49 protein-coding genes and 2 pseudogenes (1 of these 51 running past the window's edge) are annotated in these 57,671 nt (G+C 45.8%); 31 read left to right on the top strand and 20 right to left on the bottom strand.

From position 1 onward, the window contains the following. Window positions 1-131 precede the first annotated feature (131 nt). Together R8N47_RS00785 and R8N47_RS00790 are read left to right on the top strand one after the other, a co-directional pair. Window positions 132-1,460, top strand: coding sequence for a 6-phospho-alpha-glucosidase (locus R8N47_RS00785; protein WP_047101299.1), 1,329 nt, complete (start codon window positions 132-134; stop codon window positions 1,458-1,460). Window positions 1,461-1,515: 55 nt separating this feature from the next. After that, on the top strand, window positions 1,516-3,066 hold the full coding sequence (locus tag R8N47_RS00790; RefSeq protein WP_047101519.1) for an alpha-glucoside-specific PTS transporter subunit IIBC: 1,551 nt from the start codon (window positions 1,516-1,518) through the stop codon (window positions 3,064-3,066). Window positions 3,067-3,244: 178 nt separating this feature from the next. Here R8N47_RS00790 and R8N47_RS00795 read toward each other — a convergent pair whose 3' ends face one another. The 3 genes from R8N47_RS00795 to R8N47_RS00805 form a co-directional block, all read right to left on the bottom strand. After that, window positions 3,245-5,275, bottom strand: a complete 2,031-nt coding sequence (locus R8N47_RS00795) for an acetoacetate--CoA ligase (RefSeq protein WP_141135670.1) — start codon at window positions 5,273-5,275, stop codon at window positions 3,245-3,247. A gap of 87 nt (window positions 5,276-5,362) precedes the next feature. Beyond that, entirely contained in the window at window positions 5,363-6,289 is a 927-nt protein-coding gene (locus R8N47_RS00800) for an electron transfer flavoprotein subunit alpha/FixB family protein (protein WP_017820355.1), read from the bottom strand. After that, window positions 6,286-7,038, bottom strand: a complete 753-nt coding sequence (locus tag R8N47_RS00805) for an electron transfer flavoprotein subunit beta/FixA family protein (protein ID WP_005386149.1) — start codon at window positions 7,036-7,038, stop codon at window positions 6,286-6,288. The genes R8N47_RS00800 and R8N47_RS00805 overlap by 4 nt, the downstream gene beginning before the upstream one ends. 155 nt (window positions 7,039-7,193) lie before the next feature. On the opposite strand from R8N47_RS00805, the gene R8N47_RS00810 reads away from it, so the two are divergent. The 9 genes from R8N47_RS00810 to R8N47_RS00850 all read left to right on the top strand — a co-directional run bounded on the left by R8N47_RS00810 (window position 7,194) and on the right by R8N47_RS00850 (window position 17,935). Beyond that, window positions 7,194-8,831, top strand: a complete 1,638-nt coding sequence (locus R8N47_RS00810; protein ID WP_064354685.1) for an electron transfer flavoprotein-ubiquinone oxidoreductase — start codon at window positions 7,194-7,196, stop codon at window positions 8,829-8,831. Between the two features lie 242 nt (window positions 8,832-9,073). Then, complete coding sequence (locus tag R8N47_RS00815) at window positions 9,074-9,874, top strand: ABC transporter ATP-binding protein (RefSeq protein ID WP_005373297.1); 801 nt, start codon at window positions 9,074-9,076, stop codon at window positions 9,872-9,874. Next, entirely contained in the window at window positions 9,874-11,826 is a 1,953-nt protein-coding gene (locus R8N47_RS00820) for a long-chain fatty acid--CoA ligase (RefSeq protein WP_064354686.1), read from the top strand. Before R8N47_RS00815 ends, R8N47_RS00820 begins: the two co-directional genes overlap by 1 nt. Beyond that, window positions 11,826-12,719 carry a branched-chain amino acid ABC transporter permease gene (locus R8N47_RS00825; RefSeq protein WP_005373295.1) on the top strand — a complete coding sequence of 298 codons (894 nt, stop codon included), beginning with the start codon at window positions 11,826-11,828 and terminating at the stop codon, window positions 12,717-12,719. The genes R8N47_RS00820 and R8N47_RS00825 overlap by 1 nt, the downstream gene beginning before the upstream one ends. Window positions 12,720-12,730: 11 nt before the next feature. Next, the gene (locus tag R8N47_RS00830; protein WP_005382737.1) at window positions 12,731-13,798 is read left to right on the top strand and encodes a branched-chain amino acid ABC transporter permease; all 1,068 of its coding nucleotides are present in this window, start codon (window positions 12,731-12,733) and stop codon (window positions 13,796-13,798) included. Window positions 13,799-13,843: 45 nt separating this feature from the next. Next, window positions 13,844-15,088, top strand: a complete 1,245-nt coding sequence (locus tag R8N47_RS00835) for an ABC transporter substrate-binding protein (RefSeq protein ID WP_005373285.1) — start codon at window positions 13,844-13,846, stop codon at window positions 15,086-15,088. Window positions 15,089-15,168: 80 nt separating this feature from the next. Continuing rightward, window positions 15,169-15,990: an ABC transporter ATP-binding protein gene (locus R8N47_RS00840; protein WP_064354687.1), complete on the top strand. Its 822-nt coding sequence runs from the start codon at window positions 15,169-15,171 to the stop codon at window positions 15,988-15,990. A gap of 9 nt (window positions 15,991-15,999) precedes the next feature. Beyond that, on the top strand, window positions 16,000-17,202 hold the full coding sequence (locus R8N47_RS00845; RefSeq protein ID WP_017820353.1) for a phenylacetate--CoA ligase family protein: 1,203 nt from the start codon (window positions 16,000-16,002) through the stop codon (window positions 17,200-17,202). Window positions 17,203-17,338: 136 nt separating this feature from the next. Next, window positions 17,339-17,935, top strand: coding sequence for a methyltransferase domain-containing protein (locus R8N47_RS00850; protein WP_064354688.1), 597 nt, complete (start codon window positions 17,339-17,341; stop codon window positions 17,933-17,935). 3 nt (window positions 17,936-17,938) lie between these two features. On the opposite strand, the gene R8N47_RS00855 is transcribed toward R8N47_RS00850, so the two are convergent. The 3 genes and pseudogenes from R8N47_RS00855 to R8N47_RS00865 form a co-directional block, all read right to left on the bottom strand. Next, the gene (locus R8N47_RS00855; protein ID WP_064354689.1) at window positions 17,939-18,430 is read right to left on the bottom strand and encodes a hypothetical protein; all 492 of its coding nucleotides are present in this window, start codon (window positions 18,428-18,430) and stop codon (window positions 17,939-17,941) included. A 102-nt stretch (window positions 18,431-18,532) separates the two neighbouring features. Then, a pseudogene (locus tag R8N47_RS00860) lies at window positions 18,533-19,151 on the bottom strand (c-type cytochrome). 76 nt (window positions 19,152-19,227) lie between these two features. After that, window positions 19,228-19,452: pseudogene (locus R8N47_RS00865) on the bottom strand (molybdopterin containing oxidoreductase); the annotation flags it as partial. Between R8N47_RS00865 and R8N47_RS00870 the strand changes: the two are divergent. Continuing rightward, window positions 19,437-19,745 carry a TPMT family class I SAM-dependent methyltransferase gene (locus R8N47_RS00870; protein WP_226083206.1) on the top strand — a complete coding sequence of 103 codons (309 nt, stop codon included), beginning with the start codon at window positions 19,437-19,439 and terminating at the stop codon, window positions 19,743-19,745. The pseudogene R8N47_RS00865 and the gene R8N47_RS00870 overlap by 16 nt on opposite strands. Before the next feature lie 131 nt (window positions 19,746-19,876). Then, a complete protein-coding gene (locus R8N47_RS00875) occupies window positions 19,877-21,790 on the top strand; it encodes a BCCT family transporter (protein ID WP_064354691.1) in 1,914 nt (637 codons plus the stop codon). Window positions 21,791-21,880: 90 nt separating this feature from the next. Here the strand turns inward: R8N47_RS00875 and R8N47_RS00880 are convergent, their stop codons facing one another. The 3 genes from R8N47_RS00880 to budA are packed head-to-tail and all read right to left on the bottom strand — an operon-like array spanning window position 21,881 to window position 25,154. Continuing rightward, a complete protein-coding gene (locus R8N47_RS00880; RefSeq protein ID WP_064354692.1) occupies window positions 21,881-22,639 on the bottom strand; it encodes an SDR family NAD(P)-dependent oxidoreductase in 759 nt (252 codons plus the stop codon). After that, window positions 22,636-24,339 (bottom strand): acetolactate synthase AlsS, encoded by a 1,704-nt coding sequence (gene alsS / locus R8N47_RS00885; RefSeq protein WP_213913553.1) that lies wholly within the window; start codon window positions 24,337-24,339, stop codon window positions 22,636-22,638. Before alsS ends, R8N47_RS00880 begins: the two co-directional genes overlap by 4 nt. Window positions 24,340-24,368: 29 nt before the next feature. Then, window positions 24,369-25,154: an acetolactate decarboxylase gene (budA, locus tag R8N47_RS00890; RefSeq protein WP_005382707.1), complete on the bottom strand. Its 786-nt coding sequence runs from the start codon at window positions 25,152-25,154 to the stop codon at window positions 24,369-24,371. A gap of 97 nt (window positions 25,155-25,251) precedes the next feature. On the opposite strand from budA, the gene R8N47_RS00895 reads away from it, so the two are divergent. The 3 genes from R8N47_RS00895 to R8N47_RS00905 all read left to right on the top strand — a co-directional run bounded on the left by R8N47_RS00895 (window position 25,252) and on the right by R8N47_RS00905 (window position 27,487). Beyond that, entirely contained in the window at window positions 25,252-26,133 is an 882-nt protein-coding gene (locus R8N47_RS00895; protein ID WP_064354694.1) for a LysR family transcriptional regulator, read from the top strand. A gap of 129 nt (window positions 26,134-26,262) precedes the next feature. After that, window positions 26,263-26,988, top strand: coding sequence for a hexitol phosphatase HxpB (gene hxpB / locus R8N47_RS00900; RefSeq protein WP_054574664.1), 726 nt, complete (start codon window positions 26,263-26,265; stop codon window positions 26,986-26,988). Beyond that, window positions 26,981-27,487, top strand: a complete 507-nt coding sequence (locus tag R8N47_RS00905) for a hypothetical protein (protein WP_064354695.1) — start codon at window positions 26,981-26,983, stop codon at window positions 27,485-27,487. The genes hxpB and R8N47_RS00905 overlap by 8 nt, the downstream gene beginning before the upstream one ends. A gap of 133 nt (window positions 27,488-27,620) precedes the next feature. Here R8N47_RS00905 and R8N47_RS00910 read toward each other — a convergent pair whose 3' ends face one another. The 3 genes from R8N47_RS00910 to R8N47_RS00920 are packed head-to-tail and all read right to left on the bottom strand — an operon-like array spanning window position 27,621 to window position 30,170. Beyond that, window positions 27,621-27,749 (bottom strand): DUF2474 domain-containing protein, encoded by a 129-nt coding sequence (locus tag R8N47_RS00910; protein WP_017447407.1) that lies wholly within the window; start codon window positions 27,747-27,749, stop codon window positions 27,621-27,623. Window positions 27,750-27,769: 20 nt separating this feature from the next. Then, window positions 27,770-28,777 carry a cytochrome d ubiquinol oxidase subunit II gene (gene cydB, locus R8N47_RS00915; RefSeq protein WP_064354696.1) on the bottom strand — a complete coding sequence of 336 codons (1,008 nt, stop codon included), beginning with the start codon at window positions 28,775-28,777 and terminating at the stop codon, window positions 27,770-27,772. Between the two features lie 28 nt (window positions 28,778-28,805). Then, window positions 28,806-30,170 carry a cytochrome ubiquinol oxidase subunit I gene (locus R8N47_RS00920; protein ID WP_064354697.1) on the bottom strand — a complete coding sequence of 455 codons (1,365 nt, stop codon included), beginning with the start codon at window positions 30,168-30,170 and terminating at the stop codon, window positions 28,806-28,808. Between the two features lie 136 nt (window positions 30,171-30,306). Here R8N47_RS00920 and R8N47_RS00925 point away from each other — a divergent pair, with 136 nt between their 5' ends. Then, window positions 30,307-31,740, top strand: a complete 1,434-nt coding sequence (locus tag R8N47_RS00925; RefSeq protein WP_081248209.1) for a PLP-dependent aminotransferase family protein — start codon at window positions 30,307-30,309, stop codon at window positions 31,738-31,740. A 9-nt stretch (window positions 31,741-31,749) separates the two neighbouring features. Here R8N47_RS00925 and R8N47_RS00930 read toward each other — a convergent pair whose 3' ends face one another. Beyond that, window positions 31,750-32,298 (bottom strand): sugar O-acetyltransferase, encoded by a 549-nt coding sequence (locus tag R8N47_RS00930; protein ID WP_031780775.1) that lies wholly within the window; start codon window positions 32,296-32,298, stop codon window positions 31,750-31,752. 338 nt (window positions 32,299-32,636) lie between these two features. Here R8N47_RS00930 and R8N47_RS00935 point away from each other — a divergent pair, with 338 nt between their 5' ends. Further along, window positions 32,637-33,503: a mechanosensitive ion channel family protein gene (locus R8N47_RS00935; protein WP_053349207.1), complete on the top strand. Its 867-nt coding sequence runs from the start codon at window positions 32,637-32,639 to the stop codon at window positions 33,501-33,503. Between the two features lie 98 nt (window positions 33,504-33,601). Here R8N47_RS00935 and R8N47_RS00940 read toward each other — a convergent pair whose 3' ends face one another. From R8N47_RS00940 to R8N47_RS00970, 7 genes are all read right to left on the bottom strand, one after another. Next, window positions 33,602-33,922 (bottom strand): DUF1840 domain-containing protein, encoded by a 321-nt coding sequence (locus R8N47_RS00940; RefSeq protein ID WP_053349206.1) that lies wholly within the window; start codon window positions 33,920-33,922, stop codon window positions 33,602-33,604. A gap of 175 nt (window positions 33,923-34,097) precedes the next feature. Then, window positions 34,098-35,000 (bottom strand): hydroxymethylglutaryl-CoA lyase, encoded by a 903-nt coding sequence (locus R8N47_RS00945; protein WP_064354698.1) that lies wholly within the window; start codon window positions 34,998-35,000, stop codon window positions 34,098-34,100. Continuing rightward, window positions 34,981-37,029, bottom strand: a complete 2,049-nt coding sequence (locus tag R8N47_RS00950; protein WP_064354699.1) for an acetyl/propionyl/methylcrotonyl-CoA carboxylase subunit alpha — start codon at window positions 37,027-37,029, stop codon at window positions 34,981-34,983. Before R8N47_RS00950 ends, R8N47_RS00945 begins: the two co-directional genes overlap by 20 nt. Beyond that, window positions 37,022-37,804, bottom strand: coding sequence for an enoyl-CoA hydratase-related protein (locus tag R8N47_RS00955; protein WP_005373249.1), 783 nt, complete (start codon window positions 37,802-37,804; stop codon window positions 37,022-37,024). Before R8N47_RS00955 ends, R8N47_RS00950 begins: the two co-directional genes overlap by 8 nt. A gap of 104 nt (window positions 37,805-37,908) precedes the next feature. Beyond that, window positions 37,909-39,516: a carboxyl transferase domain-containing protein gene (locus R8N47_RS00960; RefSeq protein WP_005373247.1), complete on the bottom strand. Its 1,608-nt coding sequence runs from the start codon at window positions 39,514-39,516 to the stop codon at window positions 37,909-37,911. 115 nt (window positions 39,517-39,631) lie between these two features. After that, complete coding sequence (locus tag R8N47_RS00965) at window positions 39,632-40,801, bottom strand: isovaleryl-CoA dehydrogenase (protein WP_020838009.1); 1,170 nt, start codon at window positions 40,799-40,801, stop codon at window positions 39,632-39,634. A 45-nt stretch (window positions 40,802-40,846) separates the two neighbouring features. Continuing rightward, a complete protein-coding gene (locus tag R8N47_RS00970) occupies window positions 40,847-41,233 on the bottom strand; it encodes a MerR family transcriptional regulator (protein WP_005373242.1) in 387 nt (128 codons plus the stop codon). 209 nt (window positions 41,234-41,442) lie between these two features. Here R8N47_RS00970 and R8N47_RS00975 point away from each other — a divergent pair, with 209 nt between their 5' ends. The 13 genes from R8N47_RS00975 to choW all read left to right on the top strand — a co-directional run. Next, window positions 41,443-42,621 carry a thiolase family protein gene (locus R8N47_RS00975; RefSeq protein ID WP_064354700.1) on the top strand — a complete coding sequence of 393 codons (1,179 nt, stop codon included), beginning with the start codon at window positions 41,443-41,445 and terminating at the stop codon, window positions 42,619-42,621. Between the two features lie 70 nt (window positions 42,622-42,691). Beyond that, window positions 42,692-44,185: a CoA-acylating methylmalonate-semialdehyde dehydrogenase gene (locus R8N47_RS00980; protein ID WP_029798081.1), complete on the top strand. Its 1,494-nt coding sequence runs from the start codon at window positions 42,692-42,694 to the stop codon at window positions 44,183-44,185. 93 nt (window positions 44,186-44,278) lie between these two features. Beyond that, window positions 44,279-45,433, top strand: coding sequence for an acyl-CoA dehydrogenase family protein (locus R8N47_RS00985; protein WP_005373226.1), 1,155 nt, complete (start codon window positions 44,279-44,281; stop codon window positions 45,431-45,433). A 49-nt stretch (window positions 45,434-45,482) separates the two neighbouring features. Further along, complete coding sequence (locus tag R8N47_RS00990; RefSeq protein ID WP_064354701.1) at window positions 45,483-46,259, top strand: enoyl-CoA hydratase; 777 nt, start codon at window positions 45,483-45,485, stop codon at window positions 46,257-46,259. Window positions 46,260-46,269: 10 nt separating this feature from the next. Next, window positions 46,270-47,400, top strand: coding sequence for an enoyl-CoA hydratase/isomerase family protein (locus R8N47_RS00995; RefSeq protein WP_213913555.1), 1,131 nt, complete (start codon window positions 46,270-46,272; stop codon window positions 47,398-47,400). A 19-nt stretch (window positions 47,401-47,419) separates the two neighbouring features. After that, on the top strand, window positions 47,420-48,316 hold the full coding sequence (gene mmsB / locus R8N47_RS01000; protein ID WP_064354703.1) for a 3-hydroxyisobutyrate dehydrogenase: 897 nt from the start codon (window positions 47,420-47,422) through the stop codon (window positions 48,314-48,316). 9 nt (window positions 48,317-48,325) lie between these two features. Beyond that, window positions 48,326-49,084 carry an SDR family oxidoreductase gene (locus R8N47_RS01005; protein WP_005373217.1) on the top strand — a complete coding sequence of 253 codons (759 nt, stop codon included), beginning with the start codon at window positions 48,326-48,328 and terminating at the stop codon, window positions 49,082-49,084. 462 nt (window positions 49,085-49,546) lie between these two features. Continuing rightward, window positions 49,547-51,568: a diguanylate cyclase gene (locus R8N47_RS01010; RefSeq protein WP_081248210.1), complete on the top strand. Its 2,022-nt coding sequence runs from the start codon at window positions 49,547-49,549 to the stop codon at window positions 51,566-51,568. Window positions 51,569-52,173: 605 nt separating this feature from the next. Then, entirely contained in the window at window positions 52,174-52,773 is a 600-nt protein-coding gene (gene betI / locus R8N47_RS01015) for a transcriptional regulator BetI (protein WP_017820329.1), read from the top strand. A gap of 18 nt (window positions 52,774-52,791) precedes the next feature. Continuing rightward, complete coding sequence (gene betB, locus R8N47_RS01020; protein ID WP_064354705.1) at window positions 52,792-54,252, top strand: betaine-aldehyde dehydrogenase; 1,461 nt, start codon at window positions 52,792-52,794, stop codon at window positions 54,250-54,252. Window positions 54,253-54,432: 180 nt separating this feature from the next. Then, window positions 54,433-56,148 carry a choline dehydrogenase gene (betA, locus tag R8N47_RS01025; protein WP_005373209.1) on the top strand — a complete coding sequence of 572 codons (1,716 nt, stop codon included), beginning with the start codon at window positions 54,433-54,435 and terminating at the stop codon, window positions 56,146-56,148. A gap of 36 nt (window positions 56,149-56,184) precedes the next feature. Further along, a complete protein-coding gene (locus tag R8N47_RS01030) occupies window positions 56,185-57,123 on the top strand; it encodes a choline ABC transporter substrate-binding protein (RefSeq protein WP_005382646.1) in 939 nt (312 codons plus the stop codon). Window positions 57,124-57,199: 76 nt separating this feature from the next. Further along, window positions 57,200-57,671: the 5' portion of a choline ABC transporter permease subunit gene (gene choW, locus R8N47_RS01035; protein WP_005392552.1), read on the top strand. Its footprint extends 371 nt past the window's final position; only the first 472 of its 843 coding nucleotides appear in the window; the start codon lies at window positions 57,200-57,202; its stop codon lies beyond the right edge, outside the window.

The raw sequence follows: 57,671 nt of genomic DNA on the forward strand, positions 1-57,671 counted from the left end.
GTAGTTAATACTTTTCCTTAGGATCTTTGTGTGATTTTTATCTCGTATCTTTGTGCTTACACTTTAAATGTATCATAAAAGTATTAATACTTATTTTATACATTTGCAGGGTAAACATTTGAGGTAGCGGAATGAAACGTCAAAAATTAACGATTGTTGGTGCTGGCAGTACATACACACTTGGTATGATGAACAGCCTTATTGCTGAAAAAGATAACTTTCCACTCGCAAAAGTCGTGTTTTACGACATAGATGAGAAACGCCAAGAGTCGAATGCATTAGCTACTGAAATTCTATTGCGAGAACACTATCCAGAAGTTGAAGAGTTTGTTTATACAACGGATAAATCTGTCGCATTCTCAGATTCGGACTTTTTCTTTATCCAGATCCGCACTGGTGGGTTGGCCATGCGCGAGCGCGATGAACAGATCCCGCTATCCAACTCTTGTGTTGGGCAAGAGACATGTGGCGCGGGAGGAATGGCATATGGACTTCGCTCTATCGGCGACATGATCCAGCTAGTGAACGAGATCCGACAAACGTGTCCAGATGCGTGGATTCTTAATTACACCAACCCGGCGGCAATTGTCGCTGAAGCTTTAAATCGTGAATTTCCGCATGATAAGCGAATTCTAAATATCTGTGATATGCCAGCAGCGATTATGGTCAGCTATGCGCAATTGTTAGGATGTGAAATTTGGGACTTCGTTCCTGAATATTTTGGGCTTAATCACTATGGCTGGTTTACCAAAATTCGTAACAAACAGGGTGAAGACTTAACGGACAAAATTAAAAATATCATCCTAAAAGAAGGGATCAGTGCGGTTGATGCGGAAATAGCGGATGACCCATCGTGGCAAGCCACATTCAAAAACATGAGAACAATGCTTGTTGATAATCCAGAGTTTTTGCCGAATACGTATCTTCAGTACTATTTGTACCCTGAAAAAATGGTGGCGAAAGAGGATATCAACAATACCCGCGCAAGGCAGGTAATTAACGGCCGTGAGAAACGAGTGTTCGAATTGAACGCAAGAATAATTGAAGCGGGCACCACGAAGCACGAAACACTGCATGCCGATATCCATGGTCGATACATGGTGAGAGTCGCGGCTTCGCTAGCATACAACTTGAGCGATGTGTATCTCGTCATCGTACCGAATAATGGTGCTATTACAAATTTACAAAATGACGCCATGGTAGAAGTTCCAGCTGCGCTAACTAGTGATGGACCGAAAGCTTTTACTGTAGGAAAAATCCCAACCTTCCAAAAAGCCATGATTGAAAGCCAACTTGGTTACGAGAAATTAGTCGTGGATGCTTGGTACGAAGGAAGTCAGCAAAAGCTGATTAATGCACTCACACTTAACCGTACCGTGGTTAATGTGCCAAAAGCTAAAGAAATAACAAAACAATTACTAGAAGAAAATAAAGCCTACCTTCCTCAATTTTTTCAATAACAACTGGACGTTCGGGGCCTACTTGTAGGCTCCGTGAATGAAACAAGAGGTTTATATGAAAGACATTATTCAAAGGTTCGGGGCCGCGATGTTTGTACCCGTTCTATTATTTCCAGCAGCGGGCATGTTATTGGGTTTCTCTGTTGTGCTGTTAAATCAAGAAGTGTTTCCTTGGGCACTAGAGGGGAGTGCTTGGGTTAAAGTCTCGACGATCATTTTACAGGCATCTCTCGCTGTATTTAAAAATATGGCACTTATTTTTGCCGTTGGGTTACCTATCGCTTTAGCTAAAAAAGCATCTGGTCGCGCTGTACTTGCAACACTTGTTTCCTACATTACGTATAACTACGTTATTGGTGGAATCCTTCAATTTTGGGGGCCAGAACTGGGCGTTAACTATACGGAAGGTGAGCGAGGTTTGACTGAAGTTGGTGGCATTCTAACGCTTGATACCAACTTGCTAGGTGCGATTTTAATTGCAAGTCTCTCTGTTTGGGTTCACAACCGATTCTTTGATAAAAAGCTACCGGATTGGGCGGCTGTATTTGGCGGAACGCCATTGGTTGTGATCATTAGCTTCCCAATTATGGTCGTGATGGCAATTCTAACTTGTTTGACTTGGCCAAGTATTCAGCATGGTATTAACAATCTGCAATCATTTTTGGTTTCTGCTGGATCGTTAGGGGTATGGCTATTTACGTTTTTAGAGCGAATCATGATACCAACGGGGTTGCATCATTTCGTATATGGTCCCGTTTTTTATGGGCCTGTTGCAGTCGATGGCGGAACGGTTTCCTATTGGATTCAAAATATACAGACATTCGCCCAGAGCTCGGAAAGTTTAACGACACAATTTCCTCAGGGTGGTTTGATGTTGACGGGAATGGGTAAAGTGTTTGGTTGTACGGGTATCGCACTAGCACTCTATTCAGTTGCGAAAAAAGAAAATAAAAAGATGGTGATGGGGTTAGTGCTCGGAGCCGCAATCACAGCAATTCTTACAGGGATCACCGAACCAATAGAGTTTACATTCTTATTTATCGCACCTGCGCTGTTTGCTTTGCATGCGTTGTTATCTGCGACAATGGCAACGATCGCCTTTATGTTTGGTGTTTCCGGTAACTTTCAGACTGGCTTGATAGACTTCATTTTCCAAAACTGGTTGCCTTTGGCTGGTAACCATGCAGGAACATACGTGATTCAGATTATTATTGGTCTCATGTTTACTGGTGTTTACTTTGTTACGTTTCGCGCGCTTATTTTAAAATACAACATACTTACTCCGGGACGTGAAGGTGCAGATAGTAAGTTGTATTCCAAAGCTGACTACAAAGAAGCGAAAGCGGTCCATAACAGTAGCGCAAGTCCGTCACAAGCTAGTGCCTTTATTGAAGGTCTGGGTGGAAAAGAAAACATTGAATTGTTAACTAATTGCGCGACGCGTTTGCGTGTTAAAGTTAAAGATGTCTCTCTTGTAAAGGAGAACGCATTTTTCACACAGCACGGAGCGGTGAATATTGTTAGAAATCAAGAGAGCCTTCAAATCATCGTTGGTTTAACGGTGCCACAAGTTCGCGAAGATATGAGCCAACTGATAAAAGCTTAACCCCCAAACTAATGCTCCAGCTCATATGGCTCAAAGGTGAGATATAATTATCTCACCTTTTTTGTGTACATGAAGCATATTTCGCGCAGTTTCCACGAAAGTGGGGAGGAGTTATCGAGCGAGCTAAAAATACAGTTAGGTTATACCCGTCTGTATTGTTGGAAGACTTGTTGAGTCTCTAATTGACAGTGGCGCCACTTTCTATGTTGAAAAGCGTTTTAATTTCTTCCAGCACTTCTGGGTTAGCAATAGCACCAATGTTTTTTACAGCTTGTCCGTTTACCAATTGTTTCACTGCTAGCTCAACCAATTTGCCTGAGCGCGTTTTAGGAATATCACTGATGGCAAAAATTTGTCGTGGGACATGGCGCGGTGAACATTTTGTTTTCAATGTTTGGCGAATTGAATCGGTGAGTTGTTGGGTTAACTCGACGTTGTGAGCGAGTTTTACTAGTAACCAGATTTCTTCAGACTGCTGGTTTAACTTGCTGACAGCGATGGAGTCTTCAACCTCGGGTAACGTGTTCACTTGCTGATAGATTTCAGCGGTACCGATGCGTACGCCGCCTGGATTTAAGGTTGCGTCACTACGGCCATAAAAAATGAAGCCGCCATGTTCGGTTTGCATCACATCGTCGCCATGGTGCCAGATATCGGTAAACTTGCTCCAATAAGTGTTGTGATAGCGTTCGCCGTTGTCGTGCCAGAAGCCAATAGGGAAGTTAGGTAGTGAGTTATTGCAAGTTAGTTCGCCGCGTTGCTGTGTAATGGTTTTTCCCTCGTCGTCCAAAACACGCACGTCGATTCCCAGCCCTGCGCCTTGGCATTCACCTTTGTAAACTGGTGAGATAGGGTTTCCCAGTACAAAGCATCCGCAAATATCCGTGCCGCCAGCGATAGAAGCGAGATGCAAGTCCTGCTTGATGTGCTGATAGACATAACTAAATTGTTCTGGGTAAAGCACCGAACCAGTTGAGCAAAGAGTTTTGAGTGACTTCAGGTTATGTTCTAGTTTTGGAGAGCAGTTTGCCTGTTCCAGTGCTTCTAAGTATTTCGCTGAAGTACCAAACAGCGACACGCTATGTTCTTCTGCTAATTGCCATAAGATGGAGTGATCAGGGTAAACCGGACTACCGTCGTAAATCACTAAGGCTGCACCACTCGCAAGAGCGGAAACATGCCAGTTCCACATCATCCAACCACATGTTGTGTAGTAGAAAACCTTGTCTTGCGATTTGATGTCGCAATGCAGTTGATGTTCTTTGAGGTGATTGAGCAAGGTACCGCCTGCGGAATGGACAATACATTTAGGTTGACCTGTTGTACCAGAAGAATACAAAATGAATAACGGGTCATTAAACAGCGTTGGTTGATATTGAATTGATTGTGGAGAAAAGTGGTGAGTAATATCGGACCAAGAAACAAACTCAGAAGTGCTAGCACTCTCAGCGTTTTGTAAATATTCGATTTGGCATACGCTAATAGTAGTCTCTTCGGAGGCACTGCTTAACTTACTACTAAGAGTGGTGTTCTTGTTCGTCATATCGAAAGCTTTGCCTCCGAACTGGTAGCCATCACAGCAAAAAAGAACTTTCGGTTTGACCTGACCAAAACGCTCTACGACGCTATCGATACCAAAATCAGGAGAGGTTGAAGTCCAAATGGCACCAAGACTGGTGGTGGCCAGCATGGCAATAACGGTTTCAGGAAGGTAGGGCAAATAACCCGCAACGACATCGCCTTTACCGACACCACAATTGAGTAGCCATTGTTGAATGGCAGAAACTTGTTCAAGCAACTGTTTACCGGTGAGTTGTCGGTGTTCACCGCTTTCATTGCTAAAAACAATAAACTCACGCTCTGGTGATTGTTCAGCCTGAGATAGGAGGTTCTCTGCGTAGTTCAGCGTGGCGTCAGCAAACCATACTGTGTCTCTATTTACATGATGATGATTAGAACCTGTTGGTGTCCATTTGGGACTGCCAAGGCTCTTGACTTGCGAACCCATATCTCCGATTACGTTGCAAAACTGCCAAGTATGTCGCCAAAATTCATCATTGTGCTCAATGGACCACTGGTGTAGAGACGTGTAATTGTTGATTACGGTACCTTCGGCTTTGTCTTTATTAACCTTTTCGATGAACCGTAATAAGTTGCTATTGCTGACGCGCTCAGCAGATGGTGACCAAATAGGTGCAGAATTTGGCATAGGTCCCTCTAATTTCAATTCTTTTGAATATGACCAAAAACAAAATAAAGAGGCGAACATAGCAGTGTTCGCCCCTTATCTGATCGTTTAAAGTTGTTCGGCAAGCTGAGGTAGTACCTCAAATAAATCACCAACCAATCCATAGTCGGCAACTTCAAAGATAGGAGATTCTGGATCTTTGTTGATCGCGACAATCACTTTGGATTCCTTCATTCCTGCAAGATGCTGGATGGCACCGGAAATCCCAACCGCTATATAAAGCTTAGGTGCAACGATTTTACCGGTTTGACCCACTTGTAAGTCGTTGGCAACAAACCCGGCATCAACCGCCGCGCGAGAAGCGCCAATGGCAGCACCTAGTTTATCGGCAACTTGTTCGATCAACGCGAAGTTCTCTTTGCTACCGACCCCGCGTCCACCTGACACAACCACCTCTGCCGCGCTTAATTCAGGACGTTCTGACACGGTTTTATCGACAGAAACTAATTCAACCATTGGAGCTGAGATAGTGACCTGCTGATGCTTAATATCAGCTTGGTTGTGACAAGTAACCGGCTCAAACGCAGACGCGCGCACGGTGATGACGCGAACCTTGTCGCTGGTGGTCACTTTGGCAAATGCGTTTCCTGCGTAAATAGGGCGGATAAAAGTGTTTTCATCGATAACTTGGACAATATCGGAAATTTGCCCAACGCCGAACTTCGCAGCTACTCGAGGTGCAAGGTCTTTCCCTTTTGATGATGAGCTAGCCCAGATTGCGTCAAAACCTTCAGCAATACTCACTACAATAGGTGCGATACTCTCGGCAAATTGATGCTTAAGTTGCTCATCATCGACACAAATTACGTTTGATATACCATCAACGCGACAAGCTTGCTGAGCGACTTCTTCACACTGGTGGCCCACTACGATCAAAACATTGTCTTGGCTGACTTGTTTTGCTGCATTAACCACTTTGAGTGTGTCCGCATGCAATTGGTTATTGTCATGCTCTGCTATGATTAAGTTCTTCATGAAATCACCTTCGCTTCGTTACGCAGCTTATCGAGAAGCTCTGAGACAGATTCAACCTTGATGCCACCTTTTCTTTGCGCTGGCGGTGTGACTTCTTGAATGGTTTGGCTAAATACCACTTCAACACCCAGACTGTCAGGTGTGATGGTATCTAACGGCTTGCGCTTAGCTTTCATGATATTAGGCAAAGAGGCAAAACGCGGTTCATTCAGGCGTAAGTCAGTACTGATCACCGCAGGTAAGTTCATCGCGACTGTCATCAAGCCGCCGTCCACTTCTCTCACGACCTGAACTTTTTGATCTTCAATCTTCACGTCGGAAGCGAAAGTTGCTTGAGGCCAGTCAAGTAGGGCGGCCAGCATCTGAGCCACTTGGTTGTTGTCCGTATCAATGGATTGTTTACCCGTAATCACAAGCTGTGCTTGTTCTTGCTCAACTAGAGCTTTGAGCAGCTTAGCAACAACTAATGGCTCTATTTTGTCTTCAGTATCGACATGAATAGCGCGATCGGCGCCTAATGCAAGCGCGGTACGTAGTTGCTCCTGACACTGGCTACCGCCGGCACTGACAACGATGACTTCATCTGCAATACCTTGCTCCTTTAGTCGTACGGCTTCTTCAACGGCTATTTCGCAAAATGGATTAATCGTCATCTTGACGTTATTGGTTTCAACATCGCTATGGTCCGCTTTCACGCGAACTTTAACGTAGGGATCAATGACCCTTTTGATTGGCACTAGTATTTTCACGTTAGATTCCTTTTACAGTGAAGACTATGTGTTAACAGTGAAGACGATGTGATGACGTCTTTAAAATGATGTTAATTTACCTTTACGTTTGCGTCAACTTTAAATATATTGTTGATTAACAAGTTGGCAACATGCAAAGAAAAAGGAATGCAATCATGGAAAGAGACTGCATGGAATTTGATGTTCTGATTGTAGGCGCAGGTCCCGCAGGCTTGTCTGCGGCATGCCGAATCAAACAATTAGCAGCAGAAAAAAAACAAGAGCTCTCTGTTTGCGTGGTAGAAAAAGGTTCTGAAGTTGGAGCGCATATTTTATCGGGTGCGGTGTTTGAAACGCGGAGTTTGGATGAGCTTTTTCCCGACTGGGAAGAGAAAGGCGCTCCGCTCAATACCAAAGTAAACCAAGATAAAACCTACTATCTAGGCAATGACATCAATGGTCATGAACTGCCTTCTTGGGCGGTGCCTAATACGTTACATAACAAAGGTAATTACATCATAAGTTTGGGCAGTCTATGCCGATGGATGGCGTTGCAGGCTGAGAACTTGGGGGTGGAGGTCTACCCAGGTTTTACCGCCAGTCAAGCGATCATCGATGAAGATAGTCGTGTTTGTGGCGTGATCACGGGCGATATGGGATTAGATAAAAATGGTGAACAAAAAGGAAATTTCGAACCTGGTATTGAACTACGAGCGAAGTTTACTTTATTTGCTGAAGGCGCACGGGGGCATATTGGTAAGCAGTTGATTAACCGATTTAATCTTGCTGAAGAGAAAACGCCTCAACACTACGCTATCGGTTTTAAAGAGCTGTGGGAAATCCCATCAGAGCAGCATCAGCAAGGTTTAGTAGTGCACGGATTAGGTTGGCCGTTATCAAATGAAGCTACAGGTGGCAGTTATCTCTACCATTTAGAGGGAAACCAAGTTGCCGTCGGGTTGATTGTTGACTTGAATTATAAGAATCCGCACTTGAGTCCATTTGATGAGTTTCAACGTTTTAAACACCACCCGTTGATTGAGCAATACCTCAAAAATGGGAAGCGTATTAGCTATGGCGCGAGAGCGATCACCAAGGGCGGCTTTCATTCGCTTCCCACGCAGCAGTTTGCTGGTGGCTTGTTAATTGGCTGTGATGCAGGAACACTTAACGGCGCTAAAATCAAAGGCACACACACCGCAATGAAATCTGGCATGCTTGCCGCTGAAGCAGTATGTGAAGCCCTTGAGAGTCAGTCAGTTACTGCTGATTATCAAAAGCATTTCAAACAGTCTTGGCTGTATGAAGAGCTTTATCAAGCACGTAACTTCTCAAGTGGTATTCACCGCTTTGGATCGTGGCTGGGCGGTGGTTTAGCGCTGCTGGAACATAACGTATTAAAAGGCAAAGCTAAGTGGCATATCCGCTGTGATAAGCCTGATCATCAGTCTCTGTTATTGGCGGAAAACAGCAATGAAATTGTCTATCCGAAGCCTGATGGCGTGTTAAGTTTCGATCGCCTCTCTTCTGTTTATCTATCCAATATCTTCCATGAGGAAGATCAACCATGCCACTTACGACTGGAGAACCAGCGGATTCCTATTGAGCAGAACCTTGAATTATATGCAGAGCCAGCACAGCGCTATTGTCCGGCTGGCGTGTATGAAATCGTACAGGGGGAGCAGCAGCCAGAGCTGCAAATAAATGCGGCCAACTGTATCCACTGTAAGACCTGCGACATCAAAGATCCAAGTCAAAATATTACCTGGACTCCGCCAGAAGGTGGTGGTGGTCCGAACTATCCAAATATGTAAGCGTTTGAGAATAATTTTTATTAACAATTTATTTACTTAAAGTTTGCGTTAGTTCAAATCTTTCTCGATGAACTCGATTGCAACTTAATCTTTCAGGCACTATTCTGATTTTAAATTGACGTTTACGTAAACTGAATACAAAGTTGATGCATAGGTGTAAAAGCGGTTACCAGTATCAAAGTTAGGTTTGATCAAATAGTGCTCAATGGAACGCACTTAAAATAACGAAAGGGAGATCAACTATGGTATCGGAATCGCCTCTGTTGCAGGTAAACGATATTTCATTGGCTTTTGGTGGGGTGAAAGCTTTAACTGACGTGAGCTTCCATGTGAATGAAAAGGAAATTTTTTCAATCATTGGTCCAAACGGTGCAGGTAAAACCTCAATGCTCAATTGCATCTCTGGTCGATACACACCAAACAAAGGCTCTGTAATCTTCGCTGGAGATGACGTAACTAAACGTACACCAAGCCAACGAGCTGAGTTAGGGCTGGGAAGAACCTTCCAAAACTTAGCGCTCTTTTCTCATATGTCGGTACTGGACAACATCATGGTTGGCCGACACCACCTACTGAAAAATAACTTCGTCACGGGGCCACTCTATTGGTTCTCCAATGCGCAGAAAGAAGAGATGGCGCACCGCAAATATGTGGAAGACGTGATCGATTTTCTAGAAATCCAGCACATCCGAAAAGCGACTGCAGGCACGCTATCTTACGGCTTACGTAAGCGTGTAGAGCTTGCTCGTGCCATTGCCTTAAAACCTAAGTTACTGCTGCTTGATGAACCAATGGCAGGTATGAACTTGGAAGAAAAGGAAGACATGGCACGTTACATCATGGATCTGAATGAAGAATTAGATATCACGATCATCATGATTGAGCACGACATGGGCGTGGTCATGGACATCTCTAATCGCGTTTTGGTTTTGGATTTCGGGAAACACATTGCTACGGGTGAGCCTGAAGAAGTGATGGCCAACCCACATGTGAAACAAGCGTACTTAGGCGAAGAGCTACCGACATTAGAGGAGAGTGCATAATGGCACAGCAACATAATGATTGGGCAGATATAACCCGCTTAGATACCTTTCCAAAAGTGTTGCAACACAATGCCAAGAACTGGCCCGAACAAGTCGCAATGCGTGAAAAGGAGTTTGGTATTTGGCGAGAGTTCACTTGGAAGGATTACGAAAACCGCGTCAAGTGGATGGCACTGGCACTACAAGATTTGGGTATTGGTGAGCAAGATGTCGTTGGTTTGTTAGGTGATAACCGCCCGGAATGGGTATGGGGCGAGTTAGCGGCACATGCGATCAAAGGTTTCTCGCTGGGCATCTATCAAGATTCTATGCACGAAGAGGTGGCGTACCTTATCAACTATGCCAAAGCAAAAGTCGTGATTGCCGAAGATGAAGAGCAATGCGACAAGCTGCTTGAGCTTGGTGATGAAATTCCTAGCGTTGAATACATTATTTACTGCGATCCTCGTGGAATGCGTAAATACGATGATCCAAGATTGATTGATGTTGAACAGGTCTACAAAAAAGGTCAGCTGATTGATAAAGCGGACCCAGACAAATATCTCAATATGGTTGTTGAAACCAAAGGCAGCGATCTTTCAATTCTTTGTACAACGTCGGGTACGACTTCTAAACCAAAATTGGCTCAGCTACACAGTGGCACGTTCTTGGATCACTGTGCGGCTTACTTGCGTGCAGACCCTCGTTCCCCAGGCGACAACTACGTTTCTGTTCTGCCTTTGCCTTGGATTATGGAGCAGGTTTACGTGGTTGGTCAGGCGTTGATTTCTCGTCAAATCGTTAACTTTGTAGAAGAACAAGAAACCATGATGTCCGACTTGCGTGAAATCGGTCCAAACTTTGTGCTGTTAGCGCCACGTGTGTGGGAAAGCATTGTGGCAGACGTGTCTGCACGAATGATGGATTCGACACCGTTTAAGCAAAAGATGTACAAACTGGGCATGAGCTTAGCCAACAAAGCGCTGGAGCAGGGTAAACGCTCTAAGTTGGCTGAATGGATTCTTCTGCGTGCTCTGCGTGACCGTTTAGGGTTTTCGAACCTGACATCTGCGGCAACCGGCGGTGCGGCGATGGGACCGGATACTTTCCGTTACCTACAAGCTATTGGTGTGCCACTTAAGCAGCTTTATGGTCAGACCGAAATGTGTGGCGCATACACCGTGCACCAAGCGGATGATGTGGATTACGATTCCGTTGGTGTTGCGTTTGATAATGCAGAAGTGAAAGTCATCAACCCGGACAGCAATGGCGTTGGTGAAATCATCGCGAAAAGTACAGGCATGTTTACTGGCTACTTAAACAACCAAGCAGCATATGATGAAGATGTTCAAGATGGTTGGATGCACACAGGCGATGCGGGCTATTTTAAAGATTCCGGTCACTTGGTGGTGATTGATCGTCTGAAAGATATGTCGGAAACCAGCCATGGCGACCGTTATTCGCCACAGTTTATCGAAAACAAACTCAAGTTCTCCCCATTTATTGCAGAAGCCGTGGTGGTAGGTAAAGGTCGACCTTGGCTGTCTGCCATCATCTGTATTCGCTATGCGATCGTCGCGAAGTGGGCAGAGCAACGCGGCTTGGCATTTACCAACTACACCAACTTATCTGCTCAACCAGAAGTGTACCAAGCGATTCGTGAAGAAGTTCAAAAAGTGAACGAATCCCTACCGGATGCACAGAAGATCAGCAAATTCATTCTACTTTACAAAGAGCTGGATGCCGACGATGGAGAACTAACTCGCACACGTAAAGTACGCCGTGGTGTGGTTGCAGAGAAATACGGAGACATCATCGAAACCATCTACAGCGACGATCCAAAAGTCGATGTCGATACAGTGATCACTTATCAAGATGGCACCAAAACACGCATTCAAACGTCGCTAGTTATTGAAACGCTTATTGAGCATGAGCCAACACTAGTGGATAGCGAACAACGGAGGATCGCATAGTGAATACGGATTTATTACTGCAACTCGTCATTAATGGCGTGATCGTTGGCATGTTGTATGGCGTTGTCGCCATGTGCTTTGTATTGATTTACAAATCGACCCAGGTGGTCAACTTTGCTCAGGGTGAGTTTTTGTTGATTGGCGCGTGGGTATGTTGGGCGGCATTGGTACACCTACAGTTACCATTTTTTATCGGTTTTTTACTCACGCTCGCGTTCATGATGATTTTTGGTATCGCCGTGCAAACCATTGTGCTCAGACCGTTGATTGGTGAACCGATTATCTCTGTGATCATGGTGACCATCGGTCTATCTATGTTCTTCCAAGCGCTGATGAAGTGGATATTCGGCGTCTCGGCTGTTTCGTACCCGCAAGTGTTCGAAACCAACGTGGTGAATATCGGAGGTTTGAATGTTGAGTTTGCTTACATTCTGAGCTTGATCTTCTCAATGCTCATCATGGGCGCGTTCTACTGGTTCTTCAAATTCAGCAAAATGGGTCTGGCAATGCGCGCAACGGCATTCAACCAGCAAGTAGCCCAGAGTCTTGGCATTTCCATCAAGAAAGTGTTCGCCATCAGTTGGGCCATTTCGGCAATGGTATCTGCAACAGCAGGGATTGTTATCGGTATCGTTAACGGCGTATCTGACGCGCTATCCATTATTGGTATCAAAGTTTTCCCAGCCGTTATTTTAGGTGGCTTAGATTCGGTAGTCGGCGCAATTGTCGGTGGTATCACCATCGGGGTGCTAGAAAACTTGGCTGAGTTTTTTGATAGCCAATACCTGCAAGTGGGTAACTTATACAACATCGCACCATTCTATGTGCTGTTAATCATTCTTGCCTTCAAGCCATATGGCCTGTTTGGTACCAAAGATATTGAGCGTATTTAAGGAGAAATAACATGGCTCAACTTAGCATGCGCCCATGTGGGGACTTTCGAACCACATACAAAAGCGATACGCCAATTTTTGAAACCAAAACCATCAGAAGCCTTGCGATTGCAGGTGTCATCGCCATGCTGGCAGCACCGCTGGTCTTGGATATTTACTTCCTAAACCTGTTTATTCAGATTGCATACCTCGGTATCGCGGCATTGGGCTTAAACATTTTGGTTGGTTTTACCGGACAAATCTCGCTAGGTCACGGTGCGTTCTTTGGCTTTGGCGCCTTTGCATCGGCTTGGCTAAATAACCAGTTTAACATTCCAGTCGTGTTTGCGATTCCGCTTGCGGGTTACTTAACCATGATTGTGGGGATGCTGTTTGGTCTGCCAGCGGCTCGAATTAAAGGTTTATATCTAGCTATCGCAACGTTGGCGGCGCAGTTTATTCTAGAGGACTTCTTTGCTCGCGCAGATTGGTTCAGTGGCGGCTCATACGGTGCAAGCGCGAACCCAATTAATTTGTTTGGCTTTGAGTTTACGACTGACGAAAGCTTCTTCTACATCGCTCTGTTTGCGCTGATCTTCATGTATATGTGGGCATCAAACTTAATCCGTTCTCGTGACGGTCGCGCGTTTGTCTCAGTACGAGATCACTATCTGTCAGCAGAGATCATGGGCATCAACCTAACCAAGTATCGTCTGCTCTCATTTGGAGTGTGTGCATTCTATGCGGGCATCGGGGGTGCACTCTACGGACATTATCTAGGGTTTGTATCAGCAGAAGGCTTCACCATCATGATGTCTATCCAGTTCTTGGCAATGATCATCATTGGTGGCTTGGGTTCAGTCAAAGGCACATTGATGGGGACGATATTTATCGTATTGCTGCCTGAAGTTTTGGAGTTTGGCGTAACGGGGCTTTCAGCGTTTGGTGATACCACCGCTTTCACTGATGGTCTGGCTTACTTCAAAGAAATGGCGATTGGTCTAGTCATCATGCTGTTCCTCATTTTCGAACCTCAAGGATTATCGCATCGCTGGCAACAGATTCGAGCATATTGGAAACACTATCCGTTCTCATATTAACGTGGAATTAAGTGGAATATACCTCAATAACAAGGACAACGAGTTATGAACAAAGGACATTTAGCGACAACGTTGGTGCTGTCATCTGCACTGTTTACTACCGCAACTTGGGCAAAAGATTCTGTGTTTGTCGGGCAATTAGTCGACTTTTCTGGACCAACTGCCTATGTGAGCAAGCCTTATGGTTCTGGCGTGCGAGACGCATTGCGTTGGATTAACCAAAACGGTGGCATTAACGGTACCGAGCTCGAATTTGAAACAGTAGACATGGCGTACAAAGTACCAGTGGCGATTTCTAACTATAAACGTTGGGTTGCGCGTAAAGACATGGTTGCGCTGCAAGGTTGGGGTACGGCGGATACCGAAGCGCTTATTTCGTTTGTTACCAAAGACAAAGTGCCGGTGTTCTCTGCTTCTTACTCTGGTCACTTAACTGACCCAACTGGCAAAAACCCAAAAACCGCGAAACCAGCGCCTTATAATTTCTTTTATGGTGCGTCGTACTCAGATGCGTGCCGTGCGCTAGTTAAGTGGGCGAAAGAAGATTGGGAATCTAAGGGCAATCAAGGTGCGCCGAAATTTACGCACATTGGCGATAACCATCCATTCCCGAATGCGCCAAAAGAAGCGTGTGCAGAGTACGCCAAAGAGCTTGGTTTTGATGTGCAAAACCCAGTCGTTGTGTCACTAAAACCAGGGGACTTCAAAGCGCAATGTTTGTCGCTGAAAGAGTCAGGCACCAACTACGGTTACATTGCCAATATCGGTAGCTCGGTTATCTCACTAGTGAAGTCTTGTAACACGGTTGGGACAGAGTTCCAGTACATGGCAAACATTTGGGGCGGCGACAAGCCAGTGCTTGAAGCAGCAGGCGATGGCCTTAAAGATTACGTTTTCCCAGGTATGACGGCGTTTTGGGGAGACGATAACGAAGGCATGAAACTGGTCCGTGAGATTTCTAAGCAGTCTGAATCAGAGCCGGGCGAATTCAGAACTCACCATTACATTCGCGGTATTTGTTCTGCGTTCTATATGAAAGAAGCAATGGAGTGGGCGAAAGACAACGGTGGTATCACAGGTGAAAACATCAAGAAGGGCATGTATGTCCATGACAACTGGGTACCACAAGGCTTAGAAGGTGTTTGTGTCCCTGCGAACTGGAAACCGGAAGATCACCGAGGCACAACAACCGTGAACGTCTTTATGGGCAACAACGATGGCGGCGCAGTTGATATCAAGAAAGTATCACAGGTGACATTGTCACGTCGTGACGATTGGCTAGGTTACTAATCTACGACTTATTAATAACAAAGCTTACTGAAAATAAGGATGGGTGAGAGAACACTCTCACCCTAGCAAGGAGTAGCTTGATGGCTGAATTAGCAACGAATATCGAACCGGCAGAAATACTGCTTTCAGTGAACAACATTGAAGTCGTCTACGACGAAGTAATACTAGTACTTTGCGGTGTGAGTTTAGAAGTTCCAAAAGGGCAGATTGTGACCTTACTGGGGGCCAACGGTGCGGGTAAATCCACAACGTTGAAAGCCATTTCTGGTTTATTGAAAACCGAAGATGGTGAAGTGACGCGCGGCGAAATCAACTTCATGGGCGAGCGTATAGACAACAAAAGCCCGGAAGAGATCGTCCGTTCGGGCATCTTCCAAGTTATGGAAGGGCGCCGAATTGTTGAAGATATGACGGTAATAGAAAATCTTCGCTTAGGCGCTTATACACGCACTGACAACGAAGTTGAACAAGACATCGAAATGGTGTTTGACTATTTCCCGCGACTCAAAGAGCGCACTGGCCTGGCGGGCTATTTGTCTGGCGGTGAGCAACAAATGTTAGCGATTGGCCGAGCGTTAATGGCTCGACCGAAGATGATTTTGTTGGACGAACCGTCTATGGGGCTTTCTCCACTGCTAGTTAAAGAAGTATTCAGCATTATTAACAAGATCAACAAAGAGCAAGGTATTACCATGCTTTTGGTTGAACAGAATGCCAACTTCGCTCTTCAAGCGGCCGATTACGGTTACATCATGGAATCAGGCAAAATCGTACTAGATGGCAGCAAGCACGAATTGCTAAACAATGAAGACGTAAAAGAATTCTACCTTGGCGGCGGCGATGAAGATCGCAAGAGCTTTAAGAATCTGAAATCTTACAAACGTCGTAAGCGTTGGTTGTAAGGAGCAAGGATGAACGAACTATTTGATGCGAAAGAATCGTTGTCTCTACAGGCGCGAGAAGAGTCGTTGTTTCAACGTCTGCCAACGTTGATTGAAAATTCGAAAGTCAATAGCGAACATTACGCGGCGCATTTTTCTGGGTTAGAGCCTACATTGGCAAACAATCGTGAAGGGCTTGCTCAGTTCCCGATTACACGTAAGTTCAATGTACCTAATCAGCAGCAACTTAAACCGCCGTTTGGTGGCTTAAATAGCGTTGCCATTGGTCAAATGGCGCGTGTTTTTCAGTCTCCTGGGCCTTTATATGAGGCTCAAACGGATGAGGCCGATTTCTGGCGTATGGGGCGCGCGTTTCACGCTGCTGGGTTCTGTGCGGGTGATTTAGTGCATAACACGCTCTCTTACCATTTCTCTCCTGGCGGATTTATTATGGATGGTGGCGCAAGGGCTTGTGGCTGTGCGGTATTTCCGGCTGGAGTAGGCAATACCGAAGCGCAAATAGAGGCAATTAAACAGCTTCAACCTAATGGTTACACTGGCACACCTTCTTATTTGCTGACGTTGCTACAAAAGTACCAAGAGAAATACAATGAGCTGCCTAGCTTTGAGAAAGCTCTGGTCTCTGGTGAAGCGGTTACAGCAGGCATGCAACAGATGTTTGAGGAAAAAGGCATTGCAGTCTTTCAAGCCTACGCAAGTGCAGAGCTTGGTTTGATTGCTTATCAAGTGTCTGGTGAACAAGGATTAGTGATTGCCGAAGATATTATTGTTGAAATCGTTGATCCTGATGGTGTTCCTGTACAACCGGGAGAAGTCGGTGAAGTCGTTGTAACGTCGTTCGATGAGAAGTTCCCGCTGATTCGCTACGCAACGGGAGATTTATCGGCATATCTAGAGACAAGTTCTGATTCTTCACGCACGAATGCACGAATTAAGGGCTGGATGGGACGAGCAGACTCCGCGGTGAAAGTAAAAGGGCTGTTTGTTTATCCGCATCAAATCCAAGAAGTCTGTCGTCGCCACGATATTAAAGGCTCCTTGAAAATTGAGCGCGATGGCTTCAACGATGCCATTACTTTCTGTTGTCATGATGTGCATGTATCAGCAGAGGACATTCAAGCAACACTCCAGTCTGTCACTAAACTGAAAGGCAATGTCCAGTTTGTACCGAACCAAGTGGAGCAGCCGTTAATCAATGATCTTCGCAGTTAACTCATTGGTGGCATAAGTGCAGTAGAAAGTGGTTGTCATAAAAAACTAACAACGTCAGACAAAAGGCTAGAAAAGGGATACCACATTGCGCTGCGTATCCCTTTATTTTTTACTACCGCAATCAGGGAGCGGGTAAATGAAACAGGCACCAATGATTAACACACAATTCTGGGATGATTTGTTTATCCGAGGCACTATGCCTTGGGATGCCCAATCGACACCTCAAGAACTCAAGGACTATCTCGACAATTCACTTCATGTAGGCCAGTCAGTGTTTATTCCTGGGTGTGGTGCCGCTTATGAACTGAGCACTTTTATTCAATATGGGCATGACGTGATCGCGATGGATTACAGCCAAGAAGCGGTAAAAATGGCGCAATCAACGTTAGGTAACTACAAAGATAAAGTCGTATTGGGTGATGTATTTAATGCCGATTTTTCTCACTCGTTTGATGTCATTTACGAGCGGGCCTTTCTCGCAGCACTACCAAGAGACATGTGGTCAGAATACTTTGCTATGGTGGATAAATTATTGCCAAGCGGAGGTTTTCTAATTGGTTTTTTCGTCATTGATGATAATTACCTATCACGCTTCCCTCCATTTTGTTTGAGAAGTGGGGAACTGGCATCTTTTCTAGAGCCCACGTTTGAACTTGTGGAATCCTCAGTGGTGGTAAACAGTGTTGAGGTTTTTAAAGGCAGAGAGCAATGGATGGTGTGGCAGAAACGTTAGTCGTCACTGAGACTTCTTTAGAAAGTATTCGCGGAAACTGTCTGGTTCTTTGTGAATCGCTGAAAAGTAAGTCACAAATGTATGATATTTGGTCGATGCCATGAGCCAGAGAGCGATAATAGGAAAAAGTACAAAACTAACAAAAAAAAGTTTATGTTCATCTTCAAGAAGGAATAGGCCAAGAGCGTAAACAAGGAACTGAAAGTAAATATTGATTAAGTTGATTTCTGCCGCTTTAGGTTTGCCTCTAACAATCATCATGCTTGGGATAACAAGCAGTAGAGTCATGACCCCAGCAAAAGAAAAGTTTAGAGCCAAGAAAGTATCAGTAGTTAAGTGCTCAGACGACTGGTCAATCAATATTGCCAGCAACGTTACTGCCATGCCGCCTCCCATCATAATCAAGGTAATGACTGCCACGCCAACAAGAAAAACCCAAATAGAAAGGTAATGGTTGTCAAAAAACTCTTCTGCCTTCAATCTTTTAAACCTCATCGATACATACTGTGAAATAACAGAGGTTACTTCACTCTATTCCTGTTGAGGGGATACTCACACAGAAAGAATACGTATGTAAAATATCAATAAGCGTTAGTTTTAAAGGCGGGAGTTACCCCCATAATAGGTCGAAAGGTATTTCAGAATGGCTTCGCGATTATCACCCGGCAGTTCATCCATCCCTTGCTCTTCAATCATCCAGTCTAAGGTTTCATCTCATCGTTGGCGGCTTAGTCATTGTTGTGTGACCATGTGTAACGAATGACAGGCTGAGCAGACTGCCGCGACGAGTTCCATATTCTCTCCTGGCGCTAATATCCCATCACCAGCTGATTTGACCTCCATTTCAGATGAAGCAGTATTCCAATCTGGTGGCGTGTAGGGTTTTGGGTTGCTAGCCATGCAATGATTGCGGCTCGCGCACCCGGGTCTTTTACGCCGGGAAAGACCATGTTTGTGCCCGGAGCAAACTCTGGTGGTGACGCCAAAAAAGCATCCAGTTTTTCTGCGTCCCATTGACCTTGATGCTGTTTGATGGCTTCGCTGTAATTGAAGCCTGTAAAGCCGGCAATATCACGCTCTGCTAAGCCCCAAAGAGGCAGCCCCACAAGCACTTCCTCCATTTTTCAAACTGGTGACAAGCTTTACACACCATCGCTTGCTGTTCGCCTGCGGCTATCAACTCGTCATTGTTTGCTAAGGCTGAGTAACTTAACAGCGCGAGAAAAGTAAACGAGAGCGGGAAAACCCGCTTATTTAAGGATGTTGCTTTCACTGTTATTCCCCCTTCATGTTTAACCCTTAACAATCAGCGCGATTCGGTGGAAGGTGTTGTTGAGGTAACCTTTCGGGTTCCATGTGATAGCAAAAGGTTGGCCCACCTCTTGGTCATCAGTCGCCTTTGCCCCAACTTCGTAGTAGCCCGCTTGGGGGAATGTCACTTTGGCGTTGAACGTCTGCCAAGCGCTGTCATTGGCTGGGGCTGCGAGTTCGGCATCCATACATGTTGCGCCAAAATCAATCCTTTCTCGCTGCACTACCGAGAGACCAGTGGCCAGATTACTTTGCTATGGTGGATAAATTGCTGACAAGAGACGGTTTGTTAATTGGTTGTTTCGTTATAGATGATGATTACCACTCTCGCTTCCCTCCATTTTGTTTGCGAAGTGGGGAGTTGGAGGGTTATCTAGAACCGACGTTTAAGCTTGTGGAATCCTCAGTGGTGGCAAACAGTGTTGAGGTTTTTAAAGGTAGGAGCGCTGGATGGTGTGGCAGAAAAGTTGCCGTATTTAAACGCTATGGCATCAAATAATGAATACAAAATCAGCGTCACATAATGCATCTTTTAAAGACAATTATTCTTGTGGTAACGATAAGTGTTGTGAATTGGCGAAGTTGCGAGAAATGTGGATCATGTCCTTTGAAAATATAAGGATATATAATATGGACAAATCATTTTCTCTCATCGATAAGCCTACCTTCTTAGGCTCACTCTTTCTTTTACTCAGCGTCGTTATACCCTTAATTTTATTTCCCACACAAGGTGCGGATTGGATAGCTTCGGCCAAATTTTTCATGACCGATAAGCTTGGTGTGTTATACCTCGCACTGGGTATCGCAGCAATGTGTTTTATGATTTACACCGTGTTCAGCGATCTTGGCCAAATCAAACTTGGTGAAGCCGACGAGCAACCAGAATTTGGTAACGCCTCATGGGCTGCAATGCTATTTTGTGGAGGTATTGGCGCAAGTATTCTGTATTGGGGGTGTATCGAGTGGGCATACTACTATCAATCACCACCATTTCAGTTGGAAGCAGGCAGTGAAGAAGCCATTCGCTGGGCCGCGACTTATGGTCTGTTTCACTGGGGACCGATTGCTTGGTCAATTTACCTTATTCCTGCTCTGCCTATCGCTTACTTCTTTTATGTACGCAAACAACCTGTTTTGAAAATCTCTAGTGCGTTAATGCCTGTATTAGGAGAAAAGCGTGCAAACGGTGGTATTGGCAAGTTTATTGATGTGTTGTTTATTTTTGGTATGTTGGGTGGCGCGGCGACTACGCTTGGCTTAGCAGCGCCTCTTATCAATGGTGGTCTACATCATATCTTCGGTCTTCCAAACAATACCTTCAGCCAAGTGGCTGTATTACTTCTCTGTACTGCTATTTTTGGTTACTCCGCGTATGCAGGGCTTGAGAAGGGGATCAAATTCCTTAGTAACATTAACTTCTGGGGTGCGATGGGCTTGTTACTCTTTATACTTGCCGTTGGGCCAACCGTGTTCATGTTAGAAACGGGCTTAGATTCAATTGGTCGTATGTTGTCTAACTTCTTTGTTATGGCTACCTGGGCGGAGCCGTTTGGTGGTTATGGTGAGTTTACAGATACACACTTCCCGCAAGACTGGACTATTTTCTACTGGGCATGGTGGTTGGTCTTTGCTCCTTGTATGGGATTGTTTGTTGCGCGTATCTCGCGTGGAAGAACGATCAAACAGATGGTCGTAGGTTCTATATTTTACGGTTCTTTAGGTTGTTTCTTATTCTTCATTGTTTTAGGTAACTATGGTTTATCGTTGCAATTGACGGGTGAGCTTGATGTCATTGCAATCCTCAACGAATCAGGCGCGCCAGCGGCTATTTTTGCAACGTTAGACACATTACCGTTAGGGCCAATCGTTATTGGTGTTTTTACACTATTGTGTATCATTTTTACGGCGACTTCGTTTGACTCTATCTCGTACATTCTTGCGTCTGTGGTTCAAAATGATGTGACGGAAGAACCGATGCGCTGGAACCGTTTGTTCTGGGCGTTTACTTTGTCTTTTCTGCCAACCGTCCTAATGTTCATGGGAGGTTTATCGACATTACAAACCGCTGCGATCGTGGGAGGTTTACCGTTGTTAGTTATCTCGGTGATGTTGATGGTGTCCTTTGTCCGCGCGGCGAGCCTAGATATTAAACATCAAGCAGAATACGAAGAGCCAACCATTAACATTGAAGAACTGCCGGAAATTGACCCTTGGTCAACAGAGGGAATGGCTTTGGCGAAATTTGAGCGCTTTAAAGACTTAGCTCAACAGGCGGCTGAAGAAGAGCGCGAAGCAATGGCGGCCCTGATGAGCATGCGTAAGAGAATTCGCGCATTTGCCTTAGAACACAGCTGTGAATCTGGGTTTTCGGACCATCATTTACCAGAAGAGATGCAAACAGAGCTACAGCAACTAACCGAAGCGCTTGAGTTGGCTCAAAAGAAGAAACAAGAACTGTCTGAGCAAGCCCAAGAATCTCGAATGGAATTTAATCATGTGTTATTAGGCGGCGCGTCGGCAGGTTTAGCAACATCGCAGGCTTAAGAACAGGCACACAAGAGCCGAGTACAAACTCGGCTCTTTTTTTGCGTGGATACCTTACAGTTAAAAATTCTGCTCAATCAGTGTTAATGCTTACACTATTTTAGGTTGACCATCTGATGCGGTGGCACCGCCGTCTACAGGTAGGTTTACGCCATTAATGAAAGATGCGTCATCACTTGCCAAGAAAGTCACGACAGACGCAATTTCTTCAGGTTCGGCTGCTCGGCCAAGCGCAATGCGCTCATTGAATTTATCGCGGATGTCCTGCGGCCAGCCGTTTGTCATGTTGGTTTTTACTAAACTTGGGCATACGGCGTTAATTCTTACCCCATCCGCACCATGGTCCAATGCCATCGCTCGGGTAAGGTTCACCACTGCGCCTTTACTCGCGCAATAGAATGCGGCACCCCAGTCACCACCCAAACCGGAAACGGACGCGGTATTTACCATACAACCTTTCGTTTTTAAGAGTTCAGGCAAAGCAAACTTCGCGCAATAAACAACACCATCAATGTTTACACCAGAGATCTTCTTCCAGTCTTCCAAACTACCTTCAATCACGGAACCTGGGACATGTACGCCAGCATTGTTTACTAAAATATCCAGTTTACCGAAACGGGTAACAACATCAGAAATCAGTGCTGCGACTTTGTCTGGATCAGAAACATCAATGGAATGTGCCGACACACGCTGTTTATCAAAGCCCTCAACGGCGTTTGCCAACTGCTCTTCATTCCAATCGGCAAGAGCGACGTTTGCGCCTTCTTCATACAAACGTTTTGCGATGGCCAAACCAATACCATTGGCAGAACCAGTGACGAGTGCGACTTTATTTTTTAATCCTCTCATGCGATTTCTCCTTCGAAACTTACAAAAACGGGATCTTGATTTTTCTCTGTGCGCGGCAACATCAGTTTGTCGTTGTCGCTGTAATCTACGGGGATAGCCACCACTGCTGGTCCTTCAACGTCCATGGCTTTATTCAATGTCGGTAGCAATTCGTGTTGACTAGTCACTGCGAAGCCTTTCGCGCCAAATGATTCGGCGTACGCCTTGAAATCAATTGGTCCAAATTTCACACCAGAGCAGCGCTGATATTTGTTGATCTCTTGCATTTCTACCATGTTGTAGGCGTTATCAACCCACACAATATGGACGATATTGCAGTTCAGTCTAACCGCGGTTTCTAACTCCATGCTCGATTGCATAAAACCGCCGTCTCCTGATATCGATACCACTTTGCTACCAGGTTTTAGTAGGCTGGCACCAATGGCCCATGGTAGTGCAACGCCCATCGTTTGTTGGCCGTTAGACACCAGCATTTGGCGAGCTCGAAAACAGCTTAAGTAACGAGCGATCCAGATGTGGAAGCTCCCCATATCAAGGCATAGCGTGGTATCTGGTGTGATGATAGATTGCATGGCTTTAATCAGTGCCAGTGGATGAAATCCTTGCTTGTGATAGACATTGGGATAGGTTTTGATCACTTGCCGTTGCAGTGCTACCTCTTCCAGTACTGAAAGTGCTGTTGGGGAAAGACGAGCATATTCAGAGATATAGCTGCCCATCTTGTCTAATGACTGCGCAATGTTTCCGACGATTTCAACACAAGGCTGATAATTAAGTTGGTATTCTGCCGGTTCAATATCGAGGTGAATCACTGGGTTGCGGTGGCTGTTCCAAAGCTCAGGGTCATACTCTATTGGGCTAAAGCCGATGGTGAGAATTAAATCGGCGTCCCGCAGTAAAACATCGCCAGGTTGGTTATTAAACAAACCGACACGCCCAGCAAAGTGATGATAGTAATTGATGTCTACCGTGCCGGCGGCCTGGTAAGTGCCGACAACGGGTAGCTGCGTATTTTGAAGAAACCGAGCGATAGCAGTAGCGTTTTGACTGCGGCTCGCGTGAAGGCCAAGTAAAACCACACAGCGCTTTGCTTTACTGATTCGACTGACCGCTTCTTCGATTGCTGCGATGTCTGCGCAACCAGGCTGTGTGTAAGGCGAGGGGACAATAATGTCCGTTTGGGTTTGCTCGGATAAAACATCTTGGGGGAGACTCAAAAAGCAAGCCCCAGGACGACCTGACTCTGCGATACGAAATGCGTTCGCCATGATCTCGCTTGCGGCGTCCACATGCTGCACTTCAGCACTGAACTTAGTTATAGAGCGAAAAATACTGACGGTATCCATGCTCTGGTGTGTTTGTTTTTGCTGGTCAGTTCGTTTCACCGCACCACCGATAGCAATCAGCGGATCGCCTTCGGAGTTTGCTGTTGCAACCCCCGTAACTAGATTTCCACAGCCAGGGCCTGACGTAACCATTGTGACGCCTGCTTTGCTGGTTAGTCTTCCCATAACGCCCGCCATAAACGCGCCGTTAGCCTCGTGACGTACCGGAATCATTTGGATGTTAGTGTCTTCAATCGCATCGAACAGTCGATCTATTTTTGCACCAGGAATACCGAAAATGTACTTAATGCCGAGAGACTCTAGCTGTTGAGCGATCAACTGAGCTCCATTTTTATTTGAAGGTTTGGATTGCATTTGTTGTCCTTATTATTTGCCTGACTTTGTTACTTTTCCGCCTTTTCTATGGCGGTATTTATATCTTCCGGAGCCAAATTGGCGTTGAGGAAGTCTGTCGATACTGGGGTATCAATCACTAGCCGTGAGACTTTGCCAATCTGGAGGAACCCTGACGAAATGCTGTAATCCTGGATATGACCACCTCCTTGGCGGTCATCGGTAATAAAGTGTTCGTGATAGCCGGGCACATTAATGCCAGTCGTGTATTTAGGACTGCGAAAGCCGGCGACCACGCCTTGCTTATGCGTGAAGCGGAATGTTGGTTGTTCTTTGACCACTTCAAGCATTGGCCGATAAGGGCGTGTTTGTTTAGGTACGGTACGAGTGCGAACTGAATCGAAAACGCCATCAATGCGCACTGCGCAAAATAGGTTATCGCTTGGAACCATGTCGTCTATGAGGTTATGGACTTCATGACGTGACATGCGCGATGTCAGTGGCAGCTCGATATCAGGTTTAAAAAAAGTCATGACAGCAAAGGGCGTTTTTTGCGCCAGGTCTGCCGGGTTTGCGGAGCCATCCGACTTGAGTTGAAAAACTTCCTTATCAAAAGCAATCAACTCACCATCCAATTCATTGAACGTACCTAAACCAAAATCCCCATGTTTCAGCAGTTCTTCTATGGTTGTTGAACCTTCGTAAACTCCAGCGATCAAAGCACTCATTAACGAAGTCTGATAAATCTCACCATCTCCGGTAACGTGATGGTATTCAGAAAATTCTTTCGCTACTTCAAGCGAACAAGCACATAGAGGGTTATAAAATCCACGCATGAGTAAGACCAGTTATGCAATGAAGAGTATATTTAGATTGACTTCTACACGGTGCTAAATCCAATATAAAAAAGATTTATTTTGATATGGAAAATATATGGAATTTCGCTACCTGAAGTATTTTGTCTCGGTCGCCGAGACTCGTCACTTTACCCGAGCAGCTGAACAGTTAGGGATTGCGCAACCTCCTTTGAGTCAACAAATCAAAAAGCTAGAGCACGAGCTTGGCGTGGACTTATTTAAGCGCTTGTCTAGAGGAGTAGAGCTGACCCGTGCAGGGCAAGTCTTTTATACGGATGCGGTAAATATTCTTGCTGATGTGGAACGCGCTAAAGCAAAAGCTCGTCAGATTGCTCGTGGTGAAAATACGCAGGTTAAAATTGGGTTCGCGACGTCAACATCAACCTGCATTAAGGTATTGGAGAAGATTGGGCGTATTCAAGAGAATGGGGTTCATTTACAGACGGCGGAACTATCAATGCCAGAGCTTGCCACTCAGTTAAAAAGCAAACAACTTGATCTCGCAATCATGCGGCTACCCTGTTACGCCAGTGAGCCTTTTGAGCACAAGGTGTTGTTTAACGACCCGTTTGTCGCAGTGATTCCGGCGGGCCACGAACTGGCAAAATATCCCTGTATCCAGATGAAACAGTTGAGAGGCCATAAAATTTTACTGTTTCCACGAGAGACTGGACCCGCATTGTTTGATGGCATGAGCACACTTTTTGCCGACGCAGGAGTAAGGCTCGAACCACAGTTCGCAGCACCGCAACTTCGTACGACGATTGCCATGGCGCAGGCCGGGTTAGGTATTGCTCTCGTTCCGCGCTCACTGGCTGAACATCTCGATGATTCCGCGACAGTCGCTGAGATTGATAATATCCCTCTCATTAGTCGTGTTGTTGTTGCTTGGGAGGCATCTAATCTCAATAAACAAGCGCTAAAAGTAGCCATGCACATCGGTCATGTTGAGGCTTAAAGATGAGTCATCGAATTGGCTCTGATAGCCACAGGCAAATGTGATACTCTCACTCGTTATATGCAAAGCTATGCTTTGGTTGAATAGACAAATCTTACTCAACGAATAGAACTTACTGAGGATGTACCAATGATATACGCTGCGGTCTTTGATATGGACGGGTTGCTGATTGATTCAGAACCTTTGTGGAAGGAAGCGGAAAAGCAGGTGTTTTCATCAGTTGGTGTCCAAGTGACCGAAGTGCTGTCAAAGCAGACTGCAACTATGACGACAGGTGAAGTAACAAGGTTTTGGTATGAACGTAATCCTTGGCAAGAAAAGAGCCTAGAGGAAGTAGAGAATGCTGTTGTGGATAAAGTGGAGGCATTAATAATTGAAAAAGGATGCGAATTAGAGGGTGTTACAGAAACACTCAAATTGCTTAAGGAAAAAGGGTTTAAGATAGGGTTGTCTACTAATTCACCTTATCAACTCATTCCCATCATTTTGAACAAACTCGGTATTGCCAGTTACTTTGACGCGATATCATCGTCAGACGATGTAGAGCAGGGTAAGCCAGAGCCAGATGTCTACCTTTCAACAATCAATAAACTAGGTGTAGATTCAAGTAACTGTATTGCCTTTGAAGACTCTTATTCGGGTATGCTTGCGGCAACACGAGCAAACATAAAAACAGTCGTGATACCTCAACCTGATAAGTTCTACCAAGAGTTTAATGAAGCCAGTCTAAAGCTGCAAAAGCTATCAGAGTTTAATGAAAGCCATTTGGCGAGTTTAATGGACTTGAATTTGAAAGCAACACTTGCACCAACACCGCATGAAAGTTTTTTAGAAGAAGGACTTGATTGTGAATAGCCGATCGCTGAAAAAATACCTACTGCCAATGTTCTTATTGGTTTTACCTATAGAATCATTCGCAAAAGATACGACTATGTTGGACGAGCTCAATAATCGATTTGTTACATTTGAAAGGCGATTTGATGATTGTATCAACTCTGCTTCTCAAAGTGATATGAGTGAAAACATTGCCAGTCAGATTCAAGCGCTTAATATTGATTTTGAAATTTCGGTTGGCTATTTATACAAACAATCACTTTATTTATGCTCTGATGATGAATTCAGTGATTTAGCAAGAATTATCATGATAATTGAAACCTCCGATAATGATGGATTGCAATTATCAAAGGCAAAAGCTAGTCAAATTAGAAAGCTACTTTTTAGCAAAGTGGATTTACGTTTAGAGTCGAAGTTTCAAAGTTTACCGCAAGATAAAAAGGAAGCATTACTGAGCATTGCGAAAAAGCTTGAACCTTTTGATCTCGTAAGCATGCATGAACGACTTCAGGCAATGTAGACTTATGAAAGAATGTTTTGAGTAGATTCTTAACGCTTGGCTTTTTCATTAAGATTGAGTATTAGGTTCAACGCCTCTAGCTCTTACACAAGATCTAGAGGCATCCATTTTTTATTGACTTAAAAATGCCGCGCTAAGATTTTAACCCTGCAGCGGTCATCATGACGCGAAATAACATAGACACTAACCCTAATGCAGCGACGCTAACGACCCAAATTCCAACCATCCACGCCCATTGGCGGCACCAATTTTTGACTTTCATACTCACTCCTTATCAACTCGTTAATGGTACGCTTCGTCTTCTTTCACTTTTCCAGAGAAGACGTAATAACTCCAAAAGGTGTAAGCCAGAATGATCGGGATGATGATCACCGCTCCAACGAGCATAAAGCGCTGACTGCTTGCAGGAGCCGCTGCTTCCCATATTGATATGCTAGGAGGAATGATATTTGGCCAGATACTGATACCAAGCCCTGCGAACCCGAGAATCACGATCACTAGCGCCATCACGAAAGGGCTGCGCTCTTTACGCTTTTTAACGGAGTCAGCAATCTTCAAACATACCAGTCCAGTAATGACTGGTACGGGCAGTAAGTAGAACAAATTCGGCAGAGAAAACCATCTTTCCGCAATGGTAGGGTAAGCAAGTGGAGTCCAAGCGCTCACAATGACTAATGCGGAGATCATCGCCAGTAGTGTTTTATTAGTGAAGCGGTACATCGTGTTTTGCAGTGCACCTTCCGTCTTCATGATGAGCCATGTGCTACCGAGCAGCGCGTACGTTGCGACTAAACCCAAACCGCAAAAGATGGGAAAAGGGGTAAGCCAGTCTAGTTGGCTACCTACGAAGACGCGGTTTTCCACCGCAAAGCCTTGAATTACCGCGCCAACAACGATGCCTTGGAAAAACGTGGTTAAAATCGAGCCGACCATAAAAGAACGGTCCCAGAACTTTAAGTGGTTTTCCAATGCTTTAAAGCGAAACTCAAACGCGACGCCACGAAAGATCAAAGCAATCAACATCAACGTCAAAGGGATGGTTAGCGCTTCAATAATTACCGCGTAAGCCATGGGAAAAGCGCCAAATAGAGATGCACCTCCAAGCACAATCCAAGTTTCGTTTCCGTCCCAAACCGGCGCGACACTGTTGACCATGACGTCTTTTTGTTTTTCATCCTTGATGAAGGGCATCAGTATTCCAATACCCAAATCGAAGCCGTCCATGATGATGTACATCAAAGTGGCAAAAACGATGATCGCGAACCAAATCACGGATAAATCAAAATGCATATTCTCTACCTTAACTTTGTGACAAATTCTAGATGCGGCCTGAAACGGTCGTCATGTCGTGCTCATCGTGCTCGATTGCATCGGGGCCTTTCTTGATTTGGTGGATCATGTAGTAATACCCAAAACCAAACACCAAGCTGTACACAACAAGGAAACACAGCAGGCTGATGCTCATTTGTAGGTCTCCGTGTGCAGAAACCGCATCACGCGTTTTTTGTACGCCATACACGACCCAAGGTTGTCGACCAACCTCTGTCGTAAACCAGCCAGCGAGTATTGCGATAAGACCAGATGGCCCCATAAACAATGAAAATTTGAGGAACCAACGCGAGGTATAAAGCGTGTTCTTTTTTCGTAACCACATGCTGTAGAAGCTTTGAAAAATCATCAGAAGTCCTAGCCCGACCATGATTCGAAATGACCAAAAGACGATAGGTGAGTTCGGTCGTTCCTCTTTCGGAAAGTCTTTCAGCGCCGGGATTGGCTCAGTTAAACTGTGGCGTAGGATCAAACTTCCTAGAACAGGAATTTCTAAGGCATAGTCTGTGCGTTCTTGTTCCATGTTTGGCATGCCGAACAAAATCAATGGGGTTGGTTTGCCATCACTGTTATCCCAATGTCCTTCGATGGCAGCGATTTTGGCGGGCTGGTGTTCCAGAGTGTTTAGCCCATGCACATCGCCAATCACGGCTTGGAGTGGCGCAAGGAACACTAAGATCCCTAGCGACATCGAAAACATGGTTTTTACCGCAGTCGATTGATTGCCTCTCAATAAATGCCAAGCGGCTGACGCGCCTACAAAGAGTGCTGAACTGACGAAAGCCGCGACGCTCATGTGCGCCAAACGATAAGGAAATGAAGGATTGAAAACGATAGCAAACCAGTCGGTTGGCACCACACGTCCGTCGACAATTTCATAGCCTTGTGGCGTTTGCATCCAACTGTTGGAGGCGAGAATCCAGAACGTCGAAATGATCGTTCCTAACGCCACCATCGAGGTTGCAAAAAAGTGCAGCTTTTCGCCGACGCGACGCCACCCAAACAGCATTACGCCAAGAAATCCGGCTTCGAGAAAGAAAGCCGTTAACACTTCATAAGTCAGTAATGGGCCTGTGATAGAACCAGCGAAGTCGGAGAAACCACTCCAATTGGTGCCGAATTGATAGGCCATGACAAGACCAGATACAACACCCATTCCAAAGTTAACCGCAAAAATTTTCGACCAGAAGTAATAGAGCTTTTGGTAATCGGGATTACGTGTTTTTAGCCATAAACCTTCCAACACGGCGAGATAGGTGGCCAAACCTATGGTGATAGCGGGGAAAATAATATGAAAGGATACGGTAAAGGCGAACTGTATCCGTGCAAGCATAAATGCGTCGAGGCCAAACATTAAACTTCCTTTGATCTTTTAAGTTTTATGAGAGAGCTATTTTAAAAGGAGTGAAATGAGGGAAGTAGGTACAGACAGTGACTATAAACCTATAACAGATTAAATATTGAAGTGTTATTATTTTGCATTCGGCTTTATGAAAGGGGATTTGCGTTTGGCGAAGTATCAAGAGTTAGTGGAACAGCTTAAAAGGCAGATAAAATCGGGGATATGGCATCCGGGTGACAAGCTGCCTTCTCTGCGTCGCCAATCTGAACACTCGGGTTTGAGCTTGATGACGGTGTTGCACGCGTATCAAATTCTGGAATCTCAAGGCTGGGTAACATCACAGCCGCGATCTGGTTATCGAGTCGCGCCCAATATTAAGAGTTCAAATGAACCCCAAGCGCCAGCCGCGGTTTCGTGGACAGAGCAGGTAGACATCAATGAGTTTATCTTTGATGTTCTGCAGGCGAGTAAAAATCCATCCATGATCAATTTTGGCTTTGCCTATCCAGACCCAAGTTTGTACCCAAGATATCACGTGAATCGGGCGATGAGCGCAGCCGCTCGCAATATGCCGATTTCCACCACCTTTGATAACTTACCGCCGGGAAACGAACAATTACGCACCATCATCGCGAAGCGTTATGCTGCGAAAGGCATTGAAATTTCACCCGATGAAATTGTCATTACGGCAGGCGCGCTGGAGGCGTTAACGCTCAGTTTGCAAGCTTGTACAAGACCGGGAGATTGGGTGGTTGTGGAGTCGCCTGCATTCTATGGCGCTTTGCAATCCTTAGAGCGGTTAGGTTTGAAAGCGCTCTCAGTAAGAACAGACCCAGTCACGGGCATTGACCTAGACTCATTGGAGAGAGCGCTGCAAACGCATGATGTGAAAGCGTGCTGGCTTATGTCGAACTTCCAGAATCCTCTGGGTTTTACGCTCTCCAACGAGAAAAAACAAAAGCTGATTGAACTGACACAGCGATATAACGTGCCAGTAATTGAAGATGATGTGTACAGCGAACTGCATGCCGAGAATGACTCGGTTTACCCACTAAGGATGTTTGATGACACGGGCAATACCATGTTGTGCTCCTCGTTTTCAAAATCATTAATCGCAGGGCTACGTATTGGTTGGGTTGCGGCAGGAAAGCGGGCGCTAGAGGTACAAAAGTTACAGTTAATGAGTACATTAGCGACGAGTGCACCAGTGCAAATGACATTGGTGCACTATTTAACAAGCCGCAATTATGAATCGCATTTGAAGCAGTTACGGAAAAAGCTGTTTGAACGTAAAAGTAAGATGACGGATCTGCTTAGTGAGCTGTTACCTGAAGCAGTCAACGTGTTAAGCCAAAGCGGCGGGTACTTTATTTGGCTAGAGCTTCCTAAGCATATTGATGCCTTGCCGATATATCGAGAAGCACTAAAAGGTAATATCAGCATCGCACCGGGAAAGATGTTCAGCCTGACAGAACAATACGATCACTGTATTCGTCTTAACGCTTCTTTTGAGCTCAATGACAAATACGTTCATGCTCTCAATCTGCTTGCCAATATTATTCGCGATCATTTGGCGAAATAGCCACTTTCTTCAGTTTTTGGGTTTAATGGAGCGCGCCGGATTTCCAACGACTCGATCGCCCGGCGCAACGTCTTTGGTTACGACAGAGCCAGCGCCAACGACGGCCTGATCGCCAATGGTCACGCCTGGCAGTATGATAGCGCCCCCACCAATCCAAACGTTATTGCCGATTTTTACCGGTTTGGCGATCTCGTCTCCGGATAAGCGTCTTTGTGTATCGAGTGAATGAGCGGCTGTGTAAATTTGCACTCTAGGCCCAATCATGACGTTCGCGCCAACCTCAACCTGCCCATTGTCCAGAATAATGGCATCCCAGTTGATGTAGGTGTTTTCTCCGATGGACAGGTGACAACCGTAGGTAAGTTGAAGCGGTGGCTCTATACAGGCGCTGTTTTCTAATTGGACGCCCATTTCTGCCAATAGTTGTCTACGTATATCTGGGTTTGGCTCGTGGTTAAATTGGAAGACAAGCTGCGCGGTTTTGGCGCGCATTAGCTTTAGTTCTTCATCCAGACAATTATAGGTTTCTCCAGAGCGCATCCGAGTCAGTTCTGACATAACAATCATTCCATCAATGTTATTTGCAACAAGGTGCACAATAATAAGTGAGAGTGACTCGAAGTGAAAATTTGATGCTTAAAAATCAGAAAGTTATCACTGATTTGCCTTGCGTATTCAGTCGGTTGATTGGCTCGTTTAGTACACAAAGACGTGCTCCCTAAATAGCTTAATCGTGTTGAAGCTAAAGCGGGAAACCACTCGAAGCGTTTTGCGTAGATTACAATATAGTTAATAAGAAGAACTTAATTGAGCCGTTTGCGCTATCGATTGGGCTAAAAATATAAGACTTATGCGCTCTGGCTTGCTGGCAACGATGAATCAAGAGTGAGCACTTTATGTTCGAACGGGTCATTTCATTTTTAGAAACAACGCTGTTTACCTTTAACGAACAACCTATCACGTTGTGGGCGATATTGATGGTGCCGACATGGGTGATTGTCGCTTTATGGTTGTCCAAAATTTTAATCAAAACCGTTACGTCAAGAATGTCCTCATCGGGGAAAGATCCAAACGTTATTCATTTGGTTAAACGGATATTATTTGTCATCGCTCTAGCCATTATTTTTATGACCACACTTTCGATGATCAATGTGCCAATCACCGCGTTCGCCTTTCTGTCTGGTGCCATCGCTATCGGCTTCGGTTTTGGTGCACAAAACATCATTAACAACTTCATAAGTGGCTGGATTTTGATTGGTGAAAAGCCAATCCGAATTGGGGACTTTTTAGAGGTTGAGGGCGCCAAAGGCATTGTCGAGCAAATAAATACACGCTCAACGAGAATCAGACGAACCGATGGTGTTCATATGCTCATACCCAACAGTCAGTTGATTGAGAACGTGGTGATCAACTGGACGTTATGCGACAGATTAGTTCGTGGCTCTGTCGTCGTCGGTGTCGCGTATGGGAGCGATGTCAAACAGGTTGCTGCCTTAATGGCGGAAGTGACTTCGCAGCAAGCGCAAGTTCTGAGTTCGCCAGCGCCAGATGTGTTTTTTCAAGACTTTGGTGACAATGCTTTGATCTTCGAATCTTATTTTTGGATTAACTCAACGGTTGAGGGCGGTATTCGCTCGGTCGCAAGTGCCATGCGTTTTGAAATCTACGAAGCTTTCGAAAAGCACGGCATTGAAATCGCGTTTCCACAACGAGATGTGCACATTGATGGGCAAATCAAGTTGTCTAGGGAGAGAAACGGATAGGGCGATAAGCGGTATTGGTGTTCTTATCTTGGTGTCGAGTAACCATAGCGAGGCGGTCACAACACGGATTCACCTCGCTAGAAACCAGTTTGAAGACGTTATTGGTTGTCCCACATGACTTCGCATTCTTCTTTGATTGCTGATTTTAGCAACTCAATCAGTGGAAACGCTCTGCGTCCTAGGCTTACCGCGGGCTCTGCTTGTTCTTCCTCTTCGTCTACATCAGTAGGGAGGTTTTCTTCAGCTGCATTTTTCGCAGATAGAGCAGAAGTTAATTTTGATAGCGCGTCAGGAACATCTTGAGCGGAAATTGATCCCGGCACCGTGCCGCTGTGCCCCATCATTTTGAGCATATCTAATGCAATATCACCAAACATTGTGACGTTTGAGTGGCTTCGACAACGAAATGTTATGAGCATTTACCTGATCCTGTTTTATATGTTCGCTTTGAAACTAAATTGTAGCTGAAATCAGACACTAATTAATGTGATGAAGACCGTTGAGCGTTAAGGTTTTTATGAGTAACAATAAAAAACGGGCACGTACGTCTGCATGCCCGTTTAAATACATTATTTGATTATGATAGTTGATGATTTACAAGCTATACGGATCGCCTAGAGCCAATGCGACCCTAGAAGCAGGAGACTTTCCTAACGCACGGCAAATTTGCCAACCCGCTTCATTGATGACGCTAAGGTCAACGCCTGTTTCAATCCCAAGTTGCTCACACAGATAAAGTACATCTTCCGTTGCAACATTGCCACTAGCTCCTTTCGCGTAAGGGCAGCCGCCGAGCCCCGCTACTGCGCTATCAATGGTGTTGATGCCCATTAACAAGGCTTGGTAGATATTGGCTAATGCTTGTCCATAAGTGTCATGAAAATGTACTGCGAGCGCGTCTTTTGGCAGTAGCGTTAACAACGAATCCAGCATGGCGATAACGCGATTTGGGGTTGCTTTTCCGACAGTATCGCCCAGAGAAATCTCATAACATCCCATATCAAACAGCGTATTTGCGACCTTGGTAGTTTGCTCTGGCATGATGTCCCCCTCATATGGACACACCATGGTACAAGACAAGTACCCGCGCACAGGAATGTTGTGCTGGTTCGCCAATTCGATAACGGGCTCAAAACGGGCTATGCTCTCCGCAATGCTGCAGTTGATGTTCTTCTGGCTGAACGCCTCTGAAGCGGAGCCAAACACCGCGATTTGCTTTACACCACTTTCGAGCGCACGTTCTAACCCTGCTAGGTTCGGTGTTAGCGCACTGTACACTACATCAGGCTGTCGAGTGATACCCGCAAATACCTGTGCTGAATCGGCCATTTGTGGTACCCACTTTGGGGAGACGAAAGACCCAGCTTCAATGTGTTTTAAACCACTGGTGCTTAGTTGATTGATCAAACGGATTTTATCGACCAGCGACACTGCCGTTTCATTTTGCAGGCCATCGCGTGCACCGACTTCGACAACATTAACTTTCGTTGGCAGCATACTCGAGCTCCTTATCTTCGCTGGCGTTATCCGATGACGAAGCCAAATGCAGCAGGATAGAACCATGTTGTACTTGGTCTCCGTGCTGATAAAACAATTCGTCGACTTTTGCTGCTACCGGAGCCGTGATGGTGTATTCCATTTTCATTGCTTCGAGTACCAAAAGCGGATCGCCCGCCGCCACTTCGTCACCTTTAGCCACCATGACAGCCGAAATTATGCCGTTGAGTGGCGCGGTTGGACTTAGCTCATCGTCAATATCTTTTGCAGAGTCAAAGTTAGGTTGATGAGCAAACGTGCGTTGCTGGCCAAGATAAAACAGTGTTGTTCTTTGTTCATCGCTAAGTGCATTAAAGGTGTAACGCACATTATCAATATCGACGATAAACTGGTTGTCACTTTCAAGCAGGATGACCTGATGCAACTCCTCACCGCATCGGATAGTGAAGTGAGATCCTGTATCTTGAGATGATTGTTGCAAACGTGCCTGATGGTTGGCATTGGCATCCGTGAAGTTAAATCGGTAAACGTTGTCAACCGACAACCTAAAACCTCGTTTGGTTGGCGCGGGTAACGTTGAGCTGTCTGATTTTGAAATGAGATCATTCCAACGAGCAACCGCCGCCAATGTAAGCCAGATTGAATCCGAGACGTCTTGCTGCTCATTTATGCCTTGTTGATGTCTTACGAGGAAACCTGTATCGAGCTCAATCTCGGCAAAGGCTGGCTGCGAAATAATACTGTGCAGATAACCAATGTTTGTCGTTACGCCACGTACGTGATATTGAGTTAACGCCTGCTTAATCTGCTTTAGAGCGATATCACGAGTTTGCCCCCAGACGATCAGCTTGCTGATCATTGGATCGTAATATTCGCTGATGCTATCGCCTTGGGTAACACCACTATCAACGCGTACGCACGCTAGGCGCACACTACTGTCTGATACGGGTTCTTTTAAGTAATCAATGCGGCCAGTCGACGGCATAAAGTCATTGTCTGTATCTTCTGCGTAAATTCGCAGCTCAATTGAATGACCGTTGTGGGTGATTTCCGATTGCGAAATAGGTAAATGCTCGCCAGCTGCGACTTTGAATTGCCACTCCACCAAATCAACGCCGGTGATCAATTCAGTGACAGGGTGTTCAACTTGCAGACGGGTATTCATCTCCATGAAGTAGAATTGACCTCGGCTATCGAGTAAGAACTCCACCGTGCCAGCGCCAACATAGTCGATCGCTTGAGCGGCCTGAACCGCAGCTTCACCCATTTGTTTACGCAGTTCATCACTAAGACCGGGAGCTGGTGCTTCTTCGACTACTTTTTGGTGACGACGCTGAATGGAACAATCGCGATCAGAAAGATAGACACAGTTGCCACGCTGGTCAGCGAATACCTGAACTTCCACGTGGCGAGGCTGCAATATGCATTTTTCGATTAGAAGCTGCTTATCGCCAAAGCTTGAAAGTGCTTCACGCTGCGCTCCGTCGATAGCCAGCGGCATTTCGGCTGCGCTGTTGACCACTCGCATGCCTTTGCCGCCGCCACCTTGTGTTGCTTTAAGCATCACTGGGTAACCGATTTTTTCAGCTTCCGCTAATAAGTGCTCTACGCTGTTGTCTGTGCCGTGATAGCCGGGAACCAAGGGCACGTTCGCCTCAGACATGATGGCTTTGGCTTGCGACTTCGAACCCATTGCTTCAATTGCGCTGGTGGAAGGGCCAATAAAAACAATGCCATTTTCGCTGCACGCTTTCGCCAGTTTAGGGTTCTCGGAAAGAAAACCATACCCAGGGTGGATAGCATCGGCTTGCCATTTTTTCGCAGCGCCGATAATTGCATCGATATCGAGATACGATTCACTCGCAGGAGCGGGGCCAATGAATTCAGCGAAATCCGCTTGTTTAACATGTAAGCTGCTGCGATCCGCTTCGGAATAGACGGCAACCGTCTCTATAGCCATGCTTTTTGCGGTTTTAATGATTCGGCAGGCAATTTCACCGCGGTTTGCGATCAGTATTCTTTTAAACATGATTCCTCCAATTGGCGGCGCGCTTTTCAAAAAATGCACTCAGTCCTTCTTGTCCTTCTTCGGACACGCGGGCGGTTGCAATAGCTTGGCTGGTGTATTCAATTAATGAATGCTCGATAGGTTGATTGTCACAACGTAAGCAGAGCGTTTTTGCTGCCTGCATGGCTTGTGGACCGTTGTTAAGCAGGTGATCAATGGTGCGATTGACGGCTTCACGTGGTTGAGAGTCTATCTGATGAAGAATACTCATCGATAGTGCGGTTTCGGCATCAATCAGTTCCGCGGTTAAAAAGTAGCGTCGGCTTTGTCGTTGTCCAATCGCTCGAATGACGTAGGGTCCGATTGTCGCGGGTAACAAACCGAGTTTCACTTCACTCAAACAGAAGCGGCTTTCAGGTGTACCGATAGCGATATCGCAGCAGCAGATAAGCCCAAGTGCGCCGCCAAATGCAGCGCCATGCACCATAGCAATGGTTGGTTTGCTAAAGGTATCCAGTTTGTGCAAGAGCAACGCTAACTGCTGTGCATCTTGCAGATTTTCCCCCTCGGTTTTGGTGGCCATTGACTGCATCCAGCCAAGATCCGCACCCGCAGAAAAGTGTTTACCTTGCGCCGTTAGTACCAATGCACGTAGAGAGTTGTCTCTCTCAAGTTTTTCCAAGGTGTCGATAAGTGAAGCAATTAATTCATCATTAAACGCGTTGTGTTTCTCTGGTCGATTGAGGCTCAACCAAGCAACGCCATTGCTGTCTTTTTCAAGCAGTAGTCCGGTCATGTGACTTCCTTTGTCTGACATTTCAGTCTGTATTTCAATGCTCGCTAACCATTACTTTTTAAACATCGGTATTCGCGAGGAGTTAAGGTTTGCCTTGCATCCGGCTACATGCGGAAGATGCCAAATTTACTGTCTGGTATTGGCGCATTAAGCGCAGCAGACAGAGCAATGCCGACAACATCACGGGTTTTCGCAGGGTCAATAATGCCGTCGTCCCACAGGCGTGCACTGGCGTAGTATGCATGGCTTTGAGTCTGATATTGCTCCGCAATTGGACGTTTGAACGCTTCTTCTTCCTCTACGCTCCAGCTTTCACCTTTGCGAGTTTTGATATCGCGGGTCACTTGCGCCATCACGCCAGCCGCTTGCTCTCCACCCATGACGGAGATGCGCGCGTTTGGCCACATCCACATCATTGTTGGATCATAAGCGCGGCCACACATGCCGTAGTTTCCTGCGCCATACGATCCACCAATAACCACGGTAAACTTCGGCACGTCTGCACACGCAACAGCAGTTACCATTTTCGCACCATGTTTGGCGATGCCTTCGGCTTCGTACTTCTGACCGACCATAAAGCCCGTGATGTTCTGCAAGAAGAGCAGAGGAATTTTGCGTTGTGCGCACAGCTCAATAAAATGCGCGCCTTTTTGTGCTGATTCCGAAAATAGAATGCCGTTGTTAGCGACAATGCCAATCGGCATACCGTGAATATGGGCAAAGCCACAGACCAAGGTTTCGCCGAACAAGGCTTTAAATTCATCGAACTGGGAATCATCAACAATTCGGGCAATGACCTCTTTAACATCAAACGGCTTTTTGAGATCGGTCCCGACGATGCCGTACAGCTCTTGGGCAGGAAAATGTGGTTCCTGTGGTGCTTTTTGCTTGAGTTGAACGGGTTTCAAGTGGTTAATTTGAGAAACGGCTTGTCTTGCCAACTCTAACGCGTGGTGATCATTTTCTGCGTAATAGTCCGCCACACCAGAGGTGCGACAATGAACGTCTGCGCCACCAAGATCTTCCGCACTGACTTCTTCACCTGTCGCTGCTTTTACAAGAGGTGGACCTGCCAAAAAAATCGTGCCTTGTTCTTTGACTATGATGGATACGTCGCACATGGCAGGGACATAAGCGCCGCCAGCGGTACATAGCCCCATGACCACCGCAATTTGTGGAATGCCTTTGGCCGACATACGGGCTTGGTTGTAGAAAATACGGCCAAAATGGTCTTTATCTGGGAAGACTTCATCTTGGCGGGGGAGGTTAGCACCGCCAGAGTCGACTAAGTAAACACACGGCAGTTGGCATTTTTCTGCAATTTCTTGTGCTCTTAAGTGCTTTTTCACGGTGAGTGGGTAGTAACTGCCGCCTTTTACCGTCACGTCGTTCGCGACGATCATGCACTCAGTGCCGTCAATCACACCCACACCTGCAACCACTCCAGCACATGGAACGTAATCTGGATACACATCCCAGCCAGCAAATTGACCAATTTCTAGAAAGGACGAACCAGGGTCGAGTAGGGCAAGAATGCGCTCACGTACCGGAAGTTTGCCTTTCTTCTGCTGATGCTCGCGGGCTTTCTCACCGCCACCATCTTCTATTTGGGCAGTCACGGTATAAAGTTGATCTACAAGTGACGCCATAGAGCGGTAGTTTTCCTGATACTGCTCTGAATGGGTATTAATATTGGTCGTCAAACAAGCCATAAATAGCCGATCTCCATTCGGTAGACGGGTGTCACCACCCGTCTTTATTTAGGTTGAATAAGATTTAGATTGAATAAGGAAGTTGTTTCGAGTTCGAACCGCCTAGGTATGATGATTAGGCGCTTTCGTTAAACAATTCGCGACCAATAAGCATGCGGCGAATTTCTGAAGTGCCCGCACCGATTTCATACAGCTTGGCATCTCGCAACAAACGGCCCGTATCAAACTCGTTGATGTAGCCGTTACCGCCAAGTAGTTGAATCGCATCCAGTGCCATCTTGGTTGCCAGCTCTGCGCTGTAGAGGATCGCGCCAGCAGAATCTTTACGTGTGGTTTCACCGCGATCACAAGCGGCAGCGACGGCGTAAACATACGCTTTAGCGGCATTCATTTGTGTGTACATATCCGCGATTTTTGCTTGAACTAGCTGGAATTCACCGATGGATTTACCGAACTGTTTACGGTCGTGAATGTAAGGCACAACGATATCCATACACGCCTGCATGATGCCAAGTGGGCCGCCTGCAAGCACCACACGTTCGTAGTCGAGACCGCTCATCAATACTTTCACGCCTTGGTTTTCTTCGCCGAGAATATTTTCCGCAGGGACTTCGCAGTTTTGAAAGACCAGCTCACACGTATTCGAGCCGCGCATACCCAACTTGTCGAGTTTTTGTGCTTGAGTAAATCCAGGGAATCCGCGTTCCACAATAAATGCCGTGATGCCTTTGGAGTGCTGGCTTGGGTCGGTTTTTGCGTAGACAACATAGGTGTGTGCATCAGGGCCGTTGGTGATCCACATTTTGTTGCCGTTTAGCAGGAAAATATCGCCTTTACGTTCGGCTTTAAGCTGCATAGAGACCACATCAGAGCCGGCGCCGGGTTCACTCATTGCAAGGGCGCCGATATGTTCACCGGAGATGAGCTTAGGTAGGTATTTCTCTTTTTGTGCTTGTGTGCCGTTGCGGTGGATTTGGTTGACACAAAGATTGGAGTGAGCGCCGTAACTTAATGCGACCGAGGCGGAAGCTCGGCTGATCTCTTCCATAGCGACAACGTGGGCGAGATAGCCCATGCCTGCACCACCAAACTCTTCGCTGGTGGTCACGCCTAAAAGACCCATGTCACCCAGTTTGGACCAAAGATGGTTTGGAAAGTCGTTAGATTGGTCGATAGATTGCGCTAGCGGCGCAATTTCTCTTGCAGCAAAACTATTGATTTGCTCGCGAAGCAAATCGGTATTTTCGTCATAAACAAAGTTCAGGGAAGAGTAGGTAGATTTCATTGCGTGTCCTTGCCTTTACGTCACCTACATCCCAGAGTTGAGGTGTTAGGTGACTTTTTCGCCTTTCATGGATCTCAGTGTGTTTTGGCATCGCAACTGTGCCGCATTTAACTCCATCATTACCGCTTGAATGTCGTTTGCTTGCTGCTGCAATGCTGCCTTCTTCTCTTCGATCAACCGAATCATATAGTTCAACTGCTCAGTACTTTGATCGGTATCGTAGAGTTCAAATAACTCTTTGATATCTGCAAGAGAAAAGCCCAATCGCTTACCTCGCAAAATCAGTTTTAGTCGAATTCGATCACGACCATTGTAGATTCGAGTGTTGCCTTTACGTTCTGGAGTTAGGAGACCTAAATCTTCGTAGAAGCGAATACTTCGGGTAGTAATGTCGAACTCTTTCGCGAGCTCGCTGATCTTAAATGTGTTCATTCCTTAACCTTACGACTTTCGTATAACATTCATACGAATATACAATTCGTTAACGTTAAAGTAAACAAACAACATCCACTCTTGAGCCTTGATATCACTCGCATTTACTCGAAATAAAAGAATCACTCGAACAAACAACAACCTCAAACTTGACGTTAACGTAAATGTTAGTATAGTTATGACGTAAACGTCAACAAAAGGTTAATGGAATGAAAAATGAAACATGGATTGTTGCCGCCAAGCGAACGCCTATCGGCTCTTTTCAAGGTGCATTAGCTTCAACCGATGTCACGGAACTAGGTGCGAAAGCCATCCAAGGGGCACTAGCCGAAAGCCAACTCGATGTGCAAAAAATAGACGAAGTGTTGATGGGATGCGTTTTACCCGCCGGCGTGGGGCAAGCGCCAGCAAGACAAGCAAGTCTTAAAGCAGAAATGCCACAATCGATTGGTTGTACGACACTGAACAAAGTTTGTGGTTCGGGTATGAAAACCGTGATGCTGGCATATGACCTTATTCAATCTGGTAATGCGCATGCTGTCATCGCTGGTGGCATGGAAAACATGTCGTCTTCTCCTTATCTATTAAAGAAAGCGCGTGATGGTTTCCGTTTAGGTCACGAGCAAGTGCTTGATCACATGTTTTATGACGGGTTGCAGGATGCCTACCAAGGCGAGCTGATGGGTGTCTTTGCAGAACAGACGGCGCAAAAGTATCAGTTCAGCCGTGAAAGTATGGATGCCTGGGCGCAGCAGTCGATGACTCGTGCGCAGCAAGCAATCGAGCAAGGTTTGTTCAAAGAAGAGATCGTGCCTGTTAACGTAAAAAGTCGGCGCGGCGAAACCTTGGTTGTAGATGATGAGCAACCGAGCAAACTCGACGTCACTAAAATTCCTACCTTACGCCCTGCGTTTGCCAAAGATGGCGGCGTAACCGCAGCAAACTCTAGTTCCATTTCGGATGGTGCGTCGGCAATGATCTTAGTCGATAGTGAGTTTGGTCGTCAGGAAAACCTTCAGCCTCTAGCCAAAATTGTCGCGTACAGCACGCATGCAAGACAGCCTGATGAGTTCACCATCGCACCAGTCTTCGCGATTGAATCGCTGCTGGAAAAAACGGGCTGGGACAAATCGGACGTGGACCTTTGGGAAATCAATGAAGCTTTTGCTGTCGTGACTCAATACGCGGTAAAAGCACTCGAACTGGACGAGAGCAAAGTGAACCCTCGCGGAGGGGCTTGTGCGCTGGGGCATCCAATAGGCGCAAGTGGCAATCGAATCCTTGTCACTTTGATTCATGCGCTAAAACAAACTGGTGGTAAGCGTGGCGTTGCATCGCTTTGTATTGGCGGCGGCGAAGCTACCGCTATCGCGATTGAAATCTGCTAAATCACTCTCAACAAAGTTTCACTTACATAACAGTAGTCAGTAACAAGCTGAAAAATACAAGGATGTCATCATGACAGAACAAGTAAAGCAGTATATCGGTGGTGAATTTGCCATCTCCGATTCAAAACAATGGCTAGATGTAACCAACCCGGCAACCAACGAAGTGATTGCACAAGTACCTTGTGCCACGGAATCGGAAATGAATGCGGCGATTGCCAGCGCAACAGAAACGTTCAAACGCTGGAAAGAAGTTGCAGCGCCGGAGCGTGCTAGATTGATGCTGCGTTACCAACATTTGCTAAAAGAGCAACACGATGAGTTGGCGATACTGCTTTCAAGTGAGACAGGCAAAACCCTCGCGGATGCAAAGGGTGACATTTGGCGTGGGATTGAAGTCGTAGAACAAGCGGCGAACATTTGTAGCTCAATGATGGGCGAAACGGTTGAGAATGTCGCAACCAATATTGATGGTTACTCTTACATTCAACCGCTCGGTGTTTGTGCTGGCATCACACCGTTTAACTTCCCTGCGATGATCCCATTGTGGATGTTCCCGATGGCGATCGCTTGTGGCAACACCTTTATTTTGAAGCCGTCAGAGCAAGTGCCACTAACGGCAATGAAACTGGCGGAGCTGTTTGAACAAGCTGGCGCACCAAAAGGCGTATTGCAAATTGTTCACGGGACCAAAGAGCAAGTCGACCGCATTCTGACTGATCCAGTTGTTCGTGCGATCTCTTTTGTTGGCTCTGTGCCCGTTGGTGAGTACATCTACAAAACAGGTACAGACAACCTGAAACGCGTGCAGTCATTTGCAGGTGCTAAGAACCACATGGTCATCATGCCGGATGCAAACAAACAGCAAGTCATCAATAACCTAGTTGGCGCGTCAGTTGGTGCTGCAGGCCAACGCTGTATGGCTATTTCGGTTGCCGTATTTGTCGGCGAAACCAAAGAATGGATTCCAGAGCTTAAAGAGGCGTTAGCTCAGGTTCAGCCTGGCGCGTGGGATGATGAAACCGCTGGTTATGGTCCACTGATTAGCCCTCAAGCGAAGCAGCGAGTGGTGAATCTGATTAATGAAGGCAAAGCGTCAGGCGCGAATTGTGTTCTGGACGGGACAGATTGCCAAGTACCTGGCTTCCCGAACGGTAACTGGGTGGGGCCAACACTGTTTACTAACGTGACCACAGACATGTCGATTTATCAGGAAGAAATTTTCGGGCCTGTACTGTTAACTATGGAAGTGGATGACCTAGATGAAGCGATTGAACTGATCAATGCAAACCGCTTTGGTAATGGTACGTCTATTTTCACGGCGAACGGCGCTGCCGCGAGAAAGTATCAACACAATATCGAAGTAGGTAACGTAGGCATCAACGTGCCGATTCCAGTGCCATTGCCATTTTTCTCATTTACTGGGTGGAAAGGCAGCTTCTACGGCGACCTGCATGCTTACGGTAAACAAGCGGTTCGCTTCTACACCGAGACGAAAACTGTCACCGCGCGTTGGTTTGAAGATGACATTCCAAGCGGTCCAAACATGACCATTCAACTTAGCTAATTACTGGATTAGCGACACCTCTAGCCAAGCGCCACCGTTTAAGTGGGCTTGGCTCGGATACAAATGCAACGAATTAGACCTTAGGACTTCAAGATGGATTTTGAATTAAACGAAGATCAACTCGCGTTTGCCGAAGTAGCAAAGCAGTTTGCAGACCAAATGTTAGCGCCTCATGCGGCCGAGTGGGATGAAAACCATCATTTCCCTAAAGACGTACTGCGTCAAGCAGGTGAACTTGGTTTTCTGAGCATCTATACGCCGCCAGAGCATGGTGGCTTGGGGTTATCTCGTTTGGATGCGGCGATCATTTTCGAGCAGTTGGCTATGGGTTGTACCGCGACTACTGCGTTTATGACCATTCACAACATGGCGACGTGGATGATAACCAGCTTTGCCAAAGCCGAAGTGGCGCAGCAATTTAGCGCGGATCTAATTTCGGGTGAAAAGCTCGCTTCCTACTGTTTAACCGAACCTAATGCCGGCTCTGACGCCGCTTCTCTAACGACTAGCGCAGTGCGTGATGGCGATGAGTTTGTCCTCAATGGAGCAAAAGTGTTTATCTCGGGTGCGGGTGATACAGATGTTCTCGTCGTGATGGCGCGTTCGTGTGGTGAAGGAGCGGGTGGCGTTTCTGCATTCGTTGTTCCTGCTGATTGCGAAGGCATTAGCTACGGTAAAAAAGAAGCCAAAATGGGTTGGAACTGCCAGCCAACTCGCATGATTACCTTCGAAAATGTCCGCATTCCGGCTGACTATCTGTTGGGTGAAGAGGGAGAGGGCTTTAAGTTCGCCATGCTTGGCCTTGATGGTGGTCGAATCAATATCGCTACTTGTTCCGTCGGTACTGCGCAACAAGCACTGAACGAAGCCAAGCAATACATGAACGAACGCAAACAGTTCGGCCGTTCACTGGCGCAATTTCAAGCGTTGCAGTTCAAGCTTGCTGATATGGCGACTGAGCTGGTCGCTGCGCGTCAAATGGTGCGACTCGCTGCCGCTAAACTCGATGCCCAGCACGCAGAAAAAAGTGCGTACTGTGCCATGGCAAAACGCTTTGCTACTGATGTGGGCTTTAAAGTCTGCGATCAGGCGCTGCAAATTCACGGTGGCTATGGCTACATCAAAGAATATCCAGTCGAGCGCCATTTCCGAGACGTTCGTGTTCACCAAATCCTTGAAGGTACCAACGAAATCATGCGTCTGATCGTCGCAAGACGATTACTAACGGAAGGCGTTGAGCTGCTTTAGTCAGCGAGACACAGCCTTACCTAAAGAAATTAAAAAGGACTGAAAGATTATGACGGCACAAATCAAATTAGAGCGCGAAGCGCATATTGCCAAGCTCACGATTAGTAATCCGCCAGCGAACACTTGGACGCTTGAGTCTTTGAATCAGCTAAAAGAGTTGGCAATTGAACTTAGTAATGATCGCTCTATTTATGCGTTGGTTTTAACAGGCGAAGGCGAGAAATTCTTTTCTGCTGGAGCAGATCTTAATAACTTTGCATCGGGTGATAAATCACAAGCAGCAAACATGGCGTTCGCATTTGGTGAAGCGTTTGAAGCGCTTTCTGCATTCGATGGGGTTTCTATCTCAGCGATTAATGGCTATGCGATGGGCGGCGGTCTGGAAGTGGCGATGGCGTGTGACATTCGTATCGCAGAAGAACAAGTACAAATGGCACTTCCTGAAGCATCGGTAGGTTTGTTGCCGTGTGCGGGTGGGACGCAAAACCTGACCGCGTTGGTAGGTGAAGGTTGGGCGAAGCGTATGATTCTATGTGGCGAACGAGTGACGGCCGAGCGAGCGGAAAAAATTGGTTTAGTCGAAGAGGTGGTGGCGAAAGGTCAAGCACTCGAAGCGGCTATGGAACTAGCGCAGCGTGTTGCAGGTCAATCACCGAAATCTGTGTCAGCGTGCAAAACGCTCATTCAAGGTCGACGCAGCCAAACTCACGCGGCTGGATTGGTTTTGGAGCGTGAACTGTTTTTACAGCTGTTCAATACACAAGATCAGACTGAGGGTGTGAATGCGTTTTTGCAAAAGCGCAAGCCACAATGGACAAACAGCTAGCGGAGGCCAAATGACAGGTACAGTAAATGTTTCAAAACTTGAGTGCGCAGATGGCTCTGTTATTGGTGTGCTGGAGCTTGATAATCCAGCTGCTCTCAACGCGTTGAGTTACGTGATGATTGAGAAGTTGTACAAACAGCTTAATGAATGGCAAACGGACGACAGCGTCGTCGCGGTATTCTTGCATGCTCAAGGTGAAAAAGCGTTTTGTGCTGGCGGAGATATTCAAGCGATCTACCGTGCACTTGAAAACAAAGAGCAAGACTTTGATTCTGCGTTTTCAGCGATGGAAACCTTCTTTGACCTCGAATATCGCTGTGATCATCTTATTCATACTTATCCAAAACCGATCATCGCGTGGGGACATGGTTATTTGATGGGCGGGGGAGTTGGCCTGTTTATGGGCGCAAGTCATCGCGTAGCAGAAACCACCACCCGCTTTGCAATGCCAGAGATTAAAATTGGCCTTTACCCAGATGTAGGCGCGACGTACTTCCTAAACCAGTTGCCAAAACATTTGGCTCTGTTCTTAAGTTTGACGGCTTGCCAAATTAGCGCAACAGATATGAAAGCGTTGGGGTTAAGCCAATGGATTGCACAGCCAGAAAACAAGCAAGTGCTGCTGGATCTGCTTGCATCGGTAAGTTGGAAAGGTGAAGCGAACATCAACGAAAAAATCGCTACTACGCTGCGTTCGGTACACGTGGACGAGCCAAGCGAAGGGATGTTGATGCCCTATGCGGAATTGATTGAGCAGTTATGTTCGGGTGACTTAGCGTCAATTGTTGACGCAATCAGCAGTGCTAACGTTGATAACAAGTGGTTCGTCAATGCGCAGAAGTCACTGAACTATGGCAGTCCGTTGTCGCTCAGTATCACTTATCAGCAGTTAACGCAGTATCAAAATCTCTCTTTGAAAGCGTGTTTTGATATGGAGTTTAACCTAACACTACGTTGTGGCTTAGAAGGTGATTTTAGAGAAGGGGTTCGTGCGCTGATTATTGATAAAACCAATCAACCGACTTGGCAACATCGCACGGTTTCTGACGTAACGCCACAAGTTTTGGAGCGCTTCTTCTCGCCAATTGACTCAGCAGAATACCCACTGACCGCATCGTCGGTAGCTATAGCGGCACTTTAGTACAAGGAAGAAATACGATATGGACAAAATTGCATTTATTGGCCTTGGTAACATGGGTGCGCCTATGGCTAAGAATCTACTCAAAGCGGGCTTGAATGTCGAAGTATTTGATTTGAACCCAAGCGCAGTTGAGGAGTTGACCGCATTGGGCGCTTCAAGTGCCGATTCCGTTCAGCAGGCAGTACAAGGTGTTGACGTGGTTGTCACTATGCTGCCAGCGAGCCAACACGTTCAAAGCGTTTATCTTGGTCAAGATGGCATCTTAGATAGCGTCGAATCAGGTACCTTGCTGATTGATTCTTCCACCATCGATCCGGTGACTGCTCGTTTGGTTGGCGAAAAAGCATCGCAACTTGGTATCAGTTTTGTTGATGCACCAGTATCTGGTGGCGTTGCGGGCGCAGCAGCAGGTACGTTAACTTTCATTGTTGGCGGCTCGCAAGAGAACTTTGTTCAAGCCAAAGCGGTGCTTAGCCACATGGGTAAAAACATCTTCCATGCGGGCGATGTTGGAGCTGGTCAGGTCGCGAAGATCTGCAATAACATGATGTTGGGCATTTTGATGAGCGGCACCTGTGAAGCACTAAATTTAGGGATGGAAAACGGACTCGATCCCAAAGTGCTTTCCGACATCATGTTGCAAAGTTCAGGGCGTAACTGGGCGCTAGAGCTTTATAACCCTTGTCCAGGTGTGATGGAAAATACGCCTGCAAGCAATGGTTATCAAGGCGGCTTTATGAGCCAGTTAATGGCTAAAGATCTGGGTCTTGCGATGGAAGCGGCGGTTGCCAGTCAAACATCAACGCCAATGGGCAGCTTGGCTCGTAATCTGTTTAATTTTCACAACGGTCAGGGCAACGGGCAAAAAGATTTTTCAAGCTTGTTTGAGTTCTACCAAAAGCAAAATCAGGCCTAAGGAGCGCTTATGGAGTTAGCAAATAAGGTCATTGCGATCACGGGGGCAGGGCAGGGGCTGGGTAAACAAATGGCACTGTCACTGGCGGAAAATGGCGTTCATCTTGCGCTTATCGACCTCAATTCAGATCAACTGGCTGAAACGAAAGCGGAATGTGAATCTCTCGGCGTTACCGCTCGTTTTTATGTGACGAACGTGACTGACGAACAGCAGGTGTGCACTGCTTTTGAGCAAATTGAGGCAGATTTCAAGCAGCTCAATGGCGTTATCAATAACGCAGGTATTATGCGTGATGGTATGTTCATTAAAGTCAAAGATGGTCAGGTTAACACGATGTCGCTGGAACAATTTCAGTCTGTTCTAGATGTGAATGTAACAGGCACTTTCCTGTGTGGCCGTGAAGCGAGCAAGGTAATGCTGAACACCGATAGCAAAGGGGTTCTGATCAACATATCCAGCGTTGCGCGTGCCGGGAATATTGGTCAAACCAACTATTCAGCATCTAAAGCGGCGGTAGCCACCATGGCAACGGTGTGGGCGAAAGAGTTAGGGCGTTTCGGAATTCGCTCAGTGGCGATTGCTCCGGGTGTCATCAAAACTGCCATGACAGACCAAATAAAACCTGAAGCGATGGAACGTTTAATCGGAATGATTCCGGTTGGACGTTTAGGTTTGGCGGATGAAATTTCATCGACCATAAAATACGTGTTAACCAACGAATTCGTGACCGGACGAGTGTTCGAAGTCGATGGCGGAATGCGAATGTAACCCCCTCTGCAACATAAAAAAGGGGAGCGAGTTTGATTGTCCGCTTCCTTCCACTTTCTCCTTTCTTTTATTGCTTCTATCTGAAAAATGTATTGGATGCATGGTCGACTGCTATCTCATCGAACGGTATAAAAATTGATTCTATTTCTAATGTGAATGGTTAGTTCTATATTGCTTGTCATGTAAATGTATTAACTCACAACTAAGACGATCTTTTGTCTCACTAACGAGATCGTTATTCTTGGTGTGTAAAAAACATTCTTATTGGTCATATTGTAACCGAAAACTATTTCGGCATCTAAAGATGGTGATTTATTATTCAGCGCAAAATACATGGGAATATGAGGCTGACTGAATAACCTTCAGTTGTCTTAATAATAAATAATCAGAATTCTCAATTACACTGAAGTAACTACCCATTAGGGAAGAGCAATAATGTCACTATTTCATTCGCTTAGGACGATGCCGCTATTATTGGGGTGTCTGTGTTTTTCTGTTCAGGCCTCCACAGAAAAGGTGGAACAGGAAGGTAAGTTTTTACAGTCGTTAGAAGGCATCGAAAATCAAATTTACGCATTACCTCAGAGTTCTTTAGCTTTGATTGAAGCGTTAGAAGAAGAGTCTTTACTACAAAACCAACCAACAGCGCTGTTGGTGCGTTACTGGCTTGCCAAGGCCACGGTTTTAGAGCTGCTAGGGCGCGTAGAAGAGAGTCAGAGTGTCGTTCAAAAAGGATTGGAGCTTGTACGTCCACAGAGCCATGAGTATCTCCTGTTTAAGTTGATTCAGATGCGAACTATGGTTGGAAAGAGCGATATCGATACCGCGCTTTCTGCGTTGGATAGCTTGTTGGAAACATCGCGTGAGAATGGTGATAAGCAACTTGAATCAGAAATCCTGTTGCTAAAAGGACGCTATTACGATGAGCAAGGTGAGTTTAAAAAATCCTATGCTGCACTTATGTCGTCCATGGATGCGGCTGAATCTTCAGGTGTTCACGGGCTGGTCGAACGTGCAGCACTAGAGCTAGGTGACGTACTTGTCAAAATTCAGGGTTACGACCGATCTGAGGCGCTTTTGGAACAAGCATATCGCTATTTTAGGGATAGGCGTATGTCGTTCAATGAGTTGTTGAGCGTTTTGACGATAGCGAAACTTCATAAAGCACAGTTCCAATACGAAGAGGCGATAGCGTCATATCAGCGAGCGTTAAAGCTGGCTCAAATTATCGGTGATGGACGCTTTAGATTTCGAGTTAACCTTGAACTTTCAGCTTTATATCGCGAGACGAAACAAGAAAAGAAGATGGTTAATCACTTGAAGCTGGCGGAGAATTTACAGTACAGAGAAACGTCTAGCGCGTATTTGGCAACATTTAAGTTGTTACAAGCCGAATATATGTTAGAGCAGCAGCAATTTGAAATACTTTTAGCGATGATCGCGCCAATGCTGCCGGAGATTATAGAGAGTCGATACGTCAAGCAACAGCAAATGGAGCTACTAAAAGTCGCCGCTATGGCCTATGCGGGAAGCAATGACTTTAAACTAGCATTCGAAACTTACGGTAACTATCACGATAAATTTATCCAATTTAGCAATCAAAGAGAAGTTGAAAATCTTGAGCGCCAGCAGACGTTATTTGAGTTGGAACGACTTGAATATGAGAACGAAGATCTCAACTGGAACAATGTTTTGCAGCGTATGGAGCTAGAAAATAACCGTCGTACTTTTTACTTATTGGGTGAAGCGCTACTTGCGCTCATCGGTGTTCTATTTTTGATGGCGGTAGTATTTCTCGTCGTCAATCGCTCGCGTTTGAGAATGCGTCGCCTCGCAAAGACAGACACATTGACAGGGTTGTTCAATCGCCGTTTTTTAGAGGACTGGTTCACTAAGCCAGTAGAAGTGAGGCGTGAGCGAAAAGAGAAACCGGTACCTCAATCTAAGCAAGAAAAAATACAACACTTTGTTTTTGAGCAAGTCGAGCAAGTTAAGTACGGTTATCTAGCTTTAAATAAATGGGTAGATAGCAAACTCGATAAACAGAAAATGGTGCCAAATAAACCACAATCGGGGCCAGTAACTTTAGCGTTAATCGATGTGGATTATTTCAAGCAGGTAAATGATACCTATGGGCATGTGTTTGGAGATACCGTACTAACGGGCGTTGCCAAAGTGTTGGAGGAAACTGTACGTGAAAACGACATTGTTGCTCGCTTTGGTGGTGAAGAGTTTGTTGTTGTTATGCCCAATACAGACCATGAAAACGCCCTTATTACTGCCGAACGTTTACGTAGCGCTTTATCCCTACATGGCTTTGTTACGGAACAGAAAGAAGAAGTGAGAGTGACCTGTAGTTTTGGAGTCGTTACCACTGAAGATAATGAGATGAGCTTTAAATCACTTTGCGATCAGGCCGATAAATTGCTTTATCAAGCGAAAGCGAACGGACGCAACTGCGTGAAAGGTCGCTCGCTAGCGTAACAGAAATCAAGAGTTCAGGCTCATCGCACGATGAATCTGAACTTATCCCTCCCATTTACTTTGATAGCCAAGTGACTTTGAGATCCTTGCTTCGAATATAAAACGCTGAATCTAACATCTTAAAGTCACTTGGCGATATTACTTAAAAATGGCTTAAGGATATCGAATCGCATATTCATGGCGTTCAACATAACCTCTCTTTTTGCCTCCTTCACCTTCAAAGTGCGAATGCCAGTTGTGTCTACAAAACTATAACAAACTAGTGTGTCTATTCTTTGTACAAATAAACCGTGTACAGGTGAAATGATTAGTGGTCGATATAAATTTTTTGTGGCACAGATTTTTGTTGTTCAAAAATCAACTCGTTCATCATCGTTTTAAAAATAGAGAAAGAGTTAAGTGTTTGATTTTGTTTTTCTTGTTTGTTTGTTCTTAAACTGAAATCTAGTTATCCCGACAAGTTCTTACCGAGCGATTTTTCGTACACCCTCAACTTTTCATCCTTTTTTACTAACATTTTTCTTTAAAAATAATTTGAGTTCGAATTAATTTTCAGGCATTTTATATTTAACTAACCGTTCAATTAAAAATAACAGGGACGCAAAATGCCAAAGGTGGGGATGCCTGAAATCAGAAAACCGCAGCTTGTGAAAGCGACAATGTCAGTGATTGATAGAGTCGGTTTACACGCGGCGAGTATTTCGTTAATCAGCAAAGAAGCCGGTGTATCAACGGGGATTATCAACCACTATTTCGGTGGTAAGCACGGATTGCTGGAGGAAACGATGCGAGAAATCTTGCGTCAGCTTTCGTCCACTATCACACAGAAGTTACGTGAGCTGCCAAGTGATGCTCATCACCAAAGAATTAATGCAATCATTGACGGTAACTTTGTCGGCTATCAGGCAGAAAACCAAGTTGCTAAGACTTGGCTGGCGTTTTGGTCGTACTCAATGCATGACGAGCAGCTCAAGCGTTTACAGCGTGTCAACGAACGACGTCTATTGTCCCACCTAAGAAAAGAACTCAAAGCATTATTAAATGCAGAGCAGGCTGAATTGGTTGCTCATGGTATTGCATCACTTATTGATGGAATTTGGCTGCGCGGAACGCTCAACCCGCAAGGCATTGATGCAGAAAGAGCGAGAATCATCATCAACGATTATCTCGAAAAACAACTTACGTTTTATTCTGAAAAAATATAAAAGTTACAGGTCTTCAAAATGGAAATGAAAGCACACTATATCAATGGTGCGATGTACGACGGGTGTTCAGATGAACACTTCACCACTTACAATCCGGCGAATGGTGAGCCATTGGCCAACATTAAACAAGCGAACCAAGACGATCTTCAAGCAGCGATTGAATCGGCAAAAAAAGGTTTTGCTGCATGGTCGGCGATGACTGCGATTGAGCGCAGCCGTATTTTACACAAAGCCGTTGCCATTTTACGTGAGCGTAATGACGAGTTGGCTGCATTGGAAGTGGCAGATACTGGTAAGCCCATTCAAGAAGCTATCGCGGTTGATGTCACAACAGGTGCCGATGTTCTTGAGTACTACGCTGGCCTTGCTCCAAGTCTACAAGGTGAACAGCAGCCGCTCAGCGACGATCAGTTTTTCTATACACGTCGTGAGCCATTGGGCATTTGCGCGGGTATTGGCGCTTGGAATTATCCAATTCAAATTGCGATGTGGAAATCGGCGCCAGCACTGGCTGCGGGCAACGCAATGATCTTCAAGCCATCAGAAGAAACACCATTAACGGCGCTTAAGCTCGCCGAAATTTATTCAGAAGCGGGCATGCCAGATGGCGTATTTAATGTCGTGCAAGGGGATTACCGAGTAGGACAGATGCTAACGGCGCATCCTGATATCGCAAAAGTGTCATTCACGGGTGAGTCAGGCACCGGTAAAGTCGTCATGAGTGACAGCGCTAAGACACTAAAACAAGTAACGATGGAGCTTGGTGGTAAGTCTCCACTGATTATTTTTGATGATGCGAAGTTAAACGATGCCGTTTCTGCGGCCATGGTGGCGAACTTCTACACCCAAGGTGAGGTTTGTACGCACGGTACACGTGTATTTGTCCATGAAGGTATTTATGACGACTTTATCGCACAGCTTAAAGCCCGAACCGAGTTGTTAGTCGTCGGCGATCCGCTTGATGAGAACACGCAAATTGGCGCGCTAATCTCTAAAGATCATGAATCGAAAGTTCTAGGAGCGATTGAAGCCGCGAAAGCGAGTGGCGCGACGTTACTGACTGGCGGCTACAAAGTAACAGACAATGGCCTAGCTAATGGTAACTTTGTTGCTCCAACCGTATTTGTCGATTGCGATGATGACATGAGCCACGTTCAACAAGAAATCTTTGGCCCGGTAATGTCAGTTCTGAAATTCCGCGATGAGTCGGAAGTGATTGCGCGTGCAAATGGCACCGATTATGGCTTAGCGGCAGGTGTATTTACTCAAAACCTATCTCGTGCGCACCGTGTGATCCATCAAGTTCAAGCGGGTATTTGTTGGGTGAACACATGGGGTGACTCACCTGCAGAAATGCCAGTTGGCGGCTACAAGCAATCAGGTGTTGGCCGTGAAAACGGAGTCGAAACCCTTAAACATTACACACAAACGAAGAGTGTTCTGGTTCAGCTAAGCGACTTCGAAAGCCCTTACAAATGATACTACTCATAGTAGATAACTGACCACTTTAGCTTGTTAAAATGCTCGATAACTACGTTGTCAATTTTGATTGTAGGTTAACTACTTATCAAAATTTCCGCCTTGTTCTCAAGCATTTTTCCTACGCTAATTTCGTTCACTTATCTACGGTGATGAGTATTAACTCCTAGGAGAATAAAAATGCAACAACACTACGATTACATCATCGTCGGTGCGGGTTCGGCCGGCTGTGTGTTAGCGGATCGCTTAAGTGAAAGTGGTCAAAATTCGGTCCTATTACTCGAAGCGGGTGGGTCGGATAAAAGTATTTTTATCCAAATGCCAACAGCGCTTTCTTACCCGATGAACACTGAAAAATACGCGTGGCAGTTTGAGACGGTTGAAGAGCAAGGGTTGGATGGTCGCCAACTTCATTGTCCTCGCGGAAAAGTTCTGGGCGGTAGCTCATCTATCAACGGCATGGTTTACGTTCGCGGACACGCTTGTGACTTTGACCAGTGGGAAGAGGAAGGCGCGAAAGGCTGGAATTATCAGTCGTGTTTGCCTTATTTCCGTAAAGCAGAGTCTTGGATTGGTGGTGCTGATGAATATCGGGGTGATCACGGTCCAGTCGGCACATGTAACGGCAACGATATGAAGCTCAACCCGCTGTACCAAGCTTTTATTGATGCAGGCAAAGAAGCGGGCTACCCAGAAACAAAAGATTACAACGGTTATCAGCAAGAGGGCTTTGGCCCAATGCATATGACCGTCGACAAAGGCGTACGCGCTTCGACCTCTAATGCATACTTAAGCCGTGCTAAAAAACGCAAAAACTTCACCCTAATGAAGAGGGTGACGGTTCATCGAGTTTTATTAGAAGAAACTGGTGCAGAAGGAAAGAAAGCGGTAGGCGTTGAATTTGAAAAGTCAGGTTCAATTCAGCAATGTTTTGCGAATAATGAAGTGATTTCGAGTGCGGGTTCGGTTGGCTCCGTTCAGCTGTTGCAGCTTTCAGGCATTGGCCCTAAGGCAGTATTAGAAAAAGCGGGCATTGAGGTGAAACACTCGTTGGAGGGAGTAGGTAAAAACCTGCAAGATCACTTAGAAGTGTACTTCCAATATCACTGTAAACAACCTATCACGCTCAACAGCAAATTAGGTTTGGTGAGCAAGGGCTTGATTGGCACTGAGTGGATATTAACTCGCAAAGGCCTTGGTGCGACTAACCACTTTGAATCGTGTGCATTTATCCGCTCTCGAGAAGGGCTAAAGTGGCCAAATATTCAATATCACTTCTTGCCAGCGGCAATGCGTTATGACGGGCAAGCTGCTTTTGATGGTCATGGTTTCCAAGTGCACGTTGGACCTAACAAGCCAGAAAGTCGCGGGTCGGTCGAAGTTGTCTCTGCGAATCCGAATGATAAGCCGAAGATTGAGTTTAACTACATTTCCACTGAACAAGATAAGCAGGATTGGCGTGATTGTATTCGCCTTACTCGCGAGATCCTCAATCAGCCAGCCATGGATGAGTTTCGTGGGGATGAGATCCAACCCGGTCTGAACATCACAACGGATGAACAGATTGATGAATGGGTGAAGCAAAACGTCGAGAGTGCTTACCATCCATCTTGTACCTGCAAAATGGGCGCAGATAATGACCCATTAGCCGTCTTAAATGAGCGATGCCAAGTACGCGGTATTCAAGGCTTGCGTGTGGTGGACTCTTCTATTTTCCCAACCATTCCGAACGGTAATTTAAATGCGCCAACGATTATGGTGGCAGAACGCGCCGCGGATATGATTTTGGATAACGCCCTAGAAACGTCGAACAACGTACCAGTTTGGATTGCACCGGACTGGCAAGAGATGCAACGAATGCATCCGCCAAAAAGAGATCTCGATTCGATCTCATAAAATGAAAAAGTCAGTAATCATTACAAGGAATTCAACATGTCTAAGATGACAAAAATCTTCTCAACAATTGCACTAAGTACTTTAGCAACAGGCGCTTACGCCAACCAATGTGAAACGGTTCGTTTCGCAGATGTAGGTTGGACTGACATCACTGCGACCACTGCCGTTACATCAGAGTTACTTAAAGGGTTGGGGTACAAAACGAAGACTGATCTTCTGTCTGTGCCTGTAACTTACTCCTCTATGGCTAATGGCGATATCGACATTTTCTTAGGTAACTGGATGCCAACGATGGAAGGTGATATCGCGAAATACCGTGATGCAGGTACTGTTGAAACCGTACGCGCGAACCTCGTTGGCGCAAAGTACACGCTAGCTGTTCCAAAATACGTTTATGACGCAGGCGTAACCAACTTCGCTGACCTAGTAAAACATGCCGACAAATTTAAAGACCGCATTTACGGCATTGAACCAGGAAACGATGGCAACCGCTTAATTCAGTCAATGATTGATAGCAACGCATTCGGCCTAAAAGATTTCAGCCTAGTTGAGTCCAGTGAAGCTGGCATGGTGTCTCAAGTATCACGTGCCGCACGCCGCAATCAATGGATTGTGTACCTAGGTTGGGCGCCGCACCCAATGAATAGTAACGTTGAAATGGAATATCTAGCGGGTGGCGATGACTTCTTCGGTCCTAACTACGGCGGCGCGAACGTCTACACAAACGTACGTAAAAATTACCTCGCTGAGTGTCCAAATGTAGGTCAGCTAGTGAAAAATCTAGAGTTTAACCTAGAAATGGAAAATGAACTGATGGAAGCGATTCTTAACCAGAAACAAAAGCCATCAAAAGCAGCGCAAGCATGGTTGAATGCAAACCAAGAGCAAATTGAAGCGTGGCTAGAGGGCGTGAAAACGGTAGATGGCCAAGATGCGCTAACAGCTATTACAAACTACTTAAAAACAAACGCTTAATAAGCAGTATTTGAGCTCGTTTTTTTAAAGAAAGTGGGCAGAATTTTGCCCGCTTCATTAACACAAAGGTTTTATTTTGAATTTTATTACGGACAACAAACTACCGTTGGGCCAATGGATGGAAACTGGCGTCGATTGGTTAACCATCAATGCATCGGGTTTTTTCGATGCAATCTCTATTACACTTGAAACGATCATTCTTTTCGTGGTGGACATTTTTAAATGGATGCCACCTGCAGCGCCAATCATTATGACGGCGGCAATTGCTTGGTTCTTACATCGCAGCATTCCTCTTGTCGTATTTATCGTGTTGGCCTTACTCGCAATTCTCAACCTTGGTTACTGGCAAGAAATGCTGGAAACCTTTGTCCTTGTGTTTGCAGCGACAACGATTTCCGTATTAATTGGCGTGCCGTTGGGCATTATGGCGGCGCACCGTCCTTGGTTATACACCTTGTTGCGGCCAATACTCGATTTGATGCAGACCGTACCGACATTCGTTTACCTAATTCCAACCTTGGTTCTGTTTGGCTTAGGTATTGTCCCTG

Source organism: Vibrio sp. 2132-1 (assembly GCF_033344315.1).

Excerpts from the sequence above, each read along its gene's own strand:
- R8N47_RS00785 (WP_047101299.1), top strand. The coding sequence starts at position 132 with ATGAAACGTCAAAAATTAACGATTGTTGGTGCTGGCAGTACATACACA.
- R8N47_RS00790 (WP_047101519.1), top strand. The coding sequence starts at position 1,516 with ATGAAAGACATTATTCAAAGGTTCGGGGCCGCGATGTTTGTACCCGTT.
- R8N47_RS00795 (WP_141135670.1), bottom strand. The coding sequence starts at position 5,275 with ATGCCAAATTCTGCACCTATTTGGTCACCATCTGCTGAGCGCGTCAGC.
- R8N47_RS00800 (WP_017820355.1), bottom strand. The coding sequence starts at position 6,289 with ATGAAGAACTTAATCATAGCAGAGCATGACAATAACCAATTGCATGCG.
- R8N47_RS00810 (WP_064354685.1), top strand. The coding sequence starts at position 7,194 with ATGGAAAGAGACTGCATGGAATTTGATGTTCTGATTGTAGGCGCAGGT.
- R8N47_RS00815 (WP_005373297.1), top strand. The coding sequence starts at position 9,074 with ATGGTATCGGAATCGCCTCTGTTGCAGGTAAACGATATTTCATTGGCT.
- R8N47_RS00820 (WP_064354686.1), top strand. The coding sequence starts at position 9,874 with ATGGCACAGCAACATAATGATTGGGCAGATATAACCCGCTTAGATACC.
- R8N47_RS00830 (WP_005382737.1), top strand. The coding sequence starts at position 12,731 with ATGGCTCAACTTAGCATGCGCCCATGTGGGGACTTTCGAACCACATAC.
- R8N47_RS00835 (WP_005373285.1), top strand. The coding sequence starts at position 13,844 with ATGAACAAAGGACATTTAGCGACAACGTTGGTGCTGTCATCTGCACTG.
- R8N47_RS00840 (WP_064354687.1), top strand. The coding sequence starts at position 15,169 with ATGGCTGAATTAGCAACGAATATCGAACCGGCAGAAATACTGCTTTCA.
- R8N47_RS00845 (WP_017820353.1), top strand. The coding sequence starts at position 16,000 with ATGAACGAACTATTTGATGCGAAAGAATCGTTGTCTCTACAGGCGCGA.
- R8N47_RS00850 (WP_064354688.1), top strand. The coding sequence starts at position 17,339 with ATGAAACAGGCACCAATGATTAACACACAATTCTGGGATGATTTGTTT.
- R8N47_RS00855 (WP_064354689.1), bottom strand. The coding sequence starts at position 18,430 with ATGAGGTTTAAAAGATTGAAGGCAGAAGAGTTTTTTGACAACCATTAC.
- R8N47_RS00870 (WP_226083206.1), top strand. The coding sequence starts at position 19,437 with ATGTTGCGCCAAAATCAATCCTTTCTCGCTGCACTACCGAGAGACCAG.
- R8N47_RS00875 (WP_064354691.1), top strand. The coding sequence starts at position 19,877 with ATGGACAAATCATTTTCTCTCATCGATAAGCCTACCTTCTTAGGCTCA.
- R8N47_RS00880 (WP_064354692.1), bottom strand. The coding sequence starts at position 22,639 with ATGAGAGGATTAAAAAATAAAGTCGCACTCGTCACTGGTTCTGCCAAT.
- alsS (WP_213913553.1), bottom strand. The coding sequence starts at position 24,339 with ATGCAATCCAAACCTTCAAATAAAAATGGAGCTCAGTTGATCGCTCAA.
- budA (WP_005382707.1), bottom strand. The coding sequence starts at position 25,154 with ATGCGTGGATTTTATAACCCTCTATGTGCTTGTTCGCTTGAAGTAGCG.
- R8N47_RS00895 (WP_064354694.1), top strand. The coding sequence starts at position 25,252 with ATGGAATTTCGCTACCTGAAGTATTTTGTCTCGGTCGCCGAGACTCGT.
- hxpB (WP_054574664.1), top strand. The coding sequence starts at position 26,263 with ATGATATACGCTGCGGTCTTTGATATGGACGGGTTGCTGATTGATTCA.
- R8N47_RS00910 (WP_017447407.1), bottom strand. The coding sequence starts at position 27,749 with ATGAAAGTCAAAAATTGGTGCCGCCAATGGGCGTGGATGGTTGGAATT.
- cydB (WP_064354696.1), bottom strand. The coding sequence starts at position 28,777 with ATGCATTTTGATTTATCCGTGATTTGGTTCGCGATCATCGTTTTTGCC.
- R8N47_RS00920 (WP_064354697.1), bottom strand. The coding sequence starts at position 30,170 with ATGTTTGGCCTCGACGCATTTATGCTTGCACGGATACAGTTCGCCTTT.
- R8N47_RS00925 (WP_081248209.1), top strand. The coding sequence starts at position 30,307 with ATGAAAGGGGATTTGCGTTTGGCGAAGTATCAAGAGTTAGTGGAACAG.
- R8N47_RS00930 (WP_031780775.1), bottom strand. The coding sequence starts at position 32,298 with ATGTCAGAACTGACTCGGATGCGCTCTGGAGAAACCTATAATTGTCTG.
- R8N47_RS00935 (WP_053349207.1), top strand. The coding sequence starts at position 32,637 with ATGTTCGAACGGGTCATTTCATTTTTAGAAACAACGCTGTTTACCTTT.
- R8N47_RS00940 (WP_053349206.1), bottom strand. The coding sequence starts at position 33,922 with ATGCTCATAACATTTCGTTGTCGAAGCCACTCAAACGTCACAATGTTT.
- R8N47_RS00945 (WP_064354698.1), bottom strand. The coding sequence starts at position 35,000 with ATGCTGCCAACGAAAGTTAATGTTGTCGAAGTCGGTGCACGCGATGGC.
- R8N47_RS00950 (WP_064354699.1), bottom strand. The coding sequence starts at position 37,029 with ATGTTTAAAAGAATACTGATCGCAAACCGCGGTGAAATTGCCTGCCGA.
- R8N47_RS00955 (WP_005373249.1), bottom strand. The coding sequence starts at position 37,804 with ATGACCGGACTACTGCTTGAAAAAGACAGCAATGGCGTTGCTTGGTTG.
- R8N47_RS00960 (WP_005373247.1), bottom strand. The coding sequence starts at position 39,516 with ATGGCTTGTTTGACGACCAATATTAATACCCATTCAGAGCAGTATCAG.
- R8N47_RS00965 (WP_020838009.1), bottom strand. The coding sequence starts at position 40,801 with ATGAAATCTACCTACTCTTCCCTGAACTTTGTTTATGACGAAAATACC.
- R8N47_RS00970 (WP_005373242.1), bottom strand. The coding sequence starts at position 41,233 with ATGAACACATTTAAGATCAGCGAGCTCGCGAAAGAGTTCGACATTACT.
- R8N47_RS00975 (WP_064354700.1), top strand. The coding sequence starts at position 41,443 with ATGAAAAATGAAACATGGATTGTTGCCGCCAAGCGAACGCCTATCGGC.
- R8N47_RS00980 (WP_029798081.1), top strand. The coding sequence starts at position 42,692 with ATGACAGAACAAGTAAAGCAGTATATCGGTGGTGAATTTGCCATCTCC.
- R8N47_RS00985 (WP_005373226.1), top strand. The coding sequence starts at position 44,279 with ATGGATTTTGAATTAAACGAAGATCAACTCGCGTTTGCCGAAGTAGCA.
- R8N47_RS00990 (WP_064354701.1), top strand. The coding sequence starts at position 45,483 with ATGACGGCACAAATCAAATTAGAGCGCGAAGCGCATATTGCCAAGCTC.
- R8N47_RS00995 (WP_213913555.1), top strand. The coding sequence starts at position 46,270 with ATGACAGGTACAGTAAATGTTTCAAAACTTGAGTGCGCAGATGGCTCT.
- mmsB (WP_064354703.1), top strand. The coding sequence starts at position 47,420 with ATGGACAAAATTGCATTTATTGGCCTTGGTAACATGGGTGCGCCTATG.
- R8N47_RS01005 (WP_005373217.1), top strand. The coding sequence starts at position 48,326 with ATGGAGTTAGCAAATAAGGTCATTGCGATCACGGGGGCAGGGCAGGGG.
- R8N47_RS01010 (WP_081248210.1), top strand. The coding sequence starts at position 49,547 with ATGCCGCTATTATTGGGGTGTCTGTGTTTTTCTGTTCAGGCCTCCACA.
- betI (WP_017820329.1), top strand. The coding sequence starts at position 52,174 with ATGCCAAAGGTGGGGATGCCTGAAATCAGAAAACCGCAGCTTGTGAAA.
- betB (WP_064354705.1), top strand. The coding sequence starts at position 52,792 with ATGGAAATGAAAGCACACTATATCAATGGTGCGATGTACGACGGGTGT.
- betA (WP_005373209.1), top strand. The coding sequence starts at position 54,433 with ATGCAACAACACTACGATTACATCATCGTCGGTGCGGGTTCGGCCGGC.
- R8N47_RS01030 (WP_005382646.1), top strand. The coding sequence starts at position 56,185 with ATGTCTAAGATGACAAAAATCTTCTCAACAATTGCACTAAGTACTTTA.